The organism is Nocardia albiluteola (assembly GCF_018860155.1).
GTDB classification, from domain to species: Bacteria; Actinomycetota; Actinomycetes; order Mycobacteriales; family Mycobacteriaceae; genus Nocardia; species Nocardia albiluteola.
In genome coordinates, this window is record NZ_JAHKNI010000009.1 from 115343 (window position 1) to 172151 (window position 56809).

Annotated in this window: 52 protein-coding genes and 1 tRNA gene (2 of these 53 cut by a window edge); 29 read left to right on the forward strand and 24 right to left on the reverse strand. The window is 68.2% G+C overall.

What is annotated here, in order from left to right; genetic code table 11:
• Positions 1–2105: the 3' portion of a WXG100-like domain-containing protein gene (locus KO481_RS25760; protein WP_215920580.1), read on the forward strand. The gene continues 11236 nt to the left of window position 1, outside the view; only the last 2105 of its 13341 coding nucleotides appear in the window; the start codon falls outside the window, past its left edge; it ends in the stop codon at positions 2103–2105.
• Complete coding sequence (locus tag KO481_RS25765; RefSeq protein WP_215920582.1) at positions 2102–2593, forward strand: DUF6301 family protein; 492 nt, start codon at positions 2102–2104, stop codon at positions 2591–2593. The genes KO481_RS25760 and KO481_RS25765 overlap by 4 nt, the downstream gene beginning before the upstream one ends.
• An 11-nt stretch (positions 2594–2604) precedes the next feature.
• On the opposite strand, the gene KO481_RS25770 is transcribed toward KO481_RS25765, so the two are convergent.
• Positions 2605–3591, reverse strand: a complete 987-nt coding sequence (locus tag KO481_RS25770; RefSeq protein ID WP_215920584.1) for a GlxA family transcriptional regulator — start codon at positions 3589–3591, stop codon at positions 2605–2607.
• Between the two features lie 271 nt (positions 3592–3862).
• Complete coding sequence (locus KO481_RS25775) at positions 3863–4456, reverse strand: TetR/AcrR family transcriptional regulator (protein WP_215920586.1); 594 nt, start codon at positions 4454–4456, stop codon at positions 3863–3865.
• A gap of 350 nt (positions 4457–4806) precedes the next feature.
• On the opposite strand from KO481_RS25775, the gene KO481_RS25780 reads away from it, so the two are divergent.
• A complete protein-coding gene (locus KO481_RS25780; protein ID WP_215920587.1) occupies positions 4807–7671 on the forward strand; it encodes a helix-turn-helix transcriptional regulator in 2865 nt (954 codons plus the stop codon).
• Positions 7672–7776: 105 nt separating this feature from the next.
• Here the strand turns inward: KO481_RS25780 and KO481_RS25785 are convergent, their stop codons facing one another.
• From KO481_RS25785 to KO481_RS25795, 3 genes are read right to left on the reverse strand one after another with little or no spacing between them, the layout of a single operon-like run.
• Positions 7777–9192, reverse strand: coding sequence for a phytoene desaturase family protein (locus tag KO481_RS25785; protein ID WP_215920588.1), 1416 nt, complete (start codon positions 9190–9192; stop codon positions 7777–7779).
• On the reverse strand, positions 9189–11000 hold the full coding sequence (locus tag KO481_RS25790; protein WP_215920589.1) for a DUF3556 domain-containing protein: 1812 nt from the start codon (positions 10998–11000) through the stop codon (positions 9189–9191). The genes KO481_RS25785 and KO481_RS25790 overlap by 4 nt, the downstream gene beginning before the upstream one ends.
• Positions 11001–11034: 34 nt before the next feature.
• Complete coding sequence (locus KO481_RS25795; protein ID WP_215920590.1) at positions 11035–12495, reverse strand: class I adenylate-forming enzyme family protein; 1461 nt, start codon at positions 12493–12495, stop codon at positions 11035–11037.
• A gap of 161 nt (positions 12496–12656) precedes the next feature.
• On the opposite strand from KO481_RS25795, the gene KO481_RS25800 reads away from it, so the two are divergent.
• From KO481_RS25800 to KO481_RS25830, 7 genes are all read left to right on the forward strand, one after another.
• The gene (locus tag KO481_RS25800; protein WP_215920596.1) at positions 12657–13934 is read left to right on the forward strand and encodes a PucR family transcriptional regulator; all 1278 of its coding nucleotides are present in this window, start codon (positions 12657–12659) and stop codon (positions 13932–13934) included.
• Between the two features lie 85 nt (positions 13935–14019).
• A complete protein-coding gene (locus tag KO481_RS25805; RefSeq protein WP_215920598.1) occupies positions 14020–15192 on the forward strand; it encodes a PucR family transcriptional regulator in 1173 nt (390 codons plus the stop codon).
• 146 nt (positions 15193–15338) lie between these two features.
• On the forward strand, positions 15339–17048 hold the full coding sequence (locus KO481_RS25810) for a PHA/PHB synthase family protein (protein ID WP_245401530.1): 1710 nt from the start codon (positions 15339–15341) through the stop codon (positions 17046–17048).
• Positions 17049–17058: 10 nt separating this feature from the next.
• The gene (locus KO481_RS25815; protein WP_215920600.1) at positions 17059–17511 is read left to right on the forward strand and encodes a MaoC family dehydratase; all 453 of its coding nucleotides are present in this window, start codon (positions 17059–17061) and stop codon (positions 17509–17511) included.
• Positions 17508–18332: an alpha/beta fold hydrolase gene (locus KO481_RS25820; RefSeq protein WP_215920602.1), complete on the forward strand. Its 825-nt coding sequence runs from the start codon at positions 17508–17510 to the stop codon at positions 18330–18332. Before KO481_RS25815 ends, KO481_RS25820 begins: the two co-directional genes overlap by 4 nt.
• Before the next feature lie 138 nt (positions 18333–18470).
• Entirely contained in the window at positions 18471–19661 is a 1191-nt protein-coding gene (locus KO481_RS25825) for an acyl-CoA dehydrogenase family protein (RefSeq protein WP_215920610.1), read from the forward strand.
• A 36-nt stretch (positions 19662–19697) separates the two neighbouring features.
• Positions 19698–21665: an acyl CoA:acetate/3-ketoacid CoA transferase gene (locus tag KO481_RS25830; RefSeq protein WP_215920612.1), complete on the forward strand. Its 1968-nt coding sequence runs from the start codon at positions 19698–19700 to the stop codon at positions 21663–21665.
• 169 nt (positions 21666–21834) lie between these two features.
• On the opposite strand, the gene KO481_RS25835 is transcribed toward KO481_RS25830, so the two are convergent.
• Entirely contained in the window at positions 21835–22158 is a 324-nt protein-coding gene (locus tag KO481_RS25835) for a rhodanese-like domain-containing protein (protein ID WP_215920614.1), read from the reverse strand.
• An 86-nt stretch (positions 22159–22244) separates the two neighbouring features.
• Between KO481_RS25835 and KO481_RS43315 the strand changes: the two genes are divergently transcribed.
• The gene (locus KO481_RS43315; protein ID WP_215920615.1) at positions 22245–22712 is read left to right on the forward strand and encodes a MarR family winged helix-turn-helix transcriptional regulator; all 468 of its coding nucleotides are present in this window, start codon (positions 22245–22247) and stop codon (positions 22710–22712) included.
• A gap of 122 nt (positions 22713–22834) precedes the next feature.
• On the opposite strand, the gene KO481_RS25845 is transcribed toward KO481_RS43315, so the two are convergent.
• Entirely contained in the window at positions 22835–23809 is a 975-nt protein-coding gene (locus tag KO481_RS25845; protein WP_215920616.1) for an RNA polymerase subunit sigma-70, read from the reverse strand.
• A 120-nt stretch (positions 23810–23929) separates the two neighbouring features.
• On the opposite strand from KO481_RS25845, the gene KO481_RS25850 reads away from it, so the two are divergent.
• The 4 genes from KO481_RS25850 to KO481_RS25865 all read left to right on the forward strand — a co-directional run bounded on the left by KO481_RS25850 (position 23930) and on the right by KO481_RS25865 (position 26443).
• Entirely contained in the window at positions 23930–24832 is a 903-nt protein-coding gene (locus tag KO481_RS25850) for an SDR family oxidoreductase (RefSeq protein ID WP_215920617.1), read from the forward strand.
• Between the two features lie 54 nt (positions 24833–24886).
• Complete coding sequence (locus KO481_RS25855; RefSeq protein ID WP_215920618.1) at positions 24887–25690, forward strand: alpha/beta fold hydrolase; 804 nt, start codon at positions 24887–24889, stop codon at positions 25688–25690.
• Positions 25687–26229 (forward strand): TetR/AcrR family transcriptional regulator, encoded by a 543-nt coding sequence (locus KO481_RS25860; RefSeq protein WP_215920619.1) that lies wholly within the window; start codon positions 25687–25689, stop codon positions 26227–26229. The genes KO481_RS25855 and KO481_RS25860 overlap by 4 nt, the downstream gene beginning before the upstream one ends.
• Positions 26230–26356: 127 nt before the next feature.
• Positions 26357–26443: transfer RNA gene (locus tag KO481_RS25865), tRNA-Ser, on the forward strand.
• A 59-nt stretch (positions 26444–26502) separates the two neighbouring features.
• On the opposite strand, the gene KO481_RS25870 is transcribed toward KO481_RS25865, so the two are convergent.
• Positions 26503–28002, reverse strand: a complete 1500-nt coding sequence (locus tag KO481_RS25870; RefSeq protein ID WP_215920620.1) for a nucleotidyl transferase AbiEii/AbiGii toxin family protein — start codon at positions 28000–28002, stop codon at positions 26503–26505.
• Positions 27999–28649: a hypothetical protein gene (locus tag KO481_RS25875; RefSeq protein ID WP_215920621.1), complete on the reverse strand. Its 651-nt coding sequence runs from the start codon at positions 28647–28649 to the stop codon at positions 27999–28001. Before KO481_RS25875 ends, KO481_RS25870 begins: the two co-directional genes overlap by 4 nt.
• Positions 28650–29096: 447 nt before the next feature.
• Here KO481_RS25875 and ligA point away from each other — a divergent pair, with 447 nt between their 5' ends.
• The 3 genes from ligA (at position 29097) to KO481_RS25890 (ending at position 32338) form a co-directional block, all read left to right on the forward strand.
• On the forward strand, positions 29097–31088 hold the full coding sequence (ligA, locus tag KO481_RS25880) for an NAD-dependent DNA ligase LigA (protein ID WP_215920622.1): 1992 nt from the start codon (positions 29097–29099) through the stop codon (positions 31086–31088).
• 105 nt (positions 31089–31193) lie between these two features.
• Positions 31194–31925, forward strand: a complete 732-nt coding sequence (locus KO481_RS25885; protein ID WP_215920624.1) for a 2OG-Fe(II) oxygenase — start codon at positions 31194–31196, stop codon at positions 31923–31925.
• A 176-nt stretch (positions 31926–32101) separates the two neighbouring features.
• The gene (locus tag KO481_RS25890; RefSeq protein WP_215920626.1) at positions 32102–32338 is read left to right on the forward strand and encodes a hypothetical protein; all 237 of its coding nucleotides are present in this window, start codon (positions 32102–32104) and stop codon (positions 32336–32338) included.
• 1 nt (position 32339) lies between these two features.
• On the opposite strand, the gene KO481_RS25895 is transcribed toward KO481_RS25890, so the two are convergent.
• Entirely contained in the window at positions 32340–32924 is a 585-nt protein-coding gene (locus KO481_RS25895; RefSeq protein WP_215920636.1) for a TetR/AcrR family transcriptional regulator, read from the reverse strand.
• Positions 32925–32996: 72 nt separating this feature from the next.
• On the opposite strand from KO481_RS25895, the gene KO481_RS25900 reads away from it, so the two are divergent.
• Entirely contained in the window at positions 32997–33572 is a 576-nt protein-coding gene (locus tag KO481_RS25900) for a dihydrofolate reductase family protein (RefSeq protein ID WP_215920638.1), read from the forward strand.
• Positions 33573–33996: 424 nt separating this feature from the next.
• Here KO481_RS25900 and KO481_RS25905 read toward each other — a convergent pair whose 3' ends face one another.
• The 3 genes from KO481_RS25905 to KO481_RS25915 all read right to left on the reverse strand — a co-directional run bounded on the left by KO481_RS25905 (position 33997) and on the right by KO481_RS25915 (position 36088).
• Entirely contained in the window at positions 33997–34650 is a 654-nt protein-coding gene (locus KO481_RS25905) for an enoyl-CoA hydratase-related protein (RefSeq protein WP_215920639.1), read from the reverse strand.
• A complete protein-coding gene (locus KO481_RS25910) occupies positions 34610–35266 on the reverse strand; it encodes a TetR/AcrR family transcriptional regulator (protein WP_215920641.1) in 657 nt (218 codons plus the stop codon). The genes KO481_RS25905 and KO481_RS25910 overlap by 41 nt, the downstream gene beginning before the upstream one ends.
• A gap of 156 nt (positions 35267–35422) precedes the next feature.
• Positions 35423–36088, reverse strand: a complete 666-nt coding sequence (locus KO481_RS25915) for a TetR/AcrR family transcriptional regulator (RefSeq protein WP_215921066.1) — start codon at positions 36086–36088, stop codon at positions 35423–35425.
• 302 nt (positions 36089–36390) lie between these two features.
• Here KO481_RS25915 and KO481_RS25920 point away from each other — a divergent pair, with 302 nt between their 5' ends.
• Positions 36391–37620, forward strand: coding sequence for an oxygenase MpaB family protein (locus tag KO481_RS25920; RefSeq protein ID WP_215920643.1), 1230 nt, complete (start codon positions 36391–36393; stop codon positions 37618–37620).
• Positions 37621–37685: 65 nt separating this feature from the next.
• Here the strand turns inward: KO481_RS25920 and KO481_RS25925 are convergent, their stop codons facing one another.
• The gene (locus KO481_RS25925) at positions 37686–38408 is read right to left on the reverse strand and encodes a hypothetical protein (protein WP_215920644.1); all 723 of its coding nucleotides are present in this window, start codon (positions 38406–38408) and stop codon (positions 37686–37688) included.
• A 112-nt stretch (positions 38409–38520) separates the two neighbouring features.
• On the opposite strand from KO481_RS25925, the gene KO481_RS44425 reads away from it, so the two are divergent.
• The gene (locus tag KO481_RS44425; RefSeq protein WP_215920645.1) at positions 38521–39594 is read left to right on the forward strand and encodes a glycosyltransferase; all 1074 of its coding nucleotides are present in this window, start codon (positions 38521–38523) and stop codon (positions 39592–39594) included.
• Between the two features lie 8 nt (positions 39595–39602).
• Here KO481_RS44425 and KO481_RS25935 read toward each other — a convergent pair whose 3' ends face one another.
• Positions 39603–40604 carry a helix-turn-helix domain-containing protein gene (locus KO481_RS25935; RefSeq protein WP_215920646.1) on the reverse strand — a complete coding sequence of 334 codons (1002 nt, stop codon included), beginning with the start codon at positions 40602–40604 and terminating at the stop codon, positions 39603–39605.
• A gap of 17 nt (positions 40605–40621) precedes the next feature.
• Here KO481_RS25935 and KO481_RS25940 point away from each other — a divergent pair, with 17 nt between their 5' ends.
• Together KO481_RS25940 and KO481_RS25945 are read left to right on the forward strand one after the other, a co-directional pair.
• The gene (locus KO481_RS25940) at positions 40622–41716 is read left to right on the forward strand and encodes an alpha/beta hydrolase (protein ID WP_308166786.1); all 1095 of its coding nucleotides are present in this window, start codon (positions 40622–40624) and stop codon (positions 41714–41716) included.
• 124 nt (positions 41717–41840) lie between these two features.
• Positions 41841–42257 carry a nitroreductase family deazaflavin-dependent oxidoreductase gene (locus tag KO481_RS25945; RefSeq protein ID WP_215920647.1) on the forward strand — a complete coding sequence of 139 codons (417 nt, stop codon included), beginning with the start codon at positions 41841–41843 and terminating at the stop codon, positions 42255–42257.
• Positions 42258–42314: 57 nt separating this feature from the next.
• Here the strand turns inward: KO481_RS25945 and KO481_RS25950 are convergent, their stop codons facing one another.
• Genes KO481_RS25950 through KO481_RS25970 form a run of 5 tightly spaced genes read right to left on the reverse strand, consistent with a single transcriptional unit; the run spans position 42315 to position 47057 of the window.
• Positions 42315–42899, reverse strand: coding sequence for a YbhB/YbcL family Raf kinase inhibitor-like protein (locus KO481_RS25950; RefSeq protein WP_215920648.1), 585 nt, complete (start codon positions 42897–42899; stop codon positions 42315–42317).
• A gap of 47 nt (positions 42900–42946) precedes the next feature.
• Complete coding sequence (locus tag KO481_RS25955) at positions 42947–43510, reverse strand: LeuD/DmdB family oxidoreductase small subunit (protein ID WP_245401533.1); 564 nt, start codon at positions 43508–43510, stop codon at positions 42947–42949.
• Positions 43507–44754, reverse strand: a complete 1248-nt coding sequence (locus KO481_RS25960) for a 3-isopropylmalate dehydratase large subunit (protein WP_215920649.1) — start codon at positions 44752–44754, stop codon at positions 43507–43509. The genes KO481_RS25955 and KO481_RS25960 overlap by 4 nt, the downstream gene beginning before the upstream one ends.
• A 6-nt stretch (positions 44755–44760) precedes the next feature.
• Positions 44761–45636, reverse strand: coding sequence for an isocitrate lyase/PEP mutase family protein (locus KO481_RS25965; protein ID WP_215920650.1), 876 nt, complete (start codon positions 45634–45636; stop codon positions 44761–44763).
• Positions 45636–47057: an MmgE/PrpD family protein gene (locus KO481_RS25970; RefSeq protein ID WP_215920651.1), complete on the reverse strand. Its 1422-nt coding sequence runs from the start codon at positions 47055–47057 to the stop codon at positions 45636–45638. The genes KO481_RS25965 and KO481_RS25970 overlap by 1 nt, the downstream gene beginning before the upstream one ends.
• Positions 47058–47213: 156 nt before the next feature.
• Here KO481_RS25970 and KO481_RS25975 point away from each other — a divergent pair, with 156 nt between their 5' ends.
• Positions 47214–48251 (forward strand): Lrp/AsnC family transcriptional regulator, encoded by a 1038-nt coding sequence (locus KO481_RS25975; RefSeq protein ID WP_215920652.1) that lies wholly within the window; start codon positions 47214–47216, stop codon positions 48249–48251.
• Between the two features lie 55 nt (positions 48252–48306).
• Here the strand turns inward: KO481_RS25975 and KO481_RS25980 are convergent, their stop codons facing one another.
• Together KO481_RS25980 and KO481_RS25985 are read right to left on the reverse strand one after the other, a co-directional pair.
• The gene (locus KO481_RS25980) at positions 48307–49860 is read right to left on the reverse strand and encodes an FAD-dependent monooxygenase (protein WP_215920654.1); all 1554 of its coding nucleotides are present in this window, start codon (positions 49858–49860) and stop codon (positions 48307–48309) included.
• A gap of 150 nt (positions 49861–50010) precedes the next feature.
• On the reverse strand, positions 50011–50625 hold the full coding sequence (locus KO481_RS25985) for a TetR/AcrR family transcriptional regulator C-terminal domain-containing protein (RefSeq protein ID WP_215920656.1): 615 nt from the start codon (positions 50623–50625) through the stop codon (positions 50011–50013).
• A gap of 74 nt (positions 50626–50699) precedes the next feature.
• On the opposite strand from KO481_RS25985, the gene KO481_RS25990 reads away from it, so the two are divergent.
• Positions 50700–51260, forward strand: a complete 561-nt coding sequence (locus KO481_RS25990) for a peroxiredoxin-like family protein (RefSeq protein WP_215920658.1) — start codon at positions 50700–50702, stop codon at positions 51258–51260.
• Positions 51257–51664 (forward strand): hypothetical protein, encoded by a 408-nt coding sequence (locus KO481_RS25995; protein WP_215920660.1) that lies wholly within the window; start codon positions 51257–51259, stop codon positions 51662–51664. Before KO481_RS25990 ends, KO481_RS25995 begins: the two co-directional genes overlap by 4 nt.
• An 18-nt stretch (positions 51665–51682) precedes the next feature.
• Here KO481_RS25995 and KO481_RS26000 read toward each other — a convergent pair whose 3' ends face one another.
• Positions 51683–53386, reverse strand: coding sequence for an MFS transporter (locus KO481_RS26000; RefSeq protein WP_215920662.1), 1704 nt, complete (start codon positions 53384–53386; stop codon positions 51683–51685).
• Complete coding sequence (locus KO481_RS26005) at positions 53383–53832, reverse strand: MarR family winged helix-turn-helix transcriptional regulator (RefSeq protein WP_215920664.1); 450 nt, start codon at positions 53830–53832, stop codon at positions 53383–53385. The genes KO481_RS26000 and KO481_RS26005 overlap by 4 nt, the downstream gene beginning before the upstream one ends.
• 163 nt (positions 53833–53995) lie before the next feature.
• On the opposite strand from KO481_RS26005, the gene KO481_RS26010 reads away from it, so the two are divergent.
• The 3 genes in view from KO481_RS26010 to hutU are tightly spaced (each overlapping or abutting the next) and all read left to right on the forward strand, a layout consistent with a single transcriptional unit that may run on beyond the window.
• Positions 53996–55387 (forward strand): dihydroorotase, encoded by a 1392-nt coding sequence (locus KO481_RS26010; protein ID WP_215920666.1) that lies wholly within the window; start codon positions 53996–53998, stop codon positions 55385–55387.
• Entirely contained in the window at positions 55374–56369 is a 996-nt protein-coding gene (locus tag KO481_RS26015) for an IclR family transcriptional regulator (protein WP_215920668.1), read from the forward strand. Before KO481_RS26010 ends, KO481_RS26015 begins: the two co-directional genes overlap by 14 nt.
• On the forward strand, positions 56366–56809 hold the beginning of the coding sequence (hutU, locus tag KO481_RS26020) for a urocanate hydratase (protein WP_215920670.1). 1236 nt of this gene lie beyond the right edge of the window; 444 of the gene's 1680 nt are visible here — the first part of the coding sequence; the start codon lies at positions 56366–56368; the stop codon falls past the right edge of the window. The genes KO481_RS26015 and hutU overlap by 4 nt, the downstream gene beginning before the upstream one ends.

Below are 56809 nucleotides of genomic sequence, written 5' to 3' on the forward strand. Positions count from 1 at the left end.
TTGTCGAGATGTTCTCCGGCAGGGACGCCCACGGGGTGGGGGGTCACGCCTTCTTGATGGTCAACGAGGGCAACAGGATTGTGGTCCGGGATCTGGGCATCGTCAAGGAGTTCACCGATCTGTCGCGGCGGCCGGGGGACGTCCCGGTCAAGGCGATCCTGTTCGATCGCAACGGGCATCCGGACATCCCGATCGACGATCGCGAACGCGACGAGAAGGCGCACGACGCGATCCATCAACTGGGCGATGCCAACCGAGTCGGCATCGGCCGCCCGCGCGAATCTCCGGGTGAGGGCGAGCGAGCGCGGGACGAGGAGAATGCCGCTGCCGGCGGTGGGCACGGTGGGGGCCAGCCGCCGACCGTACACCACGATCCGAATTCCGGCGCGCCGACTGGCCACGAGCCGCCGGTCCCGTCCGATCTGGATCCGGCACAGCCGGAGACGCTCGAGCCGGCGCATCCCTCGGTCCGGCGCGCCGGTGCCGAGAACGTGGCAAGTTACCTGTTCGGCCTCGAGCTGGATGAGAATCTGGCGGCGCCCGCGGTCTACCGCAGCGTCGACGGACCAGGCGAGGACGGGGCCGTCACCGAGATTCCTCGCAATCTGTCGTCATCGGCGCCCAAAGACTCGTATCGAATCGAGGACCAGCGGCTCATGGCTGTCCACGACTACGTGATCGGCATCGGCGTCCGGAGCCGGGACACCTATGCCACTTCCTCGGAGGGCCGGCCGGTCGTCATCGACAACCCCGGCGCCTTCCCGCGGCGCGGCGCGTCCGGCCTCGCACATCCGACGATCTACTCCGATTTCGTGATGCTGCAGCTCGACAAGCCGCTACCCGCTGATCTCCTCGCCAAAGTACGAGCCATCGACCTCCCGACGCTCCGATCCCGGATGCTGCAGTCAGGGCTCGGCCGCGACGAGATCGATGCCATGTTCGATCGTCTTCACGAGATTCGCGAACACGGCCGAATTACGGGCGAGGCCTGGCACGGGGCGATCGATTCGCCCGATGCATTGGCCAGGAGCAGACTGAGCCAATATATCCCGCCGCACCGACGAGCCGCGTTCAGATTCTGGGACGTTCCAACGGACGACCGGAGGCCGGACGTCACCGGCGGTGGTATCGCCGATCCCGGCGGGACCGCCCCGCACGCCGTGCCATCGGCACCGGCCGACGAACCCTATCAATTTTCCGGTAAGGGAATAAGATATAAGGCGCAGAAGGGTAAATCCGATCCTTATGTAATGTCCGACGGGGATGAGCAAGGTAGGCTTGCAGGTAAGGTTTTGGTGCGCCAGATGCAGCAGAGTCTTCGCGACTCTGTCGGTGCAGCAGCGAAGGCTCTGATGCCCGAGTTCGGTATCAGGGATATCAACCACCTGGCGGGCAAAAAGCTCGAACCGGCCATTGCGGCTCAGGAGGCCGCCATAGATCAAAGTAGTCTGAGCGATGCGGAAAAGCAGGAGAAAATCAGTCGGCTGTACGATCTTCGCGGTATCGCTGAGCGCTACCACAATATCGGCCCCAATATGGTGGATACCTCCAGGCAGATAGGTGATATTCCGGGATTTGCGTACGCAAACGATCCGGCTGTGCATCCGAATGCTGTGGTGATGCTGCCGCTCGACACGGTGTGGGAGGGCGGCGGGAGCTTCGATGTTCCTCTTTTCGTGCCGGCACGAGCCGGCGAGCCGCCGATCTTCAAGGCCATCGAGAACAAGGGTCTCGGATCTCCCCTGGGTACTGCGGACACGCCCACCGGCAGGGCACAGCAGGGCGCACCCGAGTACTACGCGCGAACTTTGGAAATCGAGAAGAATCTCGCCCGTGTATTGAACGAGACGCCGGAGACCATGCGTGCGCGTGGTATTGATCCGGACAGCCCGGCGGCGCGGAAGCTGCTGCAGGCCAGAGACGAGCTGTTGGGCGCGTTCCACGACGGCACCCTGGTATTCCAATACGAGCTGGCACGTACGGATATCAACGGAAGTACGACCATCACCAAGTTCGTTCTCGAGCGTGACGGTACCCCGGTATCGGTCCAGGCTATCGGCGGCATCATACGAGGTCGGACAGCCACGACTAGGGTGATCACATGACGGAGTTGCGCGCGATGACCGACACCGAGGTCGGCAGGCTGGCCGCGCAGCTGAAGTCCTTGACGTGGCCGTTGCTGATGGCCGATGCATCGCAGCTGGCGGCCGGATTCGGCTGGACCACGCTCTCGTCGAAGCCCGATTCGGTCATGGTGGATACCGGATCAGGGTTGGCCGGCGGCCGAATATCCGGCCGCTCAGGGTATGTCGATGGAATTGAGGTCCGGATCACCGATCTCGTCGGCCAGGACGACGCGAGCCGTGCGGCGGTCGGTAACGCCTTTGTCGCGGCCGCGGCGGCCATCACGTCCGCGATCGGTGCGCCCACGACTCGCACACCCGGTGAGTTTGCGGAGATTCGCTGGGCTGGAACGGAAACCACGCTCCGGTTGATGGATCTGACAGTCTGCGTGAAGCTGTATCTGCTGACCAACAAGAAACTGGCATACGAGGACGCGGTGACCGAACTGGATGAGCGGGGACAGCTGTGACCGGTTGGGGTTTATGATCCCGATCGCCAAGGGGCGATCTGTCCCCGTACCTCGGCAATTGTCCTCCCGCGCCGCCTGCGGAACAGCGCTCGCAGCGTTCCGGCATTGAGATACCCGACCCGCGCCGCAACCGAATCCACCGACAGGTCGGTCGTGCGCAGCAGTGTCGTCGCTCGCTCGAGACGGATCTCGTCGACGAAATCCGTTGGGGACATGCCCAATTCGGCCTGCATCACGCGCTGCAGGCTGCGCGGGGTCACGCCCAGGGCGCGGGCGGCATCGGTGACGGTGAACTGGTCGGCGACGCGTTCGCGCACCCAGCGCTCGAAGGACGCGACCAGCGAGTTGCCACGGGCGACGACCTCCGGGATGGAGAACTCGATCTGTGGGCCGCGGTCGCCGATCGCCAGGTAGCGGGCGACGAGTTCGGCCAGGGCCGGGCTGGTCGTTCTGATCAGCGACAGTGCCAGGTCCAGGTGGGACAGGGACGCGCCGGCGGTGGTCGCGCCGGTGGCGCGGCACAGGGTGCGGCCCTCGTGGACCTGGATTTTCGGGTATCGGCGGCGGAAGGTAGGGCCCAGCCACCAGCTGGTGGTCGCCTCCAGGTCGTCCAGCACTCCGGCTTCGGCCAGGAAGAATGTTCCGGTGCAGGCGGCCGCGACGTGGGTGCCCTGCCGATGTGCCGCCGAAATTCGTTCCAGCAGGGGATGACTCGAGGGGCCGGAAACCAGATCCACCAACTCCTGGATGTCGAGAACGCCGATCGCCGGCACGATCATCACGTCGATCTCACCCTGGAGATCGTCCAGGGGAGTGGTCGGCACCAGGTGGCCGTGCGCCGACCGGACGCTGGCGCCGAGTGACACGATGCGTACGTGCCAGGGTGCGGGCGGCGATTCCAGCTCGGGCAGTAGGGCATTGGCCATGTTGAAGGCCTCGACCACCGATGCGAGGCCGAAATCGGCCACGCGATCGAATACGAATACTGCAGCCTCCATGTCGCAAACAGTACCGAATCTGTCCGAAGCGACACCAGTCATCGTGGAGTATTCCTCATAGGGTTCACGTATGACTCATGTGCGACAACTCGTCGCTGAGCCGATGGCACGCTCGCTACATCCGGTACGAGCGCTTCATCGCTCATGCGGCGGACGAGCGTGCGGGTAGCTCGAGCGAACGAGGGCGCCAGTATGCGTATCAGCCGCAGCCGTTGTCGTACAGTCGAATACACGGCCGTCGGGGTCGGTACGGCCTCCCATGGGGGCGGGATCACCCTGCGGCGTCGGCGATTTCGCCGATCGGAACGGCTGCCAGCCCCGACAGTAGGCTCGCCGCCGTCGTCTGGAACATGTCGACATCGGCGTAGACCCGGGCCACCAGCAGTGCGCCCTCCAGGCAGCTGATGATCATATGTGCCTTCTCATTCGGAGATCCGGCGAAGGCCAGTGTTCCTTCCCGCAGCCCCTGCGACAGCACCTCCGACAACCATTCGACGTTGCGCTCGAAGAAGTGGACCACCGATGCCTGCATCGCCGCCGTCAGTGTGCTGTACTCGGCGGCGAGCATGCCGCACAGGCACATTCGCTGCTCGCGCAGGACGCCCGCGTACAGGCTCGCGTAGCGCTCGAGCCGGGCCGAAGCGTCGGCGCCGTCGACCGCCGCCAGCGCCTCGAAGAACCGTTGCTCGTATCGTTGCACCAGTGCCAGGCCCAGCTCCGCCTTGCTCGGAAAGTGGTAGTACAGAGCGGGTTTGGAGATCGACAGGGCTGCGGCGATGTCGGCATAGCTGAACCCGTTGAACCCGCGGCTCTGCACCAGTTGCTCCGCGACATCGAGGATGTGCGATGAGGTGCGTGGTGCCATGTGCTTCTACCTCTTGACTATCGGGCGGGTACTGGTAAGAATTTGACCTACTGGTAAATCAGTGTACGTCGGGCGATCCGTTCCGGCCGCGTTTCTACCCTGCGAAGCTATTGCAGCGCAACCAATTTCGGTTGATACGCGGTCGTCGTGGGGTACGGTTCCGATGTTGCACGAGATTTGCCGAGCGTCAACTCGACCCAGGAGGAGGGCGAGGCTGGCCAACGCGCCATGGGACAACGGATCTCATCCACGTACGACAGCACTCGACCCCCTCGGATTTCCAGGCGGCACCGACAATGCAGGAACTCAGCGACATCGAATCAACGAAGAGACCGGTAGGGGTGGTGGGTGTGGGTGCATCACCAGGATTGCCTCCGTACGACGGTCCGGAGGGGCGATTGATCGGCCGGCGCGACGAACTCGACCGGATCTCACGGCGGATCGACAGGGTGGTCGCGGGGGAGGGCGGGGTCGTCCTCATCGAGGGTGAACCGGGCATCGGCAAGTCCGTGATGCTCTCGGCGGCCGCACGATTGGCGTCCGTGCGCGGCGTGCAGGTAGTGCGCAGCGACGCCAAGGAGCTCGCGCAACGGGTCCCGTTCGGGGCGATGGCGGCACTGCGGGACACGCTCGAAGCGACCTCCTCGCCGCGATCCGGCCGGGCGCCGGTCGAGCGGGAGACCCTCGCCGACGCGCCGACGCTCGGGCACGAGCTGGGGATCATCGAGAATCTGCTCGCCATGATCGAGAATCGCTGTGTCGTAGGTCCATTCGCGTTGATCCTGGACGATGCGCACTGGGCCGATCCGTCCAGTCTGCGGGCGCTGCAACGGCTGGGCCACCTCGTCCGCGAGCTCCCGTTGCTGATTCTGCTCGCGGCCCTGCCGCTCTCGCGCGGCCGCAATCTGCCGGCCCTGTTCGCCGAATTCGAGTCGGGGGGAGCCGAACTCGTGCGACTCGGACCGATGGGCGATGCCGAGGTGGCCGTGCTGGTGGAGCGCTCGCTCGGATCGGCCGCCGGGCCACTGTTGTCGGCCGCGGTCGCCAGCGCGGGCGGCAACCCGCTGTATGTCACCGAGCTGGTGGCGGGATTGTCGCAGGCGGGGATGCTCGAGGGCGGAGAAATAAGCACGGCCGCAACGGCTTTCGCGGTCAGCGACGCGGGAGAGATTCGCCTGCCGGAGTCGCTGACGGACGTGGTCGCCCGGAGGCTGGACTATCTTCCGGCGCGCTCGCGGCAGATCCTTTCGATGGCGGCGGCATTGGGGCACGGCATCGAGGCCGTCGAGCTGGCCGAGTTCCTCGAGGCTCCGCTGATCGATGTGTGGAACGTGATAAGCATGGCGGTCGGGTCGGGAATCCTGGAGCGGCACGGCGCGGAGCTGACCTTCCGGCACGACCTGATTCGCCAGGTGCTGGCCGACCAGCTTCCGCCGGCCACGCGGGTGATGCTGCAATCGCGGGCGGCGCGGGTGTTGATGTCGATGGAAGCGCCCGTGGAGCGGGTCGCGATGTACCTGCTGCCGGGCGAAGGCCCACTGGACCCGATCGGCCTGGAATGGCTGACGGCCTCTGTGGAGAGACTGACGGTGCGTGCGCCCGAACTCGCGGCGGGGCTGCTGGCCCGGGCCATCGAGACTCCGCGACTCGACCCGGCCCTGCACGACGAACTGCGCCTGTGGCAGATCAGAGCGCTGCTGTGGAGCGGGAACCCCACCCACGCCGAGGCGGTCGCACGGCACGTGTTGTCGCTGGGATCCACGGTGGTGAGTCGGCAGCAGTCGGACAACATCATGCTGCACTGGTTGCTGGCGCATGCGTGTTTCGCCCGGGGGAACCTGTCCGACGCCATCGCGGTCGCCGAGTCCGTCCTCGGCGTGCCCGGTCTCACCCCGGTGCAGCAGGGGCAATTTCACGGCTTCCGTGGCCTGTCCTACGTGCTGCTCGAGCGTTTCGACATTGCGGAGGAGGCGGCGGCCCGGGCGATGACCATCGGCGATGCCTGCGCGGATCCGGTCGCGTGGGGGCTGGGCTCGCTCGCGCTGGGCTCGTTGCGGTTCCAGCAGGGATTCCTGGACGAGGCGCAGCAACTCGGCGATCAGCTGGTACGCAGTTTCGAATCCAGTGGCCGCCGGCGGCTTTCCACCATCGAGCCCTATTCGCTCAGCGGCATCTGCCTGACCGAACTCGACCGGTACGAGGCCGCGGAAAAGATGCTGACCCGGGCGGTCCGATACAGCGAGAGCATGTCCGGGGCGTATCTCGGCTCGAATCGCTTGGAACTGGCGAGATTACACTTCCTGCGGGGCCGCTGGGACGACGCCCTGGTCGATCTGGGCGGCTGCCGGGAGGCGCCGGACGTCTTCGGATTCGCCGCGACCGCAGACTGTTTCGCGGCTCTGGTCGCGGTGCACCGCGGCACGTTCACCGGCACCCCGGACTCGCTGCCCGCTCCCCGCGATCGGCTGGAGGGCCGCGGCTACCGGCACCTGCGCCCCTGGGTGCAGGCGCTGGTCTATGAGACACAGGGTGATCCCGCCCGGGCCATGGACACCCTGCTGGGCCCGAGCAACGAATTGGTGGACGGCGTTGTCTGTGCCACCGTCTATCACGCGTATCCGGATCTGGTGCGCATGGCGATCGCGGCCGGGCGCAAGGATGTCGTCGGCAAGGTCGCCGCCGCCGCGGATACGTTGCAGGCGCGCCATTCCACCCCCAGCCGGCGGGCTACGGCGGAGCTGTGTCACGGGATGGCCGACGGCGACTCGGCCCTCGTCGCCCGTGCCGTCGACTCGTTTCGGGAGGCCGATCGCCCCTGGTATCAGGCGCAGGCCAACGAGTTCCTCGCCACGCTGCTCGCGGCCGAGGGGCACACGGTGCAGGCGCGGTCCGCGCTGGACGCCGCGGTCGAGCTGTACACCGGGTTCGGCGCCGAATGGGATATCGCCCGGGCCGAGGCGAGCCTGCGGGAGTTCGGGATTCGCCGCGGGCGGCGTGGTCCCCGCAACCGGCCCAAGAACGGCTGGCAGTCGCTGACCCCGACCGAGAAGAAGGTCGCCGCCCTGGTGGCGCAGGGACTGTCGAATCCGGACATCGCCACCCGAATGTTCCTGTCCCCGCGCACCGTGCAGTCGCACATCTCGAACATCCTGACCAAACTGAAGCTGCAATCGCGGATTCAGGTAGCGATTGCCATGGCCGCACAGGGAGCGTGACCCGCCGGCTCGCCCGCGCTCCGAGTGAGCACCGCCGGGGCCCCGTGAGGTCGCGCGGGGCCCGGTCGGTAGCGTTGGCGCTGCCGTGTGCGTCGGGGGCCCCGGTCATCGTCCGAGGTCGCGCAGGGCCCGGTCGGCGGCGTTGGCCCCACACATGCCGTGGGCGCCGGGGCCCGGCGGTGTGGCGGCGGAGCAGATGTACATGCCGGGTACTCCTACTGAATAGGGAGACAAGGTGATTCGCGGTCCGAAAACGAGCTGCCGGATGTCCTTGGAGCCGGTCATGATGTCGCCGCCGGTGAAGTTGGGGTTGTAGGTCGCGAGCTCGGTTGTAGTGCGGACCGACCTGCCGATGACGCGATCCCGGAATCCGGGGGCGAACTGTTCGATCCGGGCGATGATCGCCTCCGTGGCGTCGCCCGTATACCCGTGCGGGACATGGGCATAGGCCCACACCGGGTGAATATTGCCCACCGAGCGCTGCGGATCGGCCAGGTACTGCTGGCCGATCAGTACGAAGGGGCGCTCTGGCAGGCGCCCGGCGTGGGTGTCGCGCTCGGCGGCGGCGATTTCGGCGTAGGGCCCGCCGAGGTGGACGGTTCCGGCGCGGCGGGCCTTCGGATTGGTCCACGGCACCCCCTCGGCCACCGCGAAGTCGACCTTGAATGCCCCGGGGCCGCGCCGGAAGTTCCGGTAGGCGTGCGCGATTCGGGCCGGAAGACGGTCGCCGAGGAGCTCGGCGACCGCTTCGGGAGCCAGGTCGAACATGGTGATGTCCGCGGTCGGCAGCTGAGTGTGGGTGCTCACCCGGACGCCGGTCTCGATCTTGCCGCCCAGGTCCGCCAGCAATGCCGCGAGTGCCAGGGTGATCGCGTGCGAACCGCCGGCGGCGACGGGCCACCCGTGCCGATGACCCGCGGTCAGAATGCCCATGCCGATCGCCGAGGTCATCGGCAGGTGCAGCGGCCGGAAGGCATGGGCCGCAACGCCTCCGAACAGCGCCCGCGCCTCCCGCGTGCGGAAGGCGCGGGCCAGCGCCGAGGCGGGCAGGGGCGTGGGCGCGCCGAAACGCGCCAGTGTCAGCGGGTGCCGGGGCAGGTGTAGCAGCGGATACAGGATGTCCTCGGCCAGGGCGTCGTAACGCTCGGAGGGTCTGCCGAACAACAGCTTCCAGCGATCCCCATCGCGACCCAGCCCGGCCGCGGTGCGTTCGACCGAGCGATGCAGCACCCCGGCGCGCCCATCCTCCAGCGGGTGGACGCAGTCGATGTCCGGTGTGCGCCAGGACAATCCGTACCGCTCGAGGTCGAGCCCGGCCAGGAAGGGGGAGCCCACGGCCATCGGATGGGTTGCCGCACACCGGTCGTGCAGCAGCCCGGGCACGATGTCCTCGACCGTGCGGGTACCGCCGCCGATCTCGGTGTCGGCCTCGAGGACCGTGACCCGGACGCCCGCCCGGGCCAGGGCCACGGCGGCGGCGAGTCCGTTGGGCCCGCCGCCGACGACGGTCGCGGTGGTCACGCCAGCGCTCCGTGTCCGTGTTCCCGCTCGTCGGCCGGGGCGACGGGTGCGCCGCCGGGCGCGGTCCACGTGACGGCCAGGGGGATCGGGCCGTCCGGCAGCCAGGGCTGCGCGTCCACGGCATCGGCGACCGACCAGGTGCCACGCTCGACGACGCCCAGCGCCGCGTCGATGACCTGGTAATGCTGCACCCGGCTGCCCCACGCCTGCGATTCGACCCAGACCACCACCGCCTCGCCCGGTTCGAATCGGGCCTCGCGCTGCACGGCCGCAATGAAGCTCGCGTCGTGCAGGTGACCATCGCCGAAGTTGAAGCCGATCAGCGAATTGCACAGGAATTCGCCCTCGCGCACGGTGCGGGTCTCGATATCGGGCAGGTTCTTCAGTAGCACCGAGAACAGTCCGCGGCCCTGGCTGTGCATCGTGCGCCAGGCGATGACCTGCTGCATAGTGATCTCGGCCCACTGCGGTTCGTAACCGAATTCGACGAACTGGTCGACCTGGTTTCTCGCGGTGCGTGTCACCCTATCCAGTTTGCCCTCCGCACCGGGCGCGAAGGCCCAGACCGCCGAGGCCCAGTTTCCCGCGTACTGGCGCATGGACGGCAGGAACGAGACCTTGTCCGGACGGAAGTTGCCCAGGATCGGGAAGAGCAGCAGTCCGGCGATCAGCACCAGCGCAAGCCACGGCGAGGAGATGTCGAACAGTCCGTAGCCGCCCTGATTCGGGAATCCCAGGAACAGGAACATCGAGGCGTAGGCGAACAGCACGTTCCACTCCAGCGGCACCGCCAGCGGGAAGGTGGACACGATGAACAGGTGGAACACCACCATCACGGCCACCGCCAGCACCGTGAGCCAGTGATTGCGCGAGAACAACAGCACCAGCGGAACGATGATCTCTACGGTGGTGCCGCCGGCGTGCGCCATCAGGTCCGCGATCCGGGACGGGCGCAGATCCCGCGGGAAGTCGCGGTAGTGTGCGCGCTTGAGCCAGGTGAAGGGCACCGAGGGGCTGTTGCTGACCATGGGCGGCACCACGAGCGAGAAGTGCTTGCCGAACTTGGACACGCCCGCGCCCACCCACACCACGACGATGAGCAGCTTCAGCGCGATGATCATGTCGATGAAAGGCAGTGCGGCGAAGAAGAACAGCGCGGGCAGATACTGCTCGCCGCGCGCGCCGAGGAATATCGTCTTGTCCCGCACGCCGTTCAGGATCAGCAGCACGATAGGCGCGATCAGCAGCGCCGGATTCACCAGCCCGGAGGTGTTGCCCGGGACCGCGGACGACAGCGAATCGCTGTGCACGCCAGGGGATAACAGCGCGACGGCGACGCTCACCAGCAACGCGGCATACAGCGTGATGTCGAACCAGTTGCGCCGATCGCCCGCGGTGAGCGGCACCCACTTCCAGGGCCGCAGCCGGATGGTGCCGGGCCGCGCCCAGAACACGATGCCGCCGGTCATCGGTTTCACCTTGCCCGCCAACGGTCCCCACGATCCGGCGATGCCGATGCTCTCCAGCAGCACCGTCCACAGGATCGCCTTCTGATAGACGATCGGCTGGTTCCACCACTGGGTCACGTGCCAGAAGGCGGGCAGGTGCGAGGTGGCCGTCGCGACGACCGCGCCGCCGAGGGCATACAGCACAATCAGTTTCAGGATGTAGATCGTGTGCACCATGCGCGGGGAGCCGAAGCCGTGTTCGACCCAGTGGGTGGCCAGGATCCGCATTCGCTCCATGAGCGGCAGCCGCAGGAAGCTCTCCGGTTCGACCGCGGGCAGATCGGGTTTCGTGAAGCCCATGACACTTCTCCTTCTCTTTCGATAGTGCTGGTAATCAACGTGTTTCGGCATCGAGCAGCCGCAGTGCGGGCTTGTCGATCTTGCCGACGGCATTCTTGGGTAGCTGATCGAGAACCCGGATCGACACCGGCAGTTTGTATTTCGCCAATCCGGTCCGGGCATGCTCGCGGATCGCGTCGGCGTCCAGCGCTGAATCGGCGGTGAGGGCGACGAACAGGATCGGCTGCTCGCCGTAGACGGGATCGGGCCGCCCGATCACCGCGGCCTCGGCGACCTCGGGCAGCTGGTAGACGACGGTTTCGATCTCTTTGGGGTAGATGTTCTCCCCGCCGCGGATGATCATGTCCTTGGCCCGGTCCACCAGGGTCAGGTAGCCCTCCGCGTCGAGGCGTCCGATATCGCCGGTGTGCAGCCACCCGTCCACGACGGTCAGGGCGGTCTCCTCGGGCCGATTGAGGTAGCCGCGCATGATGTTCGGGCCCGAGACCAGCACTTCGCCGCTCTCGCCCGGGACGGCCTCGGAGCCGTCGTCGGCCAGGATCCGGATGCGCTGACCGGGCAGCGGCAGCCCGACCGAGCCCGGTTTCCGTTCTCCGGCAAGGGGATTGATGGTGCTGGCGCAGGTGCTCTCGGACAATCCGTAACCCTCGATGACCGGAATGCCGTAGCGCCCCTCGAATTCGGCGAGCAGGCCCACGCTGGCCGGGGCGGCGCCGCAGATGCCCAAGCGCACCGACGAGGTGTCCGGGCGCACCGTCGCGGGCAGATCGGCCAGCATCCGGTAGATGGTCGGCACGGCGGAAAAGTATGTGGCGCGGGCTTTTTCGATCCGGGCGAAGAATCCCGCCGCCTCGAACCGCCCCGCCACCGTGGTGCGTCCGCCCGCCAGCAGCGGCGAGAGCACCCCGACCACGATCCCGTTGACGTGGAACAGCGGCAGGATAAGCAGGCTGTGGTCCGTTTCGGTCAGCTCCAGTGCGGCGATGATCATGCCGCACATGGCGTTCAGGTTGGCGTGATCGAGCATCACGCCCTTGGGTCGCCCGGTGGTTCCGCTGGTGTAGATCAGCAGCGCCAGCGCATCGGTGTCGATCGCGACAGGTTCGTCGCCCGTGTCGAGCGGTCCGGAGCGCAACCGATCCACGGGCAGCACCGCGCCCACCTGCCCGTCGAACGGCCGGTCGGTGATCAGCATCTTCGCGCCCGCGTCGTTCGCCTGATAGGCGATCTCGTCGGTGGTGAGCGAGGGATTCACCGGTGTGACGGCCGCACCCAGGCGCCAGGCGGCAAAGAGCGCCACCACCAGGTCCGCGGTGTTGGGCAGCAGGACCGCCACCACGTCGCCGGTCCCGATGCCCGCACCGCGCAGCGTCGCCGCGGCCCGTCGCACGGCCGTGTGGAATCCGGCGTTGTCGAGGTCGACGCGGTCGTCGGCGAGGGCGGGGGCGTGCGGATCGCGGGCGGCCCTGCGGTCCGGTAACGAGGGGAGGTTCATCGGGGAGGTCCTTTGCCGGCTGAAAAAGTGACGGAGAACACCGTAGAAATCACCGGTCCGCGAACCACCGTCGCGCGTGAACGAACTTCGGCCCGGCACTTGTCGCCGGAGAACAAGGCAAACGGCCCGCCGTCGCGGGTTACCGGCACTACCGTGGGGGTATGACGGTTGCGCGGCGCGACGGCGACGTCGCGGTGGGCCGCTACATCGAGGCGATCGCTGCCCGGATGAATGCCAGGGTGACGCAGGTCAGCGCGGCCATCCAGGCCGCCCTGGAAGACGACATCATCGATCTGCGCGGCGACGCGCGCACCGCCGAACTCCTGGGCGCGAGCGTCGAGGCCAATGTCGACACCCTGCTGCACGCGCTGCGCCACGACCTGCCCGTCGAGCGCATTCAGGCGCCCGCGGCGGCCGTCGAATACGCCAGACGCCTTGCCCAGCAGGGTGTTCCGGTCCACGCGCTGGTGCGGGCCTATCGGCTGGGGCAGCGCCGGCTCACCGAGATGGTGTTCGCCGAATTGCACGAGATGGCGATTCCGCCCGGTGATCGGATCTCCGCGATCGAGCGGATCACCGCGATCGTGTTCGAGTACATCGACCGCATCACCGAGCAGGTCGTGGTCATCTACGACGACGAGCGGGAACGGTGGCTGGAGACCCGCAACAGCCTGCGCGCGCTGCGCGTGCGCGAACTGCTGACCACCCGCAAGGCCGTGGACGCCGACGAGACCTCCACCGTCATCCGGTATCCGCTGCGCTGGCACCACATCGCGCTGGTGCTGTGGTATTCCGACGCCGGGGACAGTGAGATTCCCCGGCTGCAGCAGTTCGTCCGCGAGCTGGCCCAGGAGCTGGCCACCGACGCGAATCCGCTGTTCGTCGCCGCCGATCCGGCCTGCGCGTGGGCGTGGCTGCCCTATCGCGCGGCGCCGCCCGATCCGGCGCCGGTGCTGCGGGCCCGCGCCGCGTCATCGCCCGCCGCGCCCGGGATCGCGATCGGCCGGGCCGGATCCGGGGTCGCGGGCTTTCGCCGCTCGCACCGGCAGGCCGGGCAGGCGCAGGCCGTGGCGGCGGCCGGGGGTATGGCGAATCCCGTTGTGGCCGCGTCGGATCCGGGCTTGGCCGCGGCCGCGCTGCTGGGCGACGATCTCGCCGAGACCCGCGAATGGGTGGGCGAGACGCTGGGCGAGCTGGCCCGCGACACCGACAACGACGCGCGCCTGCGCGAGACGCTGCGGGTGTTCCTGCGCACCGGATCGAGCTACAAGGCGGCCGCGGAGGAACTGGATCTGCACTTCAACTCCGTGAAGTACCGGGTCGGGCGCGCGGTTGCCCGGCGCGGGAGGCCGATCGCGCAGGATCGGCTCGACGTCGAGCTGGCGCTGCTGGTGTGTCATTGGTACGGTCCGGTGGTGTTGCGCCCGGATCCGTCCTGACGTGCCCTTTCGGCGACAATGAGGCGCCGGTTTTTCGTCTCCTCGAGACAATGGCAGCCGCCCGTCACCGTCCTACCGTGCTCTCATGGACAACAGCGGACACGATATCGCAGCGGCGGCGCGGACCCTTGCCGGTCGCGTCGATCAGCTGGCCGTGGAGCTGGCTCGGGCGATCGGCAAAGAGGTGGTCTACTACGGCACGTCGGCGGTGGTGCCGTTCGACGTGCTGGTCGCGGTGGTCACCGAGCACCTGCGCGTTGTGCTCGACGGGCTGATCACGGGCGTGGATTTCGACATCGACCCGGCCGCCGCGGTGGGTGCCGAGCGTGCCCGCGAGGACATTCCACTGGCCGCCGTGCTCGAGGCGTACCGGATCGGATTCTACCGCCTCTGGGAGGCGCTGCTGGGCGCCGCGACGGGCGCCGACGGTGAGACGGTGCGCTCGCTGACCGCGAAAGTGATTGCCGCGCAAGGGCTCTATACCGATGCCGCGGCGTCCGGCTATCGCCGCGAGCAGACCCGGCGGATCGAGCGCGACACCGACACGCACAGCGCGCTCATGGACGCGCTGCTGCACGGGCGGTTGTTCGAGCGATGGAGCGTATGGGAGGCCGCGGACTACCTGCGCCTGCCAGCGACAGGCCCGTTCGTGGTCGTGGCCGCGCGGGCGCCCGCGCCCGGGGCCGAGGCGCTGCCGGAGATCGAACCCAAACTCCGCAGCCTGGACGTGTTCTCGGCCTGGTGGGAGCTGCCCGAACTGACCATCGGCATTCTGAGTTTCCGCACCGAGCAGCAGCTGACGAATGCGCTGGCCCTGCTCTCGCGCACCGCGACCGCCCGGATCGGGGTGAGCTCGCGTTACGACGATCTGCGCGAGACACCCGAGGCGCTGCGGTACGCGCGGATCGCCGCGGGCGGGCGCGCCGAACCGGATGACCTGGTCTCGGTCTTCGACGGCTCGATCCTCGGCGCCGCCGCCGTCAGTGCCCCCGAGATCACGACCAAACTGGTTGCGCCGCTGTTCGATTCCTTCGACGAGCTGGCGCAGGAGGAGCGCGAGGTGCTGTTCGAGACCTTCCGGGTCTGGGTGGCCACCGACGGATCCCTGCGCGCCACCGGCGAGTTGCTGTTCTGCCACCCCAACACCGTGCGCTACCGGTTGCACCGCATCGAGGAACGCACCGGCAGGTCGTTGTCGCGGCCCCGGGACCTGGCCGAGCTCTGTTTCGCCTTCGAGGTGTACCGGCGGCTGCTGTGAACCTCGCCCCCGTTGTCCCGTCGCACACCGTTGTGCCGACGAGATTGTCCGCCACCACATCGACTCCGAGCTCGTCAGGCAAAACCATGGAGATCAATGGGCGGATCTCGAACGACCCGATGTCCGATCGCAGGAGTAGTGAGCACATGGCGACGAAAACCGAAAACACCGACGACATGCTGGGGGCCGACGAGTTGGCCGCCCCGCTGGATCTGCTACTGACCGGCTCGGCCGTGGGCATCGGCCGCCGCCTGATGCCCAACAACTCCTGGGGCCGGCTGGCGCTCGAGCTGGCCCGCCGTCCGGGAGTGGTCGGCACCCGGGTCTCGGCGCTGGGCCGAGAGCTGGTGGATATCGCGCGGGGCCAGTCACAGGTCGCCCCGGCCAGGTCGGACAAGCGCTTCGCCGATCCCGCCTGGCAGGGCAATCCGCTGCTGCGGCGCGCGATGCAGGCCTATCTGGCCGCCGGCGACACCGCGGAAACCCTGCTCACGGACGCCCAGCTGGACTGGCGCGACGAAGAGTGGATGCGGTTTGTCGTGGACAACGCGATCGATGCGCTGGCCCCGACCAACAATCCGCTGCTTAACCCGGTCGCCTGGAAGGCCGCTATCGACACCGGCGGCTCGAGCATGGTGCAGGGGGTACGGCACTTCCTCGGCGACATGGCTGGGGCGCCCCGGATTCCGGCGATGGTGGAGGCGAACGCGTTCACGGTGGGGGAGAACGTGGCCGTCACGGCGGGGTCGGTGGTGCTGCGCACCGAGGCCTTCGAGCTCATCCAGTACGCGCCGACCACCGAGCAGGTGCGCACCGTGCCGCTGCTGATGGTGCCGCCGGTGATCAACAAATTCTATGTCATGGACATCGCGCCCGGGCGCAGCATGATCGAGTACTTCCTGTCCCAGGGTCAGCAGGTGTTCGCCATGTCGTGGCGTAATCCCGATGCCGCGCAGCGGGATTGGGGATTCGACACCTACGGCGGCGCCATCCTCGACGCCCTGGCCGCGGTGCAGCGCATCACCGGCTCCGAGCGCACCCACCTGCAGGCCTCGTGCTCCGGCGGCATTCTCGCGGCCATGACCGCGGCCCATCTCGCGGCGATCGGACAGGAGCAGCGGCTGGCCAGCCTGACGCTCATGGTGACGGTGCTGGATCAATCCCACGCGGGTTTCGCCGACGCCGTCCTGGACGAGGAGACCGCGCAGCTGGCCATCGCGGCGTCGGCGCGCAAGGGCTATCTGGACGGCGCGGCCCTGGCGGAGATGTTCGCCTGGCTGCGGCCCAACGACCTGGTGTGGCGGTACTGGGTCAACAACTATCTGCAGGGTCGCCAACCCGCCCCGTTCGACGTGCTGTTCTGGAACGCCGACGCCACCCGCATGACCGCCGCCCTGCACCGCGACATGGTCATGCTGGGGCTGCACAACGCGCTGACGGTCCCGGACGCGGCGAGCATGCTCGGCACGCCGGTGGACCTGTCGCGGGTGAGCGTGGACAGCTACGTCGTCGCCGGGCTGACCGACCACATCTCGCCGTGGCAGGCGTGCTACCGCAGCGCCCGGCTGCTGGGCAGCAAGGACTCGCGATTCGTACTGTCCACCAGCGGGCACATCGCCGCACTGGTGAACCCGCCCGGAAATCCCAAGTCCGCCTACCGCATCGGCGCCACCGACGAGGCAGATCCGGGCGCCTGGGCGGATTCGGCGGCGCAGCACCAGGGTTCGTGGTGGACCGACTTCACCGACTGGCTCGGCGAGCGCAGCGGCCCGATGCGTGATGCCCCGGCCACGCTAGGGCTCCCCGAGCTCCCGCCGCTGGCTCCGGCGCCCGGCACCTACGTCCTGGCTCACTGAAAGGACCGCTATGACAACACAACTCGATACCCCGGCCGATCTGATCGGCATCGCCGGCCGGCAGCTCGGCACCACCGACTGGATCGAGATCACCCAGCAGCAGGTAGAACTGTTCGCCGACGCGACCGGCGATCATCAATGGATACATACCGATCCGGCGCGGGCCGCGCACGGGCCGTTCCACGGCACCATCGCACACGGGTACCTGACCCTGTCGCTGGCGCCGGTGGCGATCGCGGACGTGCTCGAGATCAAGGAGCTCACCGCCGCGCTCAACTACGGCCTGAACCGGGTCCGCTTCCCTGCGCCGGTGCCGGTGGGCTCGAAGATCCGCGCGGTGGTGACGCTGAATACCGCCCAGCAGAAGACATCCGGGGTGGAGGCCGTGTTCGGCCTGACCTACGAGATCGACGGCGGCACGCGGCCGGCGTGCGTCGCGGACGTGGTGGTGCTGTATCCATGAGCGATTCGCTGCCCGACAACGCCGTCGAGCGGCGCCTGGTACCGGTACTGGGACAGCAGATCCGGGTGGACGTCCGATGGGGGGAGGGCGTTCCGCTGGTGCTGTGCAACGGGATCGGCGCGGCCCTCGAGGTGTTCGATCCGCTGATCGCCGCGCTGCGCCCCGAGACCACGGTGGTGCGCTTCGACGTGCCCGGCACCGGGGGATCTCCGGATTCGCCACTGCCGTACGGATTCCCGTATCTGGCCGCGGTGCTGCGCGGGGTGCTGCGCAAGCTGGGCATCTTCGGGAAGGTCGATGTGCTGGGCCTGTCCTGGGGTGGTGCGCTGGCCCAGCAGTTCGCCTTCCAGTATCCGATGCGCTGCCGCCGGCTCGTCCTGGTCTCCACCGGCACCGGCGTGCTGATGATTCCCGGCCGGCCCGCCGCGCTGCTGAAAATGCTGACCCCGCAACGCTTTCTGGACCACCACTACGCCGCACGGATCGCCGGCGAACTGTACGGCGGCAGCGTTCGCGAGGATGCGACGATCGTCGAGCGGCTGTTCGACCGGCAGCTGATGGCGGGCTCACGCGTCGGCTACGTGCATCAGCTGCTGGCCGGATCGGTGTGGACGAGCCTGTTCGCGCTGCCGCTGATCCGCCAGCACACGCTCATCGTGGCCGGAACCGACGACCCGATCATTCCGATCGCGAATGCCCGCATCATGGCCCGGCTGCTGCCGCACGCCACCGTGCACCTGCACCCGGGCGGTCACGTCGATCTGATCGTCAACGCCGCCGCGCTCGCCCCGGTGATCGAGGCCTTCCGGCGCGAGTCGTGACGGTGGATGTGCTGTGAGACAACAGATCAGGGGGTTCGTTGTCCACGAAGACATTGTCGGAACTCGGCGGGGCGCGCACTCTGATTAAAAGTGATGTGAGTCATAAATCCTGCCGAAACTTCGCGCTGGGAGGCCGAAATGGATCTTCAGATCGGTGTCGCCGATGCCCTCGGAACCGACTATTTCTTCTTGAAGGAGCGGCTCACACCGGCCCAGGTCGATGTCCTGCTGCGCACGCGCGAATTCGTCGCGAAACAGGTCCGGCCGGTCATCAACGACTATTGGGAGCGCGCCGAATTTCCCTTCCCGCTGGTGGAAAAGCTCAGCGAGGTCGGCATCATCGGCGACGGCATCGTCGGCTACGGCTGCCCGGACATGGATCCGATCTCGGTGGGTCTGGCCTACATGGAACTGAGCCGCGGCGACGGCAGCATCGGCACCTTCGCCGGCGTGCAGGCCGGGCTGGCGATGCAGTCCATCGCCCAGTGCGGCTCGGAGGAGCAGAAGCAGCGGTGGCTGCCGGATATGGCGCGGCTGCGCAAGATCGGGGCGTTCGCGCTGACCGAACCCGAACACGGCTCCGATTCCATCGGGCTCGAGACCAGTGCCCGCCGCGAGGGCGAGGAGTACGTCATCGACGGCGCAAAGAAATGGATCGGCAACGGCAGCATCGCCGATGTGATCGTGGTGTGGGCGCGCGACACCGAGGACGGTCAGGTCAAGGGCTTTCTGGTGGAGAAGGGCACGCCCGGCTATCACGCGGAGGTCATCACCGGCAAGGGTGCGCTGCGCGCGGTGTGGCAGGCGCAGATTCAACTCGACGCCGTGCGGGTTCCGGCGCAGAACCGGCTGCCCGGGGCGAATTCGTTCAAGGACTGCGCCGAGGTGCTCGTGGGCACCCGCAGCGCGTGCGCGTGGATGGCCCTGGGCCACGCGCTCGCCGGATTCGACACCGCGCTGACCTACACCAAGCGGCGGGAGCAATTCGGAAAACCGCTGGCCGCCTTCCAGATCGTGCAGGACCGCCTGGTGAAGATGCTCGCCGACGTCACCGCCATGCAGCTGTACTGCCTGCAGATCGGCACGCTCGCCACCGAGGGCCGCCTGCAGCCGACCCTGGCCGGGCTGGCCAAGATGCACAACACGAGTACCGCGCGCAAGGTCCTGCACGTCGCGCGGGACATGCTGGGCGGCAACGGAATCCTGCTGGACTACCAGGTCATGCGGCACATGGCCGACGTCGAGGCGGTGCACACCTTCGAGGGCACCGAAACCATGCAGACCCTGATCGTGGGCCGCGACATCACCGGCATCGGCGCATTCGCCTGAGTCGATCTGCCGGACAGCATATTTCCAGGAGTACCGATGCCCGCACTTGCCGATTTCCCGTCCGCGCCGACCTCCCGCGACAAGGTCGTCACCGCCGCGGAGGCCGTCCGCCTGATCCGCGATGGCGATTCGGTCGCCATCGAGGGATTCGGGGGACAGTGCTTCCCCGAGGAGCTCACCATCGCGCTCGAGCAGCGCTTCCTGGAGTCCGGATCGCCCCGGGGGCTCGGGATCATTTTCACTGTGGCCCAGGGGGATCGTCGTGGTCGGGGGCTGGACCGGATCTGTCATCCGGGGCTGATCGATCGCGCCGTCGGCGGGCACTGGGGCATGAGCCCCGGCATCCAGAAGCTGGCCGTGGGCAACGAGATCGCCGCGCACAATCTGCCGCAGGGCGTGCTGTCCCAGCTGTTCCGCGACACCGCGGCCGGGAAACCGGGCCTGCTCACCCATGTCGGGTTGGGTACGTTCGTGGACCCGCGCTTCGGCGGCGGCAAAGTGAACGAGCGCACCACCGAGGACCTGGTCGAGCTGATCACCCTGGGCGGCAAGGAGTTCCTGTTCTACAAGGCGCTGCCGCTGGATGTCGCGCTGCTTAGGGGCACCACCGCCGATCCCGACGGCAACATCACCATGGAACGCGAGGCGCTGACCCTGGAGGTGCTGCCCATCGCGACAGCCGTGCACAATGCGGGCGGGCTGGTGATCGTTCAGGTGGAGCGGCTCGCGGACGCGGGTTCGCTGAGCCCGCGCGAGGTGAAAATTCCTGGGGTGCTGGTGGATTGCGTCGTGCTGGCCGAGCGTGACCATCACTGGCAGACCTTCGGGACGCCGTACTCGCCCGCGTACAGCGGCGAGCTGCGCCGGGTCCCGCTGCACCAGCTGCGTCCGCTGCCGCTCACCGAGCGCAAGTTGATCGCCCGGCGCGCGGCCCTGGAGTTGCGTGCCAACAGCGTGGTCAACCTCGGCGTCGGCATGCCCGAGGGCGTTGCCGCGGTGGCGACCGAGGAGCGGATCGTCGACTACCTCACCCTTACCGCCGAACCGGGGGTGATCGGCGGAATGCCCGCCGGGGGAGCCGATTTCGGTGTCGCGGTGAACGCGCAGGCCGTGCTGGATCAGCCCTACCAGTTCGACTTCTACGACGGCGGGGGGCTGGACGCGGCGTTTCTCGGGATGGCGCAGTCCGATCGGGACGGCAATGTCAATGTCAGCCGATTCGGCGCCCGGCTCGCAGGCTCGGGTGGATTCATCAATATCAGCCAGAACGCGAAACAGGTGCTGTTCCTGGGCACCTTCCTCGCGCCGAGCCGCACGACGGTGGTGGACGGCCGCCTGATCGTCGATCAGGAACCCGCCGCGGCGAAGTTCGTCGAGGCGGTTGAGCAGCGCACCTTCAGCGGGGCCCAGGCGCTGCGCACGGGCCAGCCGGTGCTCTACATTACCGACCGGTGCGTGTTCCGCCTGACCGCGGGCGGGCTGCAGCTCACCGAGATCGCTCCGGGCATCGATATCGAGCGGGACATCCTTGCGCACATGCCCTTCAAGCCGATCATCGACGGCGACCCGGCCGTCATGGACGCGCGCATCCTCGCTCCGGAGCCGATGGGACTGAAGGATCAGCTCCTGTCGGTACCGATGGCGGCCCGCATGTCCTACGACGCCGCACGCAACGTCTTCTTTCTGAATATGGAGGGCCTGGCGCCGTCCACGCCCGCGGAGGTCGAAACCCTTCGTGCCGCAATCGAATCCCGGCTTGCCGCAGTCGGGCGAAAGGTCCACCTGGTTGCCAACTACGACAACTTCACCCTCCCTGACCATCTGCGCGACCTCTACGCGCACTCGATACAGGACTTTGCCGACCGCTTCTATCTGTCGGTAAGTCGTTACAGCACAAGCTCGTTCATGCGTCTGAAGCTGCACGACCACTTGGCGAGCCGGGGTGTGGCGCCGCACATCTACGAGAACCGCGCCGAGGCCTTGGCGAACCTCGGCGCGGAATGACGCATCGGTCGAGTGTGCTGCGCTCGGCCGGCCGGTGGAGTCGTCGCGGCGGTATGTGCGAGCGATGGACGCGCCGCCGCGCGGTCGATGGCGACGTCGGCGGCGGCGCGATGCTTACGTTCCCGCCCGCGAGTGCATCTCGCGAGGACTCCCGCGCCGGCCGGATTGGTCAGCTCTCGATCGGCAGCCCGGCGTTGGTCCAGTCCTCGATGCCGTCGCGGTACTTGCGCACGTTGGTGTAGCCGAGGGCCTCGAGGCTGGTGGCCACCTGCTGACTGTTGCCGCACGCAGCGTTCGAGCAGTACGTGACGATAGCCGCTGATTTGTCCGGAAGAAGTTGCGGTGCTGTGGATTTCACGTCGGACTCGACCAGGTTCAACGCGCCGGGCAGGTGCGCCTTGGCGTAGTACTCGGCGCCGAGTGCGTCGATCACGGTCACCGATCCGGCCTCGATTTCCTTGGCGAGCTCGTCGCGGGTGATCAGTTCGGTCATGACAGGAAGCCCTTCTCGGGGGAATTTATGTGCGTGTGCACGCTACTATATGTGTGCGTGCGCACGCAATAGGTTACGATCGGGCGGTGCCGACGAACGCGAAGCGAACTCATCCGGCGGTCGCCGCCTGGGCGGCGTTGCTGCAGGTGCACGCCGCGCTGGTCCCCGAACTCGACGCCGCCCTGCGCCGCGCGGTCGGGCTGCCGCTGAACTGGTACGACGTGCTGCTGGAACTCGATGCGCCGCAACGTCTTCGGATGAGCGACCTGGGCGAGCGAGTGGTGCTGAGCCGCACCAGGGTGAGCCGGCTGGTCACCGAATTGGAGGCGCACGGCCTGGTGCGCCGCGAATCCAATCCGGACGACGGGCGCTCGGCCTTCGTGAGTATCACGGACACGGGCCGTCAGCGGCTCCGCGAGGCCGCTCCGCACTATCTCTCCGGCATCGAGGAACGCTTCGCCGCGGCTAGCGCCGACGACCTGAACGCGCTGGCCGCGACGCTGCACAAGGTCCTGGGGCCGGCCGACCTGCCCGATCCGGGCGTACGCGGCTGAGCCGCCGCGCCTCCTGAACTGTCATCGATCGCTTGTCGGACGTTGCCTTCTGCGATCGCGGTCGACAACGGAGCGCGGTGGTTATCGCCGTGTAGTTCTTACGACGGACGTCCCGGTGGGTGCTACATCGCGTCGGCCAGCCCGAAGAGCGGGAAAAGGCTTGGCGTGATGTGGATTTCGATGGAGATCACAGAGTCGTCATCGACTGTCGGAATCGCAATGGCGAAGGCGCGTAGATCCGAACGATCCGGGTCGCGGTGGTAGATCGCGAATGCCGGGGAGCCGTTGGCTCGGGTTCGCACGATATGCGCGCTTCGGCAGGGCTGGGGGTCGCGCCGGAACCAGTGTGCGACCGCGTCCCGGCCCGCCAGCCAGAGGCTGTGCGGCGGCATCGACAGCGTCGCGTCGTGATGCAGCAGTGCGGTGAGGGCTGCGACGTCGTATCGCTGGAAGGCATCGATGAAGCGTTCGAGCAGCTCGCGCTGCCGTTCGGTGAGTTCGGCCGGTTCGGGCGGCGTGGATCCCTCGGCGAGGCGGGAGCGTGCGCGCCGCAGGTGACCGTTCGCCGCGGCGACCGTGAGATCGAGTAGGTCGGCGGTCTCGGCGGCGCTGAACTCCAGGACGTCACGCAGGATCAGCACGGCGCGCTGCATGGGGGACAGGCTCTGCAGGGCCGCGACGAACGCGAGGCGAACCGAGTCGTGCAGGACGGCGGTCCGGGCGGGATCGGTGGCGGCCGGCAACAGCCAGTCGTCGGGCGCCGGTTGCACCCACCGGGCATGGTCGGCCGGGCCGAGTGACGAGGTGGCGGCACCGGCATCGGCGACATCGATCGGCCGTTCCCGCCGCGGGCGCCTTCTGAGCATGTCCAGGCAGACGTTGGTGGCGATCCGATACAGCCACACCCGCGGCGAGGACCTCCCGGCGAAGCCGTCGCGGGCCCGCCATGCGCGCAGCATCGTCTCCTGAACCGCCTCCTCGGCGTCGACCGCCGAGCCGAGCATCCGGTAGGAGTAGCCCAGCAGCTCGGGACGGTGCCGCGCGTGAATATCGGTCCAGTCGATGCCGGTTTCGCGGGCGGCGGCGCTCGTGGTCACCTCACCCGCAACACCCGGACGCCGGAACCGATTCCCTGGCACGTGGTCAGTTCCCGCGATGCTGCGCGTCTACAGGTATGAGGGTCGCACGGTGCGGCCCGGGTTCGACGAGGAGTCGCAATGATATTGATTACCGGTAGCACCGGCCTGACCGGCTCGGCAGCAGTTCGAGAGTTCGTGCGCCGGGGCCGGCCCGTGCGCGCCATGGTTCGCAATCCGGCCGGGATCGCGGGCTCGGTGCCCGGCGTCGAGACCGTGGTGGCCGATCTGCTCGAAAAGCACACTCTCGCAGCGGCTCTGGACGGTATCGACGCGGTCGTGCTCATCTCCGGCGCCGACGACCGGATGGTCGAGGCGCAGTGCAACCTGATCGATGCGGCGGTCGCCGCGGGCGTCCGGCGCGTGGTGAAAATATCGGGGCTGGGGGCGGATCCGAACTCTCCCTTCCGATTCGGGCGTTACCACGCGCAGATCGAACAGCATCTCGAGGCCGCGCCCATCGGGTGGACGATATTGCGGCCCGGTCAATTCATGCAGGTCTACTACCGCGAGGTGCCGACCATGCTGGCGCAGGGGACATTCGAGCAGCCGCTCGGCGAAACCCGCTTGGCGCCTATCGATGTCGAGGACATCGCCAGGATCGCCTACGCGACCGCGGTGGAGGAGGGGCACGAATCCTCTACCTACGAGATGACCGGGCCGCAGGCGCTGACCATGACCGAGGTCTGCGGGATCCTCTCGACGGTCCTGGGCGCGCCGATCCGCTACGTCGACATCGATCCTGAGGAGAAGCGTCGTCGCATCGTCGCCGCGGGTATTCCACCCCACTTCGCCGACGACCTGGACATCCTGTTCCGCCTCCGCCGTGAGGGCGGGCCCGAATCGACCGTTCAGACGGCGGTATTCGACCGGCTCGGCCTGCGCCCGACCCCCTTCGCCGAGTTCGCCGAGAGGTCCGCTCCGGTGTTCCGCGGGACCGAGGCTCCGGAACACCTCTGGGCCGTGGGCTGGCAATCCCGGTAGTCATGGCGGTAGACTTTCGATGACCGTACGGTCAGCCGATTTAAGGAGGGTGTCATGCCATACGTCACCACTCGGGCCGGTCGGATCCACGTCGCGGAGCGCGGCGACGGACCGCCGGTCGTGCTGCTGCACGCCACCGGGCACGATCATCACGACTTCGACCCGGTCATCGATCGTCTCGCCGAGGGGTTCCGGGTGTTCGCCGTGGACTGGCCCGGGCACGGCGAGTCCGACCTGCTTCCGCGTGGGATGCCCGCTTCCGCAGTGCTTTTCGCGGATGTGCTGGAGGAGGTGGTCGAGGGGCTGGGGATCGAGGCGGCCACGGTGATCGGCAACTCCGTTGGGGGATATGCCGCCGCGCGGCTAGCGGCGACCCATCCCGAGCGGGTGTCGCGGTTGGTGCTGGTCAATACCGGTGGCTATACCGGGCGCGGCCCGCTCGTCCGCGTCGCGTGCCGGGTGCTGGGCATTCCCGCCCTGGCCCGGATCATCTTCCCGCGGTTGATACCTCGGTACATGCGGGCGCGCAGCGAGAACGATCGGGTGGTCGAGGCGAATGCCATTGCGCGGGCCCGCACTTCGCAGGGCGCGGAATTGATCGCCGGGCTGTGGCGCAGCTTCACCGACCCGGCGTACGACCTGCGCGGCACTCGGATTCTCGCGCCCACGCTGCTGGTGTGGGGCACTCTCGACATCGTGTTGCCCCTGCGGGAGGTGCGGTCGGTGCAGGCGGCCCTGCCTGACGCCGAGTTGGCTACCTTCGAAACAGGGCACGTCGTCTTCTCTTCCGATCCGGGCGGATTCCTCACGCACGTCACGCAATTCCTGCACCGAGCCGATGCCGCGGTGGAAGGATGACGACGCGGCAGGACGGCGCCGACCGGACCCGCACCGAACTGCTCGATGCGGGTTTACGGCTGGCGCAGCAGCTGGGCCTGGCGCAGATAAGCGTTAATCGAATCGTCGCCGAGGCTGGGGTGGCGAAGGGCAGCTTCTTCCATCACTTCGGTGACCGTGCCGGATATCTGCGGGCGCTGCACCGGGCCTTCCACGATCGGATCCTCGCGCCCCTGGAGAATTTCGACGAGCTGCCACCGGGGCAGGATCGGTTGTGGCACAGCGCCGTTGGATACCTGGACGCGTTTCTCGAGCAGCCCGGTGTGCGGGCGGTGCTGCTGGAGGCGCGCGCCGAGCCGGCCGTGCTGGAGGAGATCCGCGCCCGCAACGAATCCCTCGCGCGGTTGGGCGAACCCGACTTCGCCGCGATGGGCTGGCCGTATCCGCTCGACGGGGCGCGGCTGTGGGTTCGGCTGGTTGCGGAGGCCGCGCTCATCGAGTTCGATTCCGGTGCGTGCCAACCGGATACCCGGGCAGCGCTGCATCACTATCTGCGCTGAGGAGGTGCCGTAGGTGGGGCGCGGCGTCGGGCGGTAATCCTTCGCCGCCCAGCTCTCGATGCGGTACCGTCAATTCCATGACGTACCACCACATTTCATCCCGATCGTCCCGCACTTAGGCGTGTCTGGAGGATTGGCCGAGTGGTAACGGCAGCGGTTTGCTGAACCGTCGTCAGGTGATTTGCCTGCGGGAGTTCGAGTCCCCCATCCTCCGTCCAGGAGGATGATGCCGTTAGGTGACGGTCGTCGCCCGGAAAGCGAACGGGTGGCCGGTCACGGGACCAGACGTTGCGCGACGTGTCGGGGATCGGCGTGGCCGCCCGGGATTCGGTCGGAGGGTAGGCGCGCCACGAGGTCTGCGGCTCGGCCGAGCGAGCAGTTCGGGCCGAGGAGCTCGCGGACGAGCACGATGCGTTCGGCGATCGAATGATGCGAGTCGGCGAACCATTGGGCGAGGCCGGGCAGGCCCTCGGAGGCGAATACCTCACGCAGAGAGGGCAATTCGTGGCGGCAATGCTCGGTCAGCAGCGGCAGGATCCTGCTCGGGCCGTTTTGGAAGGTCGGAGCCAACGCGACCGCGAGTCGCCAGACCAACTGTTCGTGTACGCGGATCAGCCGCAGGTCCTCTCCGGCGAAGGCATGCCAGTCGACGTCGTTCGCGATCCAGACGATCGTGTCCAGCGGGGCTCCGAGACCGACGTAACCGGACTGGCCGCAGGAGAGCAACGTCTTGTCGAGAAACTTGCCGGGGAGTGGGCATTGTTCTGCCAGCAGGACGGCGTCGTACAGGTCCTTGCCCAGCGGTAATGCCGGCTCTTGACCCTCGTGGTCCTCCTCGTAATAGTCGTAATCGTCGTAGTCGTAGTCCTCCACCTCGTCGAGGTCCTCGTCCGCCTCGTCGTAGTCGTCGTCTTCCTCCGGATCCGCGCGATCTGCCTCGGGTGCCGTGCGATCTGCCTCGGATTCCACATGATCTGACCCGGGTCCCACGTGATTCGCCTCGGGTGCCGCGTCATTCGTTTCCGGTGCGGCGTGGTCTGCGCTGCGTGTCCTGTCCTCGTTGCTGAGGTCGTCGTCTTCCCTCAGGTCCGCGTGATTCGCGTCGGGTGCCGGGTGTTTCGTCTCTGGCGGGGGGTGATTCGCTTCCGGTGCGGCGTCGTGGCCCTCGGGCAGGGCGTGGTCGGGATCGCCGAGGGTCGGGGAGTCGGCCATGAGCCAGGCGATCTTCCATGCCAGCGACTGCCGTTTGGTGGCGGCGCGCAGCATGAACGGTGGGCCCGGCAGACTCGATCGCGGGATCGGTGTCAGCTCCGGCGGGTCGTGGAGGGCATCGTCCACCGCGAAATCGATCTGCACGGTGCCCACGTGTCCACGCCCGTGCCAGGTCAGTAGCAAACGGTAACCGGACACGGTGTAAAAGGTGTCGCCCGCGAGCGGCTCTATCGATTCCGGGTGGTGACTGATGAAGACCGTGCTGCCCGGCCGGTGCGACATCGTCGCGGCATCGGTGGCGATGTCCTCGAGCATCTCGTCGGTGCCGGGCTCGTCGAGCCGGGTGCGCTGGTAATCCACAACGAAATCCAGGTCGGCGGGCTCGCGCGCGCACGCCCCGAACCACGCCTTGACCAGCACGCTGCCGCGCAGCACCAGATGCGATGACCACGGCGACTCCGCGATCGCGGCCAGCACATGATCGATCGCCTCGCGCCGCGCGGCCACCCAGTCCGCGCCGTCCTCGGATTCGGTGAAATACCAGGGCAGATGGGTGGTCATGACGCCACCGCCGCTTCGGTGATCCAGCCCTCGTCGACCGACTCGTTCGTGTCCAGCACCACGAATTCCCGCTCGATGGACAGGATTTGGTAATCCGGCAGCACCGCCAAGAGGGCTGCGAGGCGGTCCTGCGCCGTCCGGTCGCCGACGGCCCGGCAGCGTTGGGTAACGAACCTCTCGGTGCGACCGTCCGGCCGGACCCGCCGGGCATTCGCGGACACATGCGCGCGGTGACCTGTGACCGCCTCGGCCAGCCCCGCCGGTTTCGCGCCTGCGGGGAGCAAGAGCTTGATGTGGTGTTCGAAGTAGTACCGCGGCCCGAGGGCTGCGGCCGCATCGTCGGTGCCGGGGACGCCCTCGGCCCACGGCGTTGCCTCGAGCTTCACCCGCAGCACCCGGAAACCCGCCTCGGACAGGCCCGCAACGACCGAACGGATCCAATCATGCACCGCCACAGCGGTTCCGGAGCGCAGTATGGTCAGCATCGGCTGATCCGGCGTGCGCCCGCGCAGCAATACGATATGCGTGAATTTCATATCATGCAGCGCCGCATAGTGTTCCAGCGCTGACGCCGTCCGCGGTTCGTCTGTCGCGACGGTGATATGCGCCTCGAAATCACCCCGCACCGCCGCCAACTCAACCTCCATCACCCCCTCATCGAAGCACGGACTACCGACAAACTCTGCTGTCACACACGGCCGCCATCCCCGAGTTGAAGCGGGGACTGAAGTGCCGCATGTCAATTCCCGCGCCCACCTGTGCTCGCATAGCGACCGCCGCGTGTGTCTCCGACCGGACGACGGCTCCAGCCTGTCTGTCGAGATCGGCGCGGAGGCCGGAACCGAGCCGAGGGAGGCTGATTGTCGTGTACCCCCCGCGGCCAGTTCGTGCACGCCGAAGATCCGTGCCACGTCGGCCGTCTGCTCGTCGCTCAGATCCGATCCGTCGGTGTCAGAACGAATTTCGCCCGCTCGCCGTAGCGAACCGCTGACGGCAGCGCTGGTGGCGCGAAGGATCCGGCGGCCCGGCACACAGGGATGGCGGTTCGTCGGCGGTTCCGCCGTTTGTCGGTGGGTGTCGGTAGCGTCTGGGGCGTGGACACTGGAGAACACATCCAACAGCTCGCGGACCGCATCGTGGCGCTACGCGACGCCTACTACCAGGGCGCGCCGCTGGTGGCCGATGCCGAGTACGACGGAATCGAGGACGAGTTGCGCGCGCTGGTCGCGGCGCACCCCGAGCTGACGCCGGACCCGAATCCGCTGGAGCAGGTCGGTGCGCCCGCCGTGCTGCACGCCCCCATCCGGCACGCGCGCCCGATGCTGTCGCTCGAGAAGGCGACCACGTCCGAGCAGGTCGCCGCGTTCTTCGATCGCTTTCCGGGCCAGTCGGTGGTGGTGATGCCCAAACTCGACGGCCTGTCGCTGTCCCTGGTCTACGAGGACGGGCGGCTGGTGCGCGCGGTCACCCGCGGGGACGGGACGACCGGTGACGACGTGACCGTCCTGGTCCGAGCATTGGTCGATGGCGTTCCCAAGCAGATCGACGTCCTGGGCCGGGTCGAGGTCCGCGGTGAGGCGGTGATGCTGCGCTCGACCTTCGCGGCCTACAACACCGCGCACCCGGACAAGCCGCTGATCAATCCGCGCAATGCGGCGGCGGGCACGCTGCGGGCGAAGGATCCGGCCACGGTTGCCGAGCGGCGCCTGCGATTCTTCGGCTTCGACCTGGACACCGAGGCCGACGCCGCAGCGGTCGACCTGGGCGAGGGACTGCGGGCGCTGGGTGTCGCGGGTGCGCAGATGCGGTTTTGCGCCGATGCCGAGCAGGCCCAGGCCGCGATCACCGCGATCGAACAGGGCCGCAACGACCTCGATTACGACATCGACGGCGCGGTGCTGCGGCTGGCCGACCGCGATGCCTACGCCGCCGCGGGAACTCGGTCGAACTCGCCGCGCGGCGCGCTGGCGTTCAAGTTCGCCGCCGAGGAGAAGACCACACTGCTGGCCGACGTGGTCTGGGACGTCGGCAAGACCGGCAAGATCGTCCCGGTAGCGTGGCTGGAGCCGGTATTCGTGGGCGGCACCACGGTCACCAAGGCCACGCTGGCCAACCAGGAGGTGATCCGCGCCCGCGACATCAAGGTGGGGGACACGGTGCTGGTGCGCCGCGCGGGCGATGTAATCCCGTTCGTGGCGGGCGTGCTCGACGCTTCCAAGCGCACCGGCGCCGAGCGTGAGATCGTGCCGCCCACCGTCTGTCCCTCGTGCGGGCAGCCGGTGACAGAGCAGGGCAACAGCCGGGAACTGTTCTGCACCAACGTATCCTGTCCCGCACAGACGGTCCGCAGGCTCATCCACTGGGCCTCGCGCGCCGCGGCGGACATCGACGCCATCGGCGGGGTGTGGATCGAACGCCTGGCCGAGGCGGGCATCCTGGAACGCCCGTCGGACTTCTACACCCTGACCACCGAGCGCCTGCTCGAGTTCGACCGCATCGGCGAGGTCTCGGCCGCCCGCATGATCGACTCGATCGATGCCAGCCGGCAGGTCGGCCTGCGCCGCGCGCTCATCGGCCTGGCGATCCCGATGGCCTCCGACGGCACCGCCGCCCGCCTGGCCCGGGCGGGATTCGGCTCCCTCGAAGAGGTTGCCGAGGCAGGCGAGGAACGCCTCGTGGCGGTGGAGGATATCGGACCGAAGGTCGCCGCCTCACTGGTCGAACACCTCACCCGGTTGCGCCCGGAACTGGAACGGCTGCGCGCGGTGGGCGTCAGCCTGGACGTGCGCGCGGAGGACCTGCCACCGGTCGTCGCGGCCGGCGCACCCCTGGAGGGCAAGACGGTGGTGATCACCGGCGCCATCAGCGACCCGCGCTCGGGGGAGAAGGTCGCCCGCCCGACGTTCCAGCGCCTGTGCGAGAAGGCGGGTGCGACGGCGGCCTCCTCGGTCTCGGCGAGCACCGACATGCTCATCACCGGTGCGGGAGTCGGCGAGAGCAAGCTGAGCAAGGCGGAGAAGCTCGGCGTCGCGGTCGTCGACCAGAACGAGATCTGGAGTCTGTTGATCGACGCCAAGGTGGTGTGAGCCTGGCATTGCGATGTCCGGAATCCGCCGGACAAGGTAATCAGAAGCCAGCACAGTGGGATGAGAACACACCGGCAGCACCAGCGAAACACCGAGGAGTCCACCATGATCGAGGCCACCCGGATCGCGGGACCGGTCGCCGATCGTCTCGCCCGCGCCGACTGGTCGGCCCTGGCCGGCGAGCTGGATGAGTACGGCTGTGCTCCCGTCGGCCCGCTGCTCACCGAGTCCGAGTGCGGGACGATCGCCGCCCTGTACGACGACGCCGACCGATTCCGGACAACCGTGGACATGGCTCGCCACCGCTTCGGCTCCGGGGAGTACCGCTACTTCACCCACGACCTGCCAGTCCTGGTGCGGGAGCTGCGTGAGGCGTTCTATCCCCGCCTGCTGCCCATCGCCCGCGTCTGGGCCGACCGGCTCGGCGCGCCCGCGCGATGGCCCGACAGCCTGGACGAGTGGCTCGCGTTGTGTCATGCGGCAGGGCAATCCAGGTCCGCCCAGATCCTGCTGCGCTACGGCCCTGGTGACTGGAATGCCCTGCACCGCGACGTGTTCGGCGACATGCTGTTTCCGCTCCAGGTCGTGGTCGGTCTCGACGCGCCGGGCGCGGACTTCACCGGCGGTGAGTTCCTGATGACCGAGCAGCGTCCCCGTGCCCAGTCCCGCGGTTCGTCGACCACCATTCCGAAGGGGCACGGCCTGATCTTCACCACGCGCGATCGGCCCGTCGCGAGCAAGCGCGGCTGGTCGAACGCACCGATGCGGCACGGGGTGAGCGCCGTGCGATCCGGACGCAGGCACACCCTCGGCATCGTCTTCCACGACGCCGCATGACAATTCGCGTACCGCGCGACTTCCTCGGGCATGCGGGCTGGGCCGCTCGTTAAGGCGCTCGATAGTGTTCGCCAAGGGCTGGGCCCAAGGATTTCCGGTGTAGGCGGGGCAGCAAGCCGCCGTAAACAACTCTCGCACTGGAGATTTCGAGCACCACTGATGAAGGCGCGCCCGCTGTGACCGGACCGGAGACCGAGAGCCGACCGGCCGCCGAGCTGGACAACCTGTACGCGGTGCTCTCACTGGCATCCGGTCTCGCCGGATTATTCTGGATCGCAATCATTTTCAGCACGATGGCGCAGAATCGTCCGGGCGGCCGCACGCAGGCTGTCGTCGGCGGGGCGCTGGGGTACTTCGAACTCGTTGTGCTCGGCTTCTGGCTGGTGTATCGCCGCACTCACTTCGGCGCGTGAGTCACGGCCGGTCCGGCCCGGGTATTGCGCGGTCCACGATTGTCCGCACCAGTTCCGCCGCTCGTCCTTCATCGAAAATTCCCGGCAGCGTGAGTCTTTCGAGGATCAGCCAGTTCACAGCGAGGTACAGCAGCACGACGGCGTCCTCGCCGCCCGGCAGCCCCGATTCTCCGTAGTTGCCGATATTGAAGTCCAGATCCGCGCGCACCCGCTCGGTGAGCAGCGCCTGCAGTTCCGGCCGGCGGGTGGCCTCCAGTCGCAGTTCGAGGATGGCGAGATAGCCGGTGCGGAAATGCGAGACCCGATCGACCACCTCGGTCATGAGTTCGGTCATGCTCTCGCGGGTCTGCGGTTGGCGCGATGTCGCGAGGGCCTCGTCGCTGGGAAGCAGGCGCTCGTAATAGCGGTGGCCGACCTGGATAAGGAGTTCGTCGCGGTTGGCGAAGTAGTTGGACGCGGTGCCGGCGGGCACAGCGGCCTGCTGGTCCAGCGCGCGGAAGGTCAGCCCGCGGGCGCCCTCGCGGGCCAGGACCTCGATCGATGCGTCCAGCAAGGCCTGTCGGCGCTCCGGGTTCGTGCGGACCACTTGACACCACTCCATCCGTAGTACTAAGTTTCAAACCACTTCGGACATAGTACTACAATGAAGGCGGTCACGATGCGAAAGCTTGTCTACTACGTGGGGGTCACCCTCGACGGTTACATCGCAGGTCCGCAGGGGGAAGTCGACTTCGCTCCGCTGAGTGAGGACCTGATGGCCTGGTTCGCGGAGTGCTACCCGGAGACGCTGCCGACCCATGTTCGTGAGCATGTGGGTATCCCGGTCGATACGCCGAACCGCACGATCGACACCGTGCTGATGGGCCGCGGCACCTACGAGCCGGGCCTGGCGATCGGCGCCGACAGCCCGTACAACCACCTGAAGCAGTACATCTTCTCCAGTACCCTTGCCCCGGTGGACAATCCGCAGGTGGAGATCGTCGACACCGATCCGGTCCATCTGGTCCGGCAGCTGAAAAACGAACCCGGCCTGGATATCTGGCTCTGCGGCGGCGGAAACCTAGCCGGTCAGCTTATCGGCGAGATCGACCGGATGGTCCTCAAGAGTTACCCCGTGCTCTGGGGCGAGGGTGCTCGGGCGCTGTCGGGAAACTTCGATCCGACGCGGTTCACCGTTACGCAGCGCAGGGAATTCGGCAGCGGCGTACAGGTCACCTGGTTCGACCGGACCTGATCGAGCATGCCGCGTCACCTTCCCGGCTCGGAGCACTCCATTTCGTTCAGTGACCCTGGAGTGCTCGACGCGGCATCCCTCGAGGACGAGCTGGTTGGATGCAGGCCGCTTTTCTGCCCCGCTCAACGCTGGGAACACCGCCGTGTCTGCGAGCACGACCCGCAGACACGGCCCAGGTAACCCCAGTGCCGGTGTTGCGGGCCACGAAGCTGTTTCACTTTGAGGCGCAGGGGGTTTGGGGCGTACCGGCCCCCGCCGAACCGGGCGGATCAGCATGGCGCCGGGCTCGGGCCCCCAGCGAAACGCCCTGTGCGCGAGCCAGCTTCGACAGCTCGACGTGCCGTTCGGGCTCGGCGTACCCGCGAGCGTCGACCGGGCCGTGGGCCGGATCGTTAGGCGCCGACCCTGTGTTCGCAGCGCCGGTTCAGGCCTCGGACAGGGCGGCCGCCGCGTTCGCGAACATGGTCGACTTGATCGCGCCCAGCGTCGCCTGATCCTTGGCGCCCAGCGGGGCCAGCATCGCCAGCGCGGTGTCGGTGACGGCGTCGGCCTCGGCGGTGGCATCGATCAGGTCGTAGGCCAGGGCGTCGGAACCGCCGAAGCGGCGCCCCGTGGTCATCGAGGCGACCGCCGATTTCGGCGTGAGCTTGGACTGGATGAGGGCCGCCATGCCGCGGCTGAACGGGATTCGGATATCGGCCTCGGGGAAGCAGAAGTAGCCGCGGTCGGCGCGCATGACCCGGAAGTCGTGGGCGATGGCCAGCATGGCGCCCGCGCCGAAGGCGTGGCCGTTGAGCGCGGCGGCGGTTGGGACCGGGAGGGTCAGCATCCGCGCCAGCAGCGATTGCACCTGTGCCACATACCATTCGGCGCGGTCGCCGTTGGCCGAGAGCCAGTCGAGGTCGAGGCCGTTGGAGTAGAACTTGCCTGAGGCGGTGGTGATCAGAGCCTGGGCGCCCTCGGCGACGACGGCGTCCAGGTGCGCGCCGATCTCGTCGAGGAAGTCGGGAGAGAAGCGATTCTCGTCGTCGCCGATGTCAAGGACGGCGATCTTGTCGTGGTAGCTGAGAGTGGGCATGGGGGTTTCCTTTCTTGGGAGTCCGAGGCGCAGGACCGATGTCGAGGACCGCGCGGATGGTGGCCCGAAGCTGTTGGCGGGCAACGGGATCGGCGAGTCGGTCCCGTTCGAGCAGGATCGCGGTGGGCAGGTCGACCAGGCAGATGGTGAGGGTGTCCACGGCCTGCGCGTCGGTGCGGTCCCACAGCCGCCGCGCGAGGGTCTTCATGAGCTCGACCAGGGCGCGCTGCGGGGCGTCCAGCTCCTCGCGCAGGGCATCGGGCAGCTCCTCGCCGAGCAGGTCGTCCCGGCGCACGGTGAAGAACAACCGCGTCGAGAGCGGATAGCGAGCGTCGAACTCGACGCAGGCCTCTCCGGCCGCGACGACCTGGGCGATCGGTTCTCCGGCCGCCGCCACCAATTCGCCCTGCACCTCCAGGAACCGCTGCGCGGCGCGAATCCAGGTGCGCCCCAGCAGTTCCGCCCGCGACCCGAAGGTGTGGTAGAGCGCCCCGTTGGAGACGCCGGTGGCGGCGGCGACGGCGCGGATGGTCACCGCGGCAGGCCCGGATCGCACGGCCAGCGTCTCGGCCGCGTCGAGAACATCGTCCGGGTCGTGGATGCGGGGGCGGGGCATGCGCTCAGAGTAACAGAGCAAGCGCTCTTCTATTATGTCATCGGACCTCTGTGGGTCCCTCGCTCGATGCGAACGGCGATGGATCGGATCCGCCGCATGCGGACTCCGGCGCCGACGACGGCTGGAGTGTTTCGATCCTCGTGCGGAGGGGGATAGCTAACCGGACGGTTCCGTGGCCGGCGTGGTCAGCATGGGGACGAGGAACTGACGGGCGATCGCCGCGAGCTGCTCGTCGTCGTCGACGTTCAGGACACGACTCGGTATCGCCAGGAACGAGGCGCAGACGCGAACCATCATCTCGGCGACCAGATCGGTGTCGATCGCCTCGGAAACGTTGCCCGCGTGCTGTTCCCGGCGCAGCTGCCCGGCCACGAAGCCGCGGACCGCGGCGAGGGTGCGGCCGTTGTCGCCCACCATCGAACTGACCAGCAGGCCCGGCTCGTCGGCGATCAGCCCGCCGATCAGCGGGTTGGCGCGGATGGTTCGCACCGAACAGACGAAACCGGCGACCACCCGGTCCGCGGCGGTCTCGGCGCCCTCGATATCGCGGAAGAACTGGTGGAAATAGCGGACGAATTCCCGCAGGACCACCTGTTCTATCAACACGTCCTTGGTGGCGAACCGACGATAGAGCGTGATCCGCGAGACCTTGGCGCGGCGCGCGACGTCCTCCATCGTCGAGCGTTGAATGCCCATGCGGCAGAACTGCTCGTACGCGGAATCCAGTAGCCTCGTACGGATTTCGTCGGTGTCACCGACCTGCCCGACGGCATCGGTGTAGGCGCGCTCCAGCAGTGATTCCGGCCCGCCCGCGGCCGTCATGTGCACCGATAGTGCCGGTTCCACGCTCTGCTCCTTCGCCCTGGGCCGCGACGCCGGACTTGTCCATGCCGGAAGTCATACCCCGCCAACGGTACCGGCGGCGAACAGTGCGCCGCTGGGCACCGGTGCCGACGACCCTCCGTCAAGCTGGTCGAGCAGGTCCTGAATAACACTCCACGGGTTCATCGGCATTCCCTTCATTCTTGCCCCTTGTGATCAAGAGCACATCGTGATGTTATCAGAGATACAGAGATTCAATCTCTGTATCTCTATATCTTTCACTCGAAGAAGAGAGCTATGCCATGGATGGACTCGGGCTGAACAGGCGTGCGGCACTGCGGGCGGGCGGCGGACTCCTGGGCGCCGTCGGGGCGCTGGCGCTGGGCGCGCGAACGGCGCGGGCCGACCCGTGGACCTGGCCGTCGAGCGGTTCGGTGCTCGGCAGCGGCAAAGGCGCGGATCCCTTGACGCTCTGGGACTCCGAGGCCGATCCGGTGCTGGCCGACGTCCTGGATCACGCCGACGTCCCCGCGATCAACGCGTTGCTGCGGACCTGGACCCGCAACGGTCAGCCGCTGCCGGACGGGCTGCCCAAGGGCCTTCACGATTTCATCGAATACGCGCGGCAGCTACCGTCGTGGACCGATCAGGCCAAGCTGGCCAGCTCATTCGAATTCACCAAGAAACGGGGCACGCTGCTGGGCGTGCTCTACGCGTTCGACAGCGGCATGATGAGCACCGTCATTCCGCACGAGGCGCGCGCGGTATATTACTCGCGGGGCGGATCGCACCTGAAGGAACGCATCGCCAAAACCGCGAAATTCGGATACGACATCGGCACGGTGAATGCCTACGCTCCGGACGGCGAGATGATCGTGACCTGCGTCAAGACCAGGATCATCCACGCGGCGGTGCGGCACCTGCTGCCGCAGTCCCCGTACTGGCCCAAGGGCAAGAACATCATCCCGATCAGCCAGGACGACCTGATGGTCACCTGGCACAGCCTCCCGACCAGCATCAAGCGGACGCTCACCGCGTGGAATGTGCCCATCGCCCCCGACGAATCCGAGGGCTACCTGCACAGCTGGCAGCTGGCCGGGCACCTGCTGGGCATCCGCGACGAATACCTCCCCGCGACATGGGATCAGGCCGAGGCGCAGGCCCGGCAGGTCCTGGACCCGATCCTGGAGCCGACCGCGGAGGGCAACAACCTGGCCGATCAACTCCTCAGCCTCGGCGCCGATCTCGACCTCACCCTGCTCAGCCGGCCGATCCTGGGCGCGTTCACCCGGTTCGTGCTGGGGGACAAGATCGCCGACCGGCTGCTCATACCGCGCGAGCCCGTCTGGAGCCCGCTGCTCGAATTCAGCTGGGGGCCTTACCTTGCCGTGCGGGAAGGGCTGCTGGACGTTATCCCGCCCACCCAGGACGCCTACTGGATGTTCGACGAATTCCTGCGCCAGTTCGCGATGTGGTACCTGGCCGAGCTGCGGATGCCACTCAGCATCGAAATCCCGCAAACCAACCGGTAATTCGGCCGTATCGGCGCGACCGAGCCCGGTTCACGCCACCGTCGGCGATCGGGTCGGCTCGGTGTTCATCGTGGGTGTCCGGCAACCGATTCGGAGATGCGGCTGCCACCGCCCGGGTCGTGCTCGGCAAGCGCCGTGTGCGCGACGGCGGCGGCAAGGTCGCACTGTTGACGTACCGTCTTCACGGTTGTGGCGGTCCTGGCGACCTGCTGAGTGACGGTGACCTGTAGCGGCCGGGTCGAGCCGGTGTCGACGGTGAGCATGCAGACCGTTTTCGTTACGCCGCTGTCCAATCCGGCCGCCCACTGGTCGCCGGCGCGGACCGCGTAGTAGCGCTGATCGAGGATGAAGCGCTCGAACAGTTGGGCGGAGTCCTTGTCCACCGTCATCGCGGTCAGGCCGCTGCCGTCGTCTTCCGGATAGCTCCGTCGCCAGAAGTTCGCGAAAGACGTTGCTGTGGTGAGGATTGCGACGACATCGTCGCCGGTGATCCAGCAGCCGTGGCCGGTCTCCATCGGCGTGGCCGGGAGATCCGGCGCGATACCGGCAATCGCGCGCACCCCCGGGGTGAATGCGGTGCACTCCGAGCCCGGTGTGAATACCGGTGCGCGGTCGCTGGGGAAGCGGATGTCGTCGTCGTGGACCGCGTCCGCGGGCAGTGTCGCGGCGTGGGGGGCGGTGGTCGTGCTCCGGCTGGGACCGGCTGGGGATGCCGAGCATCCGCTCACGGCCGCCAGCGCGCAGGTCGCGAGCACCGCAAGGGTCCAGGTCGAGAATCCGTGTGCCATCGCGGCCCATTATTCGGCAACATGGTCGCACCGGCTCTTCGTGTAGCGCGGCACCACCGGTGGCGGGAAGCGTCGCAGAATCGGCTCTCCGGCCGTCGGTATCGTGTCGGTGGTGCGGTTTCATGTCGTCAACCTGCCCCACACCCAGACCACCAGGCGGTACTCGCCGTGCGCGTATACCCAGAAGGTGCGGCGGTTCTGCGACATGATGTCCAGTCAGGGGCACGAGGTGTTCCTGTACGCCTCGCAGGAGAACGAGGCCGCCTGCACCGAAATGGTCACCATCGTGACCAAGGACGAGCAGCGAGAGTGGTTCGGCAGCAACGACTTCATGACCGGGCCGATCAACATCACCTGGAGCAAGCAGGACGAGCACTGGCTCGTCACCAATCGACGGGCCATCGCCGCGATCGCCGAGCGCGCCGAGCCGCGCGACTTCATCTGCATCATCGGCGGCACCTGCCAGGAGGCCATCGGCGCCGCCTTCCCGAATATGATCACTGTGGAATTCGGCGTCGGCTACAGCGGTGTCTTCGCGAAGCACCGGGTATTCGAGAGCTATGCGTGGATGCACGCGGTGCACGGGGCGCACACGACGCTGTCGGGGATCATGAGCGACCGCGGCCGGTTCTACGATGCGGTGATTCCGAACTACTTCGACGTGGAGGAGTTCCCGTACTCGGCGGAGAAGGACGACTACTACCTGTTCATCGGCCGCCTCATCGAGTCCAAGGGCTACCAGATCGCCGTGGACACCTGCCGGACCCTCGATCGCAAGCTGGTGATCGCGGGCGCGGGCACGCCGCCGGATTTCGGTGAGTACGTCGGCATCGTGGACCCGCAGCGCCGCGGCGAGCTGATGAGCCGCGCCCGTGCGGTGTTCGTGCCCTCGCTGTACCTGGAGCCGTTCGGCGGCGTGCACGTGGAGGCGATGCTGTGCGGCACGCCCGTGATCACCACGGACTGGGGAGCTTTCAGCGAAACCGTGCAGCAGGGCGTGCAGGGATTCCGTTGCCGCTCGATGCGGGAGTTCTGCGACGCCGCCGACGCCGTGGACAAGCTCGACTATCAGGGCATCCGCGACTACGCGGTGTCCCGCTTCTCCACGGACGTGATCGCCGGACAGTACGAGGCGTACTTCCGGCGCCTGGAAACCCTGTGGGGCAAGGGCTTTTACGCACTGTGAGTGCTCGTTCAGCCGAGCATTCGCATCACCAGGGCGAGGTGGAGGCGAAAGCGGTTGTGCGGGTTGTCCAGCGCGAACCCCAGGACGGATTCGGCGTGCTCGAGGCGGTAGGCCACGGTGCTGTGGTGGCGGTGGACGACGGTGGCGGCCTTGCGAATCGAGTCGGTGGTGCACACGGCGCGCAGGATGGCGATCAGGTCCGCGCCACCGGGTTCGGCGGCGATGCGATCCAGGGCCGCGACATCCGGCGACGCGACGATGTCCTGCGGCCGTAGCCGTCCGGCCAGGACCAGCAGGCCGCCCAACTCGTCCGCCCGGACGACGGGTTGTTCGGGGCAGGACAGGCGCAGGGCGGTGCGCGCGTCGCGCCAGGATTCGCTGGCCCGGATGGCGGGGAGCGCGGGGCCGATGCCGGTCGGCTCGGCGTCGGGTGGAATAGGGGGAGCGTCCGCGGGGAGCAGGGTCACCGCCTGGTCGCCGACCTGAGCCCAGCGCGCCGGTCCCGATGGGGGGCGTGCGGAGACCGCGACCCGGAGCGGGGCGGTGGGGCCCACGCCGAGCAGATGGAGCGCCCGCGAGCGCTCGGCGATACCGGCCGAGTCGGAGACCGCGAGCTCGACCAGCGCCGAATCTCCCATGGCGGGAAGGGGATTCACGGTGCTATCGAGCAGGATCGAGCCCGACAGTGCGAGCCGCTCGAGCACCATCTCGTCGAAGGCCATCGTTCCGGCGGGCCGGGCCAGCCAGAACGAGGCATCGCCGACGGCCCGGATCCGGGCCCGGGGCGGCGCGGCGTGGACGTCCACGGTCCCCGACGGGTCGGCCCGCAGGACGAGTCCGCGTCCGGCCGCCTCGACGCCGACCTGGCACTCCGCCAGCGCCGCAGTATTGCGCAGGAGCGTGTCCAGGTCGGCCCTGCCGGTGATCAGTGCGTCGAAGAATTCGATCACCCGGACGGCGCTCTCGGCGTCCGCGTCCAGTCCGGACAGCCGTAACAACAGGCCCTTCATAGATCGAGGCTACCGAGGTGTTCCGCCGGGCGGCGGAATACCGGCCGCAGATCTCCGCCGTCCGGCGGCTGCTGGGGGCGGTGGGCTCGGGCAAGCTGAAGCGGTCCACGACGAGAGGCAGCGAGATGACCGACAACGACTACGCGATCGACCCGGAACTGTTGCCCTGGCTGGCAATGCTCCCGAAGGTCGACCTCGCCGACATGGCCGCCGCCCGGGCCGGGATCGGCGAGCTGGCCGCTTCGCTGCCACCCGTGCAAATCCCCGACGGCCTCGAGATCCGCGAGGTGCGGATCCCCGGGCACGATGGCACCGAGATCACCGCCCGCGTCTACGCAACGGCCAAGGCGGGCAACGGACTCCGGAGCGGGTACGTCCACATTCACGGTGGCGGATTCGTCCTGGGCGACCTCGATACCTTCGAACAGACACCGGTCGACATCGCCGCGGCCTGCGATGTCGTGGTCGTCGCCCCCGACTACCGGCTCGCGCCGGAGCATCCGTTCCCGGCGGGGCTCGAGGACTGTTACGCCACCCTGGAATGGCTCGCCGCCAATGCCGCGGATCTGGGCGTCGACCCCGCGCGGATCGCCGTCGGCGGCGAGAGCGCCGGAGGTGGGCTCTCGGCGGCGGTGGCACTGCTCGCCCGGGATCGGCAGGGTCCGCCGCTGTGCTTCCAACTGCTCGAGATCCCCGAGCTCGACGATCGTCTCGACACCCCGTCCATGCGCCGGTTCGTGGACACTCCGATCTGGAATCAGCCTGCGGCCGTGTGGAGTTGGAAGTACTACCTGTCCGGCACGCCGGAGGTGCCGGGCCTGCAGTACGCGGCCCCGGCGCGGGCACACGACCTGGCGGGCCTGCCGCCCGCCTTCGTCTCCACGTGCGAATTCGATCCGCTGCGCGACGAGGGTATGAGCTACGCTCAGCGCCTGCTCGCGGCCGGGGTCAGCACGGAGCTGCACCACTACCGTGGCACCTTCCACGGCTCGGAAATGGTCCGGGAGGCGGCCGTCAGCCGCCGGATGGCAGCCGACCGCATGGACGCCCTCCGCCGCGCACTGGGCGCGGCCACCGGCTCCGATCGGCCTGTCGGAGAACGCGTGTCGTAGTTGCCGCGGGCGCACAGTCCAACGGTGGGGCGAATCGCTTGCGGCCCTTCCGGACAGGCGTTGTGGGGCGTGTCGCGAGCCCGGCCGATACGCTATCGGTACAGCCCCTACGAACGGAGCCGTCATGTCCGCTCAACAACGCCCCGATAATGCCCCCGACCTGCCGAACCTCTTTCCGGCCTGGATCGACCGCTTTCAGACGAGGTATGTGAACCCGCTGCTGCGCCCCGCGGCGCGCTACCTCCCGGCGTTCGCGGTCGTGAAGCATCGCGGCCGCAAGTCCGGTACCGCGTACGAGACCGTCGTGAACGCCTACCGCAAGGGCGACGTCGTCGCGGTCCTGCTGGGCCACGGCAAGACCGACTGGGCGAAGAACGTGCTGGCAGCGGGCGGTGCCGACCTGCAGCTGAGCGGCCGGGACGTGCACGTCATCAACCCGCGAATCCTGCCGGTCGGTTCGGACGCCGAGGGCGTGGACCTGCCGCGCATCGCTCGCATGGGCGGGCGCCGGATGGGCGTTTTCGTCGCCACCGTCGCCTGAGCGGTCGCCACCGTCGGGCGCGAGGCTGACTCGCGCCACCGTGCCCGGAGCTCAGGGTTAATCGCGTTGGTAGGTGCCAGTGAGGCGGCCGCGAGCGATGACGTGGCCGTCCATGGCGGTCAGGGTGCGCGGGAGGGTGGCTTCGTCGGCCAGCCCGCTGGGGGTGTCGAGCGCGAACAGCTGGAAAATGTAGCGGTGTGGTCCGTGCCCGGGGATGGGGCGTGGCCCGGCGTAACCGCGGCGTTTGAACGAGCCCACGCCGATGTGCGCCGCGAGCGGCTCGGATGGGCTGCCGGGCGCCGGGAGATTCATTGCGCCTTCACGCAATTCGCCGATTCCGGGGTCGATGCCGGTGAGCAGGGCGTGCACGATCGGGCGCGGCAGCGGGACATCGGGGTCCTCGACGATCAGGACCAGTTCGGCGGCCGCCTCGGGCGCTCCCGACCAGGCGAGCGGGGGCGCGATGTTGTCGCCGACCCCCGCTCCGGCGTATCGGCGCGGAATGGGTGCCCCGTCGGCGAAGGCGTTGCTGGTCACGGTGATCGTCTCGGGTGCCGCGGCGGTCGCCGGATGGTGCCAGGCGGTCTTGCCGATCCCGGCACGGACGGGTCGTAGAAGCCGCCCGATTACGTTGCGGGCCATCGGAACTCCCTCGGTAGTGTGATCCGGAATCGGGGTGGAGTGACCGGTCATGCCGTCGCCCCACCCTCGACCGGAATCGCGCCGGAGCGCAGCATCTCGAGCAGTTCTCGCGGCAGATAGCCGTGTTCGGCGAGCCGGGCCAGGATCCCGCCGCTGGCGAGAATCTCCAGGATCAGCGGCGGCAGCGCAGCGGTGTGCCCGGACGTTCCCGCGGTCTCGTTGCGGTAATCACCGGTGGCGATGTCGAAGACCGCTCGGTCGCCGTCGCAGAAGAACCGGGTCGCGCCGGGCACGGTGAGCGCGGGCAGCCCGGCATTGATCGCATTGCGGAAGAACAGGGAATTGAACTCCTCCGCGATCAGCGCACTCACCCCGAGGCGCCGGAACAGCGCGGCGACGGGACGGGACGAGCCGACGCCGAAGTTCTTGCCGGCCACCACGATATCGCCCGGGGCGACCTGGTCGGTCCAGCCCGGCCGGAGCTGGTGGAAGACATGCGCGGCGGCCTCGGGGACATCGAGCTTCATCGCGAACGCGGGATACATCGCGTCGGTGTCGATCGAGTCGCCGAACACCCAGACCTTGCCACGCACAGTGGTTTTCGCGTTCATGCGGTCACGCTCCGGGGGTCGGTGATGTACCCGGCGACGGCGGAGGCGGCCACCGTGGCCGGTGAGGCCATGTAGATTTCGGCCTCGGTGCTGCCCATGCGGCCGGTGAAATTGCGGGTGCTGGAGGTCAGGCAGACCTCGCCGGGACCGACCACGCCCATGTGATAGCCGAAGCAGGCGCCGCAGGTGGCGTTGGTGACCACCGCGCCCGCGTCGGCGAGGTCCTGTAGATAGCCCAGCCGCATCGCGTCCCGGTAGATCTGTTGCGACGCGGGGGTGACCAGCAGTCGCACGCCCGGCGCAACGGTCCTGCCGCGCAGGATATCCGCGGCGATCCGCAGGTCCTCGAGCTGCCCGTTCGCGCAGGAGCCTATGAAAGCCTGGTCGATGGTGCGGTGTTCGATGCCGGAGACGGGTAATCCGTTGCGGCTCACCGTGCCCGGCCTGGCGACGTAGGGCTCCAGCCCGGACAGGTCGATCGTCCGCACGTCCGCGTACTCGGCGTCGGGATCGGCCTCGGCGGCGCGGAAGTCGGTGACGCCCCGCGCGGCCAGGAATTCGCGCAGCACATCGTCGACGCCGAATGTGGCGAAGTCTGCGGAGATCTCGGCGGCCTGGGTGGCGATGGTGCGCCGGTCGTTGAGCGGCACGCTCGCCAGGCCGGGTCCGCCGAACTCGAGGTTCTGGTTGGTGGCGTCCCCGAAGGAGTTGGCCAGGTAGAGGAATACATCCTTGCCGCTGACCTCCGGGGACAGCGAGCCGGTCAGCTCGTAGCGCACGGTCGGCGCGACCTGATACCAGGTGGAGCCGGTGCACAGAATGGAGTACACCTCGGTGGGGCCCATGCCACGGGCCGCGGTGTTGTACGCCCCGCCGGCGCAGGTGTGAGAATCGGTGCAGGCCAGCACCTCTCCCGGGCGCGCGAGCCCGTTCTCCGCGATCACCTGATGGCAGATGCCGTGCCGTCCGACATCGAAAAACTTCTCGATTCCGAAGTCGGCGACGAACTTTCGCGCCTTCGGCCCGCCCGCGGCGTCCTTCAGGGTCGGGGCGGGGACCGCGTGATCCATGATGACCGCCACCTTGTCCGGGTCGTGGATCCGCGCCGGAGGTATCCACATCGTCGCGAACTGCAGGTCGATCATTACGCACATGTCGACCTCGACGGTGACGATGTCACCCGGTGCGACCCGCGCGAGCCCGGCCTTGCGGGCGAGCAGGTTCTCGATCATGGTCATTCCCATGGGTTTTCAGGCTCCCTCGGTGCGGTAGCGCTCGCCGAGCTCGGACCATTCGCCGAGGCCGACGAGGGTGAAGAATTCCGCGGGTTTCGTCGGTACCAGCGGCGCCGGATCGCATCCCGCGAGTTCGGCCAGGCTGGTCAGCATCGCGTAGGCGGCGGCGCCGAGCGGCAGCGACGGCTGGATGGCGATCGCATAGCCGAGTTCGGCGAGCCGTCGCGAGGATTCGATCGGGGTCAGGCCGCCCAGGACGAGATTGATGAGCTTGGGCGCGGACACCTCCTTCGCGATGCGCTCGATCTCCTCGACGCTCTGCGGCGCCTCGACGAACAGGACATCGGCGCCGGCCTCGGCGTACGCGTTGGCGCGCTCGATCGCCGCATCCAGGCCCAGGGGTGCACGGGCGTCGGTGCGGGCGATCACGACCAGATCGGGGTCGGTGCGCGCGTCGATCGCCGCCCGCAGCTTCAGGACGAAGTCGTCGGCCGGGACGAGTTCCTTGTCCGGCAGGTGCCCGCACTTCTTCGGAAATGCCTGGTCCTCCAGCTGAATTGCCGCGACACCGGCGGCCTCGTAGGCACGAACAGTACGAATCACGTTGAGCGGGGCGCCGTAACCGGTGTCGGCGTCGGCAATCAGCGGGATATGGCCGAGCACCTCGGTCAGCATCCGCGCCCGCTCGGTCATCTCGGTCTGAGTCACCAGACCGATATCGGGCAGCCCGAATCCCGACGCGGCCACGCCCGCGCCGGTCATGTAGGCGGCGCCGAATCCCACCCGGCGCACCAGATGTGCCGAGAGCCCGTCGAAAACACCTGGGGCGATGGTCAATTCGCCGGAGGTGAGGCCTGCTCGCAGCCGCCGCCGGGCGTCGTGCGCGGCCATCAGCGCTGCCCGTCCAGGGCGCCGGCGACGGGCGCGGCCAGTAGGTCCGCCAGCTCCCGGACATCGCTGAGATGGTCGATTCCCAGGACCGCGGCCTGGATCGCATCCAGCCGCTCGACCGGCATCAGCGGGCCCACCAGGGAGCGGTACTTGGCGATCAGGTCCTCGTTGGTGACCGGATCGGACGGCCCGCCGTGCGGTTCCCGGATGCGCCTGTGCAGGGTGGTGCCGTCGTCGAGGACGATCGTCAGCTCGGTGGCGAAACGGTCTTGCACCGGCCCGTTCTGGATGTTCTCGTCGAGCTTTACCTCAACCTTGCCGAGCAGCTCCCAGACATCGTCCGCGTCCAGGCGCGCATCGGTGAACTGCGGCGGCAGCACCTGGCCGTCCAGCAGCGCGACCGCCGCCGCATAGCCGAGGTTCATCTGCGCGCCGATGGAGGTCAGCGGCCGCCGCGGTGTCCACCAGCCGTGGTGGTAGACCGTGTGGCCGACCCGGATCTCGATGTGCGAGATGGTCTTCGGATCGATGTCGTGCTCGGCCCGCAGCTCCAGGGCGGCCTGGATCGTTCCGTGCAAACCACCCTGGGCGGCATAGGATTTCACCATGATGAACTCGGTGTGCCAGCCCTCGCCGAGACCGGCGACGATCTGCTGCGGATCCGGATCGTGGCCCTCGCCGAACACCGCGAGGTAGCCGCCGTACGGGCGGTCGAAGACCTGCTTGATGCCGGTGTATCCGGCGGCGGCCAGCCCGGCGGCGTAATAGCCGTTGCGGGCGGCGAATCCGTGCTGCATCCGCTTGGACATCGCCTCGTACTGGGCCGCCATCAGCCCGGCCGACTGGGTACCCGCCATGCCGAGGGCATCCTCGAGCCCGGCGGCATCGAGGCCGCGGAGCTTACCGGCCACCATCGCGGCGGTATGCGTGCCGAACACCGGCCCGCTGTGCCAGCCGCGCGACAGCATTTCCCCGCCGTGCAGCGCCAACCCGACCCGCGGGCCGACCTCGAATCCGGCGATCGCCGCGGTCAGCGCGTCGCCGCCGGACACGCCGCCGCGGGACTGCGCGGTCGCCAGCAGCACCGGCAGCACCAGCGAGTTGCTGTGCAGCGGGGCCAGCGGATGGAAGTCGTCGAGCTCGAACCCCTGGACGAAGGTGCTGTTGAGCACCACCGCCGCCGGACCGCTGGTAGTCGTACCGGTGCCGATCACCGGCACGTCCCCGGCGCCCTCGAGGTCCAGCACCGCCGCGGTCGCCACCCGGGACCAGGGCAGCTGGGCGCCGACCAGGCCGCAGGCCATCCCGTCGAGCAGCAGATGCCGGGCGCGGGCCCGGACGCGTTCGGGGATGGCGTCGAGCGTCAACCGCTCGACCCATCGTGCCAGTGGAACCGTCACACCTGTCGTCGATTCGCTCATGTGACCAGTGAACGTCGGCGCAGACATGCACCCCTGAAAATGTAGTAAAAGTTGTCTCGAGCGGCCGATTGATTCGGAAATCGATAGTAAGTGCGGAATTCATGCAGGTAATCTGCTGGATGAGGGTGGGGTAGCGTGCATCGGAACGGAGCGGTAATGCCCAGGGAGCGATCGACCGACGCCGATGTCGACGAGGTCGACGTCATGCTGCTCGACGCCCTGCATGCCAACCCTCGGGCCAGCTTCGAGCGGTTGGGTCCGGCGCTGGGCATCTCCGCGGTGACCGCGGCGCGGCGCTGGCAGCGGCTCGCCGACTCCGGCCGGGCGTGGGTCTCCTCGGTGCCCGGCCCGAACCTCGCCTTGGTCGGGGCGGTGTACCAGGTGCGTGCGCAGCCGGGACGCGTCACCGAAATCGCGGCGGCGTTGGCGGCGATACCGCAGGTCGTCAGCGTGTACGCCACCGACGGTGCCTTCGATCTGCACACTTTGGTGTTCGCCGGTGATATGTCGGCGCTGAGCACACTGCTGCTGGACACGCTGCCGCAGGTACCCGGGATCGCGGCCGGGCAGGCGCAGGTCGGACTGTCGTGGTACAGCGGGGTCCGCTGGCAACTCGGCGCTATGGATACCGCGCAGCGCAGGTCGGTCGAGGCAGCGGCCGAGGCGAATCGCACACGGCCGCTGCGCAATCGAGCGCTCGATCCCGCCGATCATGCGCTGTTTCTCGCCCTGCAGCGCGACGGCCGGGCCCGTTACCGCGAGCTGGCCGGGCGGATCGGCGTCTCGGAAGCTCTGGTGCGTCGCCGCCTGGATTCGCTGGTTCGGCGCGGAATGCTGTCCTTCCGAACCGATTTCGCCCGCGGCGAGGGTGGCTGGCCGACCGAATACGTGCTCTGGCTGTCGATTCCGCACCATGCGCTCGACGAGATCGGCGCCGAGATCGGCCGCTGGCCGCAGACCCGGATCTCGCTGTCCACCGTCGGCTCGGCGAATCTTATGGTGATGGCGCAGGTGCACCGGATCACCGACATCGGTGAGGTACTCGACCGGATTCACCACCTGGCCGCCGAGGTGGGGGTGGTCGATCAGCGGCTGGTGCTGCGGGCGGTGAAGTCGTGGGGGCGGTTGCTGGATTCCGCGGGGCATGCGATCGACGTCGCACCGGTGGACCCCTGGGCGCCGGTCGACCGGTGACGATCCGGTGACAGCGGTCGCCCCGCGCCCGGTCCTCGGCCGTGACTGCCCTCGGTCAGCGATCGTTCACCGGTGCAAACTCTTTCACCGGTGCACCGAACCAGTGCGCGAGCGCGTCTCGTAGCGCGGGCGCGGCGGTGTCGGCCGGTTCGCCGGTGGGCGCGGCCCACGCGATGTACGCGTCCGGACGGATCAGCACGGCATCGGCTGGTGGGTGATCGGTTGTGGCCGTGTGGATCTCGACGCGGGAGTCCCAGGCTCGGGCGATCTCGCGGAGGTCCGCGCGGTCGGCGAGGTCCAACAGGACCGGATGTGCGGGTCGCATGAGCTCGGCAACGCTGGTCGCGCCCCGGTCGGTGCGCAGGGAAAGGTCGGGGACGAAGGCGCCGATCAGGGAGTGACGGGCCGAACCGGGCGCGGGGTAGCGAATGTCGTTGCCCGCGATCATGTCCGCGATGCGGCGCACCGGCTGCTCATCGGAGAACAGCTGCTCGAACAGCTCGCGCAGCGCCTGCGCGTCCGGATCCTGCACGCGCCGCAACACCGTCTGGGCCCGGGTGTGGCGCAGGATGTGGGCCCCGGCGAGGTGGCGTTCGTCGTGGTAGGTGTCCAGCAGGCCGTCCGGCGCCCAGCCGTGGACGGCGGCGGCCAGCTTCCAGGCCAGATTGACCGCATCGGTCAGCCCGGCGTTCAGACCCACACCGGTGGCGGGGAACTGGTGTGCCGAGTCACCGGCCAGCAGGATCCGGCCCGCGCGGTAGCGTTCGGCCAGCCCGGCGCGGGCCCGGTAGCGCGAGAGCCGAAGCGGTTCTCCCAGTGGCATTCTCACCCCGAGCACCCGGTGAACGCTGTCTTGCAGTTCGGTGAGGGTCAGCGGGCGATCATCGTCGGTGTCGGCGGGCTCGTTTTCGGTGGTCTGGATCATCATTCCGCCCGGATGCGATCCGAATGCGAACAGGCCGTTGTCGGTATAGGTGTAACCCGCCGGAATACGCCCGGCCCCGGGCACCTCGAGGTCCCCGTTGTCGAGGCGGGTCACCCCCTCGGGAATCGCGACCTGCCCCAGCCGCAGCACCTCGGGATAGAGGGTGCCGGGGAATGGGATTGCGGCAAGCTCGCGGATCCGGCTGTTCCCGCCGTCGCAGCCCGCCAGGTAGCGCGCGGTGAGGCGGTACGGCCCGTCGGGCCCGCGCACCTCGACGGTCACCGTCTCCCCGTCCTGGCTCACAGCGACGACCTCGTGCCCGCGACGGATCTCGGCGCCGAGTTCGGTCGCATGGTCGTCGAGCACGCGCTCGAGCTTCGGCTGGGGGATGCCCATCGCGGGCATCGGGTTGTCCCGCAATGTGGAGAAGTCCACGTGCAGGCCGCCGAACGGGATGGCGGGGGCCGGATGCGGTTCGGCGCCGACCGCGCGGAACCGCTCCATCAGCCCCCGATACCGCAGCAGATGCAGGATCTGCCCGCCGAAACCGTTGGCCTTCGGGATCTCCCAGATCTGTGGCCGCCGCTCCAGGATCAGCGTTCGCACCCCGGCCGATCGGAGCTCGGCGGCCAGCAACAGGCCGACCGGCCCCGCGCCCACGATGATCACGTCGGTGTCAGTCACTCACTACCCCTATTTCCGCAGGTGATGGAATTTGCTGGACGATTGTGCAGCATCACCCGGGCCTTGCGGCAAGCCCCCGGGTGCGATATATGTTGAAGAGGGACGGAGGCACTTCACATTCTTCGATCGCCTCTCAGCGTGTTTCCCGGATCAGCGCAGGCTCTCGGCGAGACCGCGCAGCACGATCTCCAGTCCGCCCCGGAATTCGTCGTCGGGGGACATCGCGGACGCCAGGCCGGCGGTCCGGGCCAGGAGCGGATACGACTCTGCGTGTGCCAGCGCCGCGGTGCCGGGCCCGGTGATCGAGGCGTAATGGTGGTTCTCGAGGTGGCCGACCAGGAATCCGACCACCGTGCGCTGGGCGATCACCAGGTCGGGGCCGGTGAATCCGGCCTCGGTCAGCACCGTGAGCATGGCCTCGATCCAGCGCATGGTGGCCGCCGAATCCTGCCGGTGCCGCAGCGTCAGCGGCAGTGCCGCGGGGTGCGCTGAGACCACGGCGCGCACCCGATCCAGCAGCGTGGCGATGCGCTCGCGCCAGTCCAATTCCGGGGGCAGGGCGACGTCGATCGGGTTCAATACGCGGTCCGCGACCAGAACCTCCAGCCGATCCCGGTCGGGCACATAGCGATACAGCGCCATCGTCGCCATATTCAACTCCTTGGCGACCGCGCGCATCGTCAGCGCGGACAGGCCGTCGCGATCGATCACCGCCAGCGCCGCGGCGGCGAGATCGTCGGTGGTCAGCGAGCGGGGGCGGGGCATGGATTGACAGCGTACAAGATACGCGCATACTGAAGGTAGGCGTATGGCGTACGCCTACGAAGGGAGACTCACTCATGTCACTGCCTGCCACGGTGTCCGCCCGGACGCTGACCACCGTCACGGGGGCGTCGGTGCCCGTGCCCGATCCGGATCGGCTGATACACCTGCAATTTCGCCGATTCGCCGGATGCCCGATCTGCAATCTGCACCTGCGCTCGATCGTCTTGCGCCGCAGCGAGATCGCCGCCGCCGGAATTCGCGAGGTCGTGGTATTCCATTCCGGCGCAGCGGAACTACGCAAATATGTCGGCGACGTACCGCTGGACCTCATCGCGGATCCGGGGCGCACGCTGTACCGCGAATTCGGCGTCGAGTCCGCCCCGCGAGCGCTGCTGGATCCGCGGGCCTGGCCGGGCATCGTGCGTGGCGTGGCCGCGGAGCTGCGCGCCGTGCTTCGCCACGAGAAGGTGCCCCTGCGCGGGCGGCCCGAGAACGGCCGATTGGGTTTGCCCGCGGACTTCCTCATCGCCCCCGGGGGCTCGGTGCTCGCCGCGAAACACGGTGTCCACGCCGATGATCAGTGGTCGGTCGACGAACTACTCGCCCACGCCGAGCGGGCGGAGGTGGTCCGATGACCTCCGTGGCGCACAATGAGGCCGGTGGACTGCACGCCGAAGAGGATCTGACCGAATTCCTGATCCGATATCCCGAGCAGATGGCCTTCGGGGACGAGGAGCCGGGCCGGATCCTGGATCGCTGGTTCGCCCCCGGATTCGTCTTCCGCAACGACGGCCTGGTCCTGGAGCGGCAGCGGCTGATCGATCATGTCCGGCCCGCGCGCCGCAATGCGCGCGCGATCAGCGTGGATGTGCACGCGAAACTGTTGTCGAACAACGGAATTGCCGCTCATTACACCCTGCATGCGACCATGCGGACCGGTGCGACCATCTCCACCGAGATCTTCATGGTCGGCGAGCTGGCCGGGGACGGGCGAATCAGCGCCCTCGAGCAGCGGAGCCGAATGCTGGGCGCCGCGTGAGCTTTTCCCCCGGGCGGCTCAGGCAGTGGGATCCTGCGCCGTGGCCGGGGCCGGGCGGCCGCGCAGCAGCGAGGCGACGGCGCCGATCAGCGCCATGATCGCCGCGGCGGTGAACGCGATGACCAGGCCGTGGTGGAACGGCCCGGACACCAGGTGCGGGAAGAAATCGGTCCCGGTCAGCGCGGCCGCATTCGCCGGGGGCAGGGTGTGCAGTACGCCGGTCGGGCCGAGCAGGTGCGCGATCGGGTTGTTGCCCAGGAATGCGGAGAACAGGCTGCTGACGGGCGGAAGGGAGGCGACCTGGGTGGCGGTGCCGGCCGGCACCCCATTGGCCTGCAACCCCGCGGACAGTGTGTGCGGCAGGGTCGAGGCCAGGCCGGTGATCATGAGCGAGAAGAACACCCCGATCGACAGCGCCTGACCCGAATTCTGCAGGGTCGCACGCATTCCCGAGGCGACCCCGCGGCGCTGCGCGGGCACGCTGCTCATGATCGCGGAGGTGTTGGGCGCGGAGAACATGCCCTGCCCGAATCCGCTGGCGAACAGCAGCAGGGCGAACTCCGGATAGGAGAACAACACCGGCAGCGCGATCAGCCCGACGAAGGACACGGCCACGATCAGCAGTCCGGCGGTGGCGAACAGCCGCGCACCGTATCGATCCGACAGGAATCCGCACAGCGGTCCGGCCACGAGGAATCCGGCGGTCAAGGGCAGCATGTAGATTCCGGCCCACAGCGGGGTCGAATCGTAGGAATATCCGTGCAGCGGCAGCCAGATGCCCTGCAACCAGATGATCATGGTGAACTGCATGCCGCCGCGAGCGATGGAGATCAACAGGGCGGCAAGGTTTCCCGCGGCGAAGGCGCGCACCCGGAACAGCGCGAGCTGGAACATGGGCTGGCGCACCCTCGTCTCGATCACACAGAAGGCGATCAGCAGCAGCACGCCGCCGGACAGGGCCGCGACCACCAGCGGGTTGGTCCACCCGGTGGCGTGCCGGCCGTAGGGCTGGATGCCATAGGTGATGGCGGCCAGGATGATTCCGGTGCCGACGGTGAACGTCGCGGTGCCCGCCCAGTCGATCCGCGCGGGCTGGCGCGCGCCGATCTCGCGCAGGCTGCGGTAGGACCAGATGGTGCCGATGAGGCCGACCGGAACGCTCACCCAGAACACCGCGTGCCAGTCGATTGCCGCCAGCAGGCCTCCGGCCAGCAGGCCCAGGAACTGTCCCGCCAGCGCGGTGATCTGGTTGATGCCCAACGCCATTCCGCGCTGGCGCGCCGGGAAGGCGTCGGTGAGAATGGCCGCGGAATTACCGGTCAGCATCGCGCCGCCGAAGGCCTGCACCATCCGCCAGCCGATCAACCACAGGGCGCCACCCTGGCCGTGCATCGGATCCACCGACAGCGCCAGCGAGGCCGCGGAGAACACCACGAAACCCGTGTTGTAGATGCGGACCCGGCCGAACATGTCGCCGAACCGGCCCAGGGTCACCACCATGACCGCCGAGACCAGCAGGTAGCCCAGGATCATCCACAGGAGATAGCCGATATTGCCCGGCGCCAGCGGGTCCAGGCCGATGCCGCGGAAGATCGCGGGCAGGGAGATGATCACGATCGAGGAGTCGAGCGTCGCGATGAGCACGCCGAGTGTGGTGTTGGACAGCGCCACCCACTTGTAGCGATCGCTGACCGGAGGAGCCTGAACTGCGGTGGTGCTCATAGTCTTTCGGCTAGCCTTTCCAGCAGTGGCAGCGCGTCGATCAGATGCTGCCGCTCGGCGGCGGTGAATTCGGCGGCCAGGGCCCGCTCGATGCGCAGGGTCGATTCGCAGCGGCGGTCGCCGATGAGCTCGCGGCCCGCGTCCGTCACCGACATCAGCACGCGGCGTCCGTCGGCGGCATCGGGGGTGCGTTCGACCAGCGCGCGCACCTCGAGTGCCGCCAGCGTGGTGCCCATGGCCTGCGGCCGTACCCCCTCCAGCTCGGCCAGTGCTCCGGGTGCGGCCGGCCCCTGCCGCTCCAGCCGGGCGAGCACCGACACCTCCGACAGGGTGAGCTCGCCGACGGCGTGCGCCCGTCGCAACCGGCGGGCGATGCGCCCCACCGCGATTCGCAGGCGGGCGGCGGGTCGTGCCGTCTCCGCGGCGTGTTCGGACTCCTTATCCACAGTAATAACAATAGGCTTATCAGTCTGGACAGACGAAATTGTGGCGAGAATCGGCTATCGGCAGCGCGCCGGGCCGTCGGTGAGGAGGTCTTGTACCTGTGGTTTTCCCAATTCGCGGGAATAGCCTGTCGTGCTGCTCCGGCGATCCGTACCGTCCGTCTGCATGGATGAGATGCCCGCCGATGTCGACCTGGTGGTCTCCGGTCAGGTGCCGCTGTCCGGCGGAGGGTTCGGCCCGGGGCGGGTATATATCGCCGATGGACGCATCACCGCGGTAGTCGAAGCGGCCGATCGTGAAGATGTGGGTGATGGCGAGATCGGATCGGCCAGAGTGATCGATGCCGGTGCGGCGTTCATCCTGCCCGGCGCCGTCGACGCGCATGTGCACTCGTACTCGCATGCGGGCGAGGGGCTACTGGCATCGACCTCGGCCGCTGCCGCAGGGGGTGTGACGACCATCGTCGAGATGCCGTTCGACGCCACCGGCCCGATCAATTCGGTGGATCGCCTGGCCGCCAAGCAGCAGCGGATCGCGGACGAGGCGGTCGTGGACGTCGCACTGCTCGGCACCCTCGAACCCGGCGGCGGCTGGCGCCGGGCGCAGGACCTGGTCTCGCACGGGGTGGTCGGATTCAAGGTGTCCCTCTTCGACACCGATCCGTTCCGGTTCCCGCGCATCTCGGACGCGGAACTGCTGCCGGTGATGCGGGCGGTGGGCGAGGCCGGATCGACGCTGTGCACGCATGCGGAGAACAACGAGATCATCAAGGCGCTGCTGGCGGAGCAGGACGGGCGCGATCCGAACGACCCGGGTGCCCACGCCGCCACCCGGCCACCGGTCAGTGAGACACTCGGCGCGCTCACCGCCATGGAAATCGCTGCGCACCAGGGGAATCCGCTGCACCTGTGCCATCTGTCGCTGGGCCGCTCGGCCGCGCTCGTGGGCTGGTACCGCGAGCAGGGCGTAGACGTGAGCTTCGAGACCTGCCCGCACTATCTGATCTTCACCGAGCGGGATGTGTTCGCGCACAGGGGACGACTGAAGATCAACCCGCCGCTGCGCGCGGCCGTCGAGCGAGAGGCCATGTGGGACGCGGTAACCGGCGGCCTGGCCACCGTGATCTCCTCGGACCACGCACCGTGGCCCGCGCAGTGGAAGGATCATGAGCGCATCCTCGACAACCACTCCGGCGTGCCCGGCGTCCAGACGCTGGTGGCCGCGACCCTGGGCGAATGCCTGCGCCGATACGGCGCGGGCAAGGAATTCGAGACGACCGTCGCCGCGCTCACTGCCAATCCCGCCGAGCGATATGGACTGACACACAAGGGAACTCTCGCCCCTGGATACGATGCGGACATCATGGTCCTCACTCCCGACCCCGGCTTCCGGATCACCGCCGACGGTCAGTACTCCAACGCCGGATGGACCCCATACGAGGGATACGCCCCGGGTGCGCGGGTGAGTACGACGATCTCGCGCGGAGAGGTCGTCTGGTCGGCCGACGCCGGACTGTCGGCCAGGCCGGGACGGGGTGCGCAGGTTGTCCGCCGATGAGGGGCTCGAAGGCGGCTGGGCGCTGGAAGTACCTCCGGAGCTCGGGGCGAGAATGCCGGGCTGGGGTACCGCCGGTAGGGAGGTGGTCTGCTCGGACGGCACCCGGTTGTCGGCCCGCCCGGGCCGCGGACCGTACGTGAGCAGGGGGCGCGGGGAGGACGGGGTGGAAACGCCGCGGGATCGTCAGGCGGAGGCGCGTGTCGCGCGTACCCCCGAGGGCAAGCTCTCCGCGCTCGACCGCGGTCTGCAGATCCTCGGTTTCGTCCAGGACAACGGTCGGGTGACCGTGGCGGAGATTGTTGCGGGACTGGGGATTCCGTCTTCGAGTGTGTATCGGTATCTGGGGCGCCTCGAACGCGCGGGGTACCTGGTCGAGCTGGACGGGCAGTTGCTTGCGGGGGATCGGATGGCCGACCGCAGTACCGATCGGCGGGCGCATCTGATGGAATTCGCGCAGCCGGTGCTGAACTGGCTGCGCGGGCAGTCGGGCCTGACGGTCGCTCTGACCGTGCGGGCGCACACCGCGGCGCTGTGCCTGGACGTGCGGCGCGGCGACGGTGGCTGGGTGGCCTATCACCCGGGCGAGGTGCTGGCCCTGTATGCCGGGGCCAGTGCCCTCCCGCTGTTGGCGATGGCGCCGGTCGCCGTGCGAAATCAGGTGTTGCGGGCGAAGATTCAGCGTTTCACGGCGGCGACTCCGGACCGGGCGGGCCTGCGCACGGAACTGGACGCGATCCGCCGCGACGGGTACGCGGTCAGCCGAGGCTGGCTGACCCCGGGGATGACGGCGGTCGGCGTGCCGGTCGTGGTCGACGGCGGTTGCGTCTGCGCGCTGTCGCTCGTCGGCCCCGATCACGCCCTGGTCGAGGCGGATCTCGCGGTGCGGTGGCTGCATCGCGGGGCCGAAGAGATATCCCGGCGCATCACCGGCAGTGCGGCGCCCAGCTGGCGGCTGCCCGACGAGGAGAGGTACTGGTCATGATCACCGCGGCCCGGGGAAATATGTTGCGCTGCAAGTCCTGGCGGGCCGAGGCGCTGCTGCGGATGCTGGAGAACGTGCTCGAGGTGGGCGAGCGTCCGGAGGAGCTGGTGGTGTACGCGGCGCTGGGCAAGGCCGCCAGGGACTGGCCCGCATATCACGCCATCGTGGATGCGTTGCGCGCCTTGGAGGTCGGCCGGACCCTGGTGCTGCAAACCGGCCGGCCGATCGGCGTGCTGACCACGCATCCCGGTGCGCCGCTGGTGGTGTCCGCGGTCAACAACACCGTCGGCCGTTGGGCCACCGAGGAGCGCTGCTACGAGCGCATGCGCGAGGGCAAGACGATCTGGGGCGGGCTGACCGCGGCGGCATGGCAGTACATCGGCCGCCAGGGTGTGCTGGGCGGCACCTACGAGCTGCTGCGCGCCGCACAGCGAAAGCAC

Excerpts from the sequence above, each read along its gene's own strand:
- KO481_RS25765 (WP_215920582.1), top strand. The coding sequence starts at position 2,102 with ATGACGGAGTTGCGCGCGATGACCGACACCGAGGTCGGCAGGCTGGCC.
- KO481_RS25770 (WP_215920584.1), bottom strand. The coding sequence starts at position 3,591 with ATGGAGGCTGCAGTATTCGTATTCGATCGCGTGGCCGATTTCGGCCTC.
- KO481_RS25775 (WP_215920586.1), bottom strand. The coding sequence starts at position 4,456 with ATGGCACCACGCACCTCATCGCACATCCTCGATGTCGCGGAGCAACTG.
- KO481_RS25790 (WP_215920589.1), bottom strand. The coding sequence starts at position 11,000 with ATGGGCTTCACGAAACCCGATCTGCCCGCGGTCGAACCGGAGAGCTTC.
- KO481_RS25795 (WP_215920590.1), bottom strand. The coding sequence starts at position 12,495 with ATGAACCTCCCCTCGTTACCGGACCGCAGGGCCGCCCGCGATCCGCAC.
- KO481_RS25800 (WP_215920596.1), top strand. The coding sequence starts at position 12,657 with ATGACGGTTGCGCGGCGCGACGGCGACGTCGCGGTGGGCCGCTACATC.
- KO481_RS25805 (WP_215920598.1), top strand. The coding sequence starts at position 14,020 with ATGGACAACAGCGGACACGATATCGCAGCGGCGGCGCGGACCCTTGCC.
- KO481_RS25810 (WP_245401530.1), top strand. The coding sequence starts at position 15,339 with ATGGCGACGAAAACCGAAAACACCGACGACATGCTGGGGGCCGACGAG.
- KO481_RS25815 (WP_215920600.1), top strand. The coding sequence starts at position 17,059 with ATGACAACACAACTCGATACCCCGGCCGATCTGATCGGCATCGCCGGC.
- KO481_RS25820 (WP_215920602.1), top strand. The coding sequence starts at position 17,508 with ATGAGCGATTCGCTGCCCGACAACGCCGTCGAGCGGCGCCTGGTACCG.
- KO481_RS25825 (WP_215920610.1), top strand. The coding sequence starts at position 18,471 with ATGGATCTTCAGATCGGTGTCGCCGATGCCCTCGGAACCGACTATTTC.
- KO481_RS25830 (WP_215920612.1), top strand. The coding sequence starts at position 19,698 with ATGCCCGCACTTGCCGATTTCCCGTCCGCGCCGACCTCCCGCGACAAG.
- KO481_RS25835 (WP_215920614.1), bottom strand. The coding sequence starts at position 22,158 with ATGACCGAACTGATCACCCGCGACGAGCTCGCCAAGGAAATCGAGGCC.
- KO481_RS25850 (WP_215920617.1), top strand. The coding sequence starts at position 23,930 with ATGATATTGATTACCGGTAGCACCGGCCTGACCGGCTCGGCAGCAGTT.
- KO481_RS25855 (WP_215920618.1), top strand. The coding sequence starts at position 24,887 with ATGCCATACGTCACCACTCGGGCCGGTCGGATCCACGTCGCGGAGCGC.
- KO481_RS25860 (WP_215920619.1), top strand. The coding sequence starts at position 25,687 with ATGACGACGCGGCAGGACGGCGCCGACCGGACCCGCACCGAACTGCTC.
- KO481_RS25870 (WP_215920620.1), bottom strand. The coding sequence starts at position 28,002 with ATGACCACCCATCTGCCCTGGTATTTCACCGAATCCGAGGACGGCGCG.
- KO481_RS25875 (WP_215920621.1), bottom strand. The coding sequence starts at position 28,649 with ATGGAGGTTGAGTTGGCGGCGGTGCGGGGTGATTTCGAGGCGCATATC.
- KO481_RS25885 (WP_215920624.1), top strand. The coding sequence starts at position 31,194 with ATGATCGAGGCCACCCGGATCGCGGGACCGGTCGCCGATCGTCTCGCC.
- KO481_RS25900 (WP_215920638.1), top strand. The coding sequence starts at position 32,997 with ATGCGAAAGCTTGTCTACTACGTGGGGGTCACCCTCGACGGTTACATC.
- KO481_RS25905 (WP_215920639.1), bottom strand. The coding sequence starts at position 34,650 with ATGCCCACTCTCAGCTACCACGACAAGATCGCCGTCCTTGACATCGGC.
- KO481_RS25910 (WP_215920641.1), bottom strand. The coding sequence starts at position 35,266 with ATGCCCCGCCCCCGCATCCACGACCCGGACGATGTTCTCGACGCGGCC.
- KO481_RS25915 (WP_215921066.1), bottom strand. The coding sequence starts at position 36,088 with ATGACGGCCGCGGGCGGGCCGGAATCACTGCTGGAGCGCGCCTACACC.
- KO481_RS25920 (WP_215920643.1), top strand. The coding sequence starts at position 36,391 with ATGGATGGACTCGGGCTGAACAGGCGTGCGGCACTGCGGGCGGGCGGC.
- KO481_RS25925 (WP_215920644.1), bottom strand. The coding sequence starts at position 38,408 with ATGGCACACGGATTCTCGACCTGGACCCTTGCGGTGCTCGCGACCTGC.
- KO481_RS25935 (WP_215920646.1), bottom strand. The coding sequence starts at position 40,604 with ATGAAGGGCCTGTTGTTACGGCTGTCCGGACTGGACGCGGACGCCGAG.
- KO481_RS25945 (WP_215920647.1), top strand. The coding sequence starts at position 41,841 with ATGTCCGCTCAACAACGCCCCGATAATGCCCCCGACCTGCCGAACCTC.
- KO481_RS25950 (WP_215920648.1), bottom strand. The coding sequence starts at position 42,899 with ATGGCCCGCAACGTAATCGGGCGGCTTCTACGACCCGTCCGTGCCGGG.
- KO481_RS25955 (WP_245401533.1), bottom strand. The coding sequence starts at position 43,510 with ATGAACGCGAAAACCACTGTGCGTGGCAAGGTCTGGGTGTTCGGCGAC.
- KO481_RS25960 (WP_215920649.1), bottom strand. The coding sequence starts at position 44,754 with ATGGGAATGACCATGATCGAGAACCTGCTCGCCCGCAAGGCCGGGCTC.
- KO481_RS25965 (WP_215920650.1), bottom strand. The coding sequence starts at position 45,636 with ATGGCCGCGCACGACGCCCGGCGGCGGCTGCGAGCAGGCCTCACCTCC.
- KO481_RS25970 (WP_215920651.1), bottom strand. The coding sequence starts at position 47,057 with ATGAGCGAATCGACGACAGGTGTGACGGTTCCACTGGCACGATGGGTC.
- KO481_RS25975 (WP_215920652.1), top strand. The coding sequence starts at position 47,214 with ATGCCCAGGGAGCGATCGACCGACGCCGATGTCGACGAGGTCGACGTC.
- KO481_RS25985 (WP_215920656.1), bottom strand. The coding sequence starts at position 50,625 with ATGCCCCGCCCCCGCTCGCTGACCACCGACGATCTCGCCGCCGCGGCG.
- KO481_RS25990 (WP_215920658.1), top strand. The coding sequence starts at position 50,700 with ATGTCACTGCCTGCCACGGTGTCCGCCCGGACGCTGACCACCGTCACG.
- KO481_RS25995 (WP_215920660.1), top strand. The coding sequence starts at position 51,257 with ATGACCTCCGTGGCGCACAATGAGGCCGGTGGACTGCACGCCGAAGAG.
- KO481_RS26000 (WP_215920662.1), bottom strand. The coding sequence starts at position 53,386 with ATGAGCACCACCGCAGTTCAGGCTCCTCCGGTCAGCGATCGCTACAAG.
- KO481_RS26010 (WP_215920666.1), top strand. The coding sequence starts at position 53,996 with ATGGATGAGATGCCCGCCGATGTCGACCTGGTGGTCTCCGGTCAGGTG.